At 70.6% G+C, this 57367-nt stretch carries 50 protein-coding genes, 1 tRNA gene and 4 pseudogenes; 23 read left to right on the plus strand and 32 right to left on the minus strand.

Going from position 1 to position 57367, the window contains the following annotated elements:
- Positions 1 to 960 precede the first annotated feature (960 nt).
- From LCH29_RS28640 to LCH29_RS28695, 12 genes and pseudogenes are all read right to left on the minus strand, one after another.
- Positions 961 to 1293 (minus strand): annotated as a pseudogene (locus tag LCH29_RS28640) (alpha/beta hydrolase); the annotation flags it as partial.
- Between the two features lie 3 nt (positions 1294 to 1296).
- Positions 1297 to 2541: a kynureninase gene (gene kynU / locus LCH29_RS28645; protein ID WP_446464586.1), complete on the minus strand. Its 1245-nt coding sequence runs from the start codon at positions 2539 to 2541 to the stop codon at positions 1297 to 1299.
- Positions 2534 to 3409 carry a tryptophan 2,3-dioxygenase family protein gene (locus LCH29_RS28650; protein ID WP_009716249.1) on the minus strand — a complete coding sequence of 292 codons (876 nt, stop codon included), beginning with the start codon at positions 3407 to 3409 and terminating at the stop codon, positions 2534 to 2536. The genes kynU and LCH29_RS28650 overlap by 8 nt, the downstream gene beginning before the upstream one ends.
- 209 nt (positions 3410 to 3618) lie before the next feature.
- Positions 3619 to 4032 (minus strand): DUF3151 domain-containing protein, encoded by a 414-nt coding sequence (locus LCH29_RS28655; protein WP_063735524.1) that lies wholly within the window; start codon positions 4030 to 4032, stop codon positions 3619 to 3621.
- Between the two features lie 79 nt (positions 4033 to 4111).
- On the minus strand, positions 4112 to 5749 hold the full coding sequence (locus LCH29_RS28660) for an MFS transporter (RefSeq protein WP_446464587.1): 1638 nt from the start codon (positions 5747 to 5749) through the stop codon (positions 4112 to 4114).
- Positions 5750 to 5987: 238 nt separating this feature from the next.
- The gene (gene fbaA, locus LCH29_RS28665; RefSeq protein ID WP_398295950.1) at positions 5988 to 7010 is read right to left on the minus strand and encodes a class II fructose-bisphosphate aldolase; all 1023 of its coding nucleotides are present in this window, start codon (positions 7008 to 7010) and stop codon (positions 5988 to 5990) included.
- Between the two features lie 303 nt (positions 7011 to 7313).
- A complete protein-coding gene (gene pyrE / locus LCH29_RS28670) occupies positions 7314 to 7859 on the minus strand; it encodes an orotate phosphoribosyltransferase (protein WP_446464588.1) in 546 nt (181 codons plus the stop codon).
- Positions 7860 to 7906: 47 nt separating this feature from the next.
- On the minus strand, positions 7907 to 8719 hold the full coding sequence (locus LCH29_RS28675) for an aldose epimerase family protein (protein WP_446464589.1): 813 nt from the start codon (positions 8717 to 8719) through the stop codon (positions 7907 to 7909).
- A 59-nt stretch (positions 8720 to 8778) separates the two neighbouring features.
- Positions 8779 to 9621, minus strand: a complete 843-nt coding sequence (locus tag LCH29_RS28680) for an SRPBCC domain-containing protein (protein ID WP_446464590.1) — start codon at positions 9619 to 9621, stop codon at positions 8779 to 8781.
- Positions 9622 to 9688: 67 nt separating this feature from the next.
- On the minus strand, positions 9689 to 11281 hold the full coding sequence (locus LCH29_RS28685) for a polyamine aminopropyltransferase (RefSeq protein ID WP_446464591.1): 1593 nt from the start codon (positions 11279 to 11281) through the stop codon (positions 9689 to 9691).
- A gap of 98 nt (positions 11282 to 11379) precedes the next feature.
- Positions 11380 to 11931: a DUF2617 family protein gene (locus LCH29_RS28690; RefSeq protein WP_446464592.1), complete on the minus strand. Its 552-nt coding sequence runs from the start codon at positions 11929 to 11931 to the stop codon at positions 11380 to 11382.
- A 270-nt stretch (positions 11932 to 12201) separates the two neighbouring features.
- Entirely contained in the window at positions 12202 to 12504 is a 303-nt protein-coding gene (locus LCH29_RS28695) for a hypothetical protein (protein ID WP_446464593.1), read from the minus strand.
- A 142-nt stretch (positions 12505 to 12646) separates the two neighbouring features.
- Here LCH29_RS28695 and LCH29_RS28700 point away from each other — a divergent pair, with 142 nt between their 5' ends.
- Positions 12647 to 13816, plus strand: coding sequence for a pyridoxal phosphate-dependent aminotransferase (locus LCH29_RS28700; RefSeq protein WP_446464594.1), 1170 nt, complete (start codon positions 12647 to 12649; stop codon positions 13814 to 13816).
- Between the two features lie 85 nt (positions 13817 to 13901).
- On the opposite strand, the gene LCH29_RS28705 is transcribed toward LCH29_RS28700, so the two are convergent.
- Positions 13902 to 14438: a YbjN domain-containing protein gene (locus LCH29_RS28705; protein ID WP_123101779.1), complete on the minus strand. Its 537-nt coding sequence runs from the start codon at positions 14436 to 14438 to the stop codon at positions 13902 to 13904.
- 102 nt (positions 14439 to 14540) lie between these two features.
- Positions 14541 to 17135: an ATP-dependent chaperone ClpB gene (clpB, locus tag LCH29_RS28710; RefSeq protein WP_446464595.1), complete on the minus strand. Its 2595-nt coding sequence runs from the start codon at positions 17133 to 17135 to the stop codon at positions 14541 to 14543.
- 123 nt (positions 17136 to 17258) lie between these two features.
- On the opposite strand from clpB, the gene LCH29_RS28715 reads away from it, so the two are divergent.
- Positions 17259 to 17669 carry a pyridoxamine 5'-phosphate oxidase family protein gene (locus LCH29_RS28715; protein ID WP_446464596.1) on the plus strand — a complete coding sequence of 137 codons (411 nt, stop codon included), beginning with the start codon at positions 17259 to 17261 and terminating at the stop codon, positions 17667 to 17669.
- Positions 17670 to 17681: 12 nt separating this feature from the next.
- Here the strand turns inward: LCH29_RS28715 and proP are convergent, their stop codons facing one another.
- Both proP and LCH29_RS28725 read right to left on the minus strand, forming a co-directional pair.
- Positions 17682 to 19199, minus strand: coding sequence for a glycine betaine/L-proline transporter ProP (gene proP / locus LCH29_RS28720; RefSeq protein WP_446464633.1), 1518 nt, complete (start codon positions 19197 to 19199; stop codon positions 17682 to 17684).
- Positions 19200 to 19361: 162 nt separating this feature from the next.
- The gene (locus LCH29_RS28725; RefSeq protein WP_446464597.1) at positions 19362 to 19733 is read right to left on the minus strand and encodes a cupin domain-containing protein; all 372 of its coding nucleotides are present in this window, start codon (positions 19731 to 19733) and stop codon (positions 19362 to 19364) included.
- 148 nt (positions 19734 to 19881) lie between these two features.
- Here LCH29_RS28725 and LCH29_RS28730 point away from each other — a divergent pair, with 148 nt between their 5' ends.
- Genes LCH29_RS28730 through LCH29_RS28740 form a run of 3 tightly spaced genes read left to right on the plus strand, consistent with a single transcriptional unit; the run spans position 19882 to position 26500 of the window.
- Positions 19882 to 23487 carry a DEAD/DEAH box helicase family protein gene (locus LCH29_RS28730; protein ID WP_446464598.1) on the plus strand — a complete coding sequence of 1202 codons (3606 nt, stop codon included), beginning with the start codon at positions 19882 to 19884 and terminating at the stop codon, positions 23485 to 23487.
- The gene (locus LCH29_RS28735) at positions 23484 to 24932 is read left to right on the plus strand and encodes a restriction endonuclease subunit S (protein WP_446464599.1); all 1449 of its coding nucleotides are present in this window, start codon (positions 23484 to 23486) and stop codon (positions 24930 to 24932) included. The genes LCH29_RS28730 and LCH29_RS28735 overlap by 4 nt, the downstream gene beginning before the upstream one ends.
- The gene (locus LCH29_RS28740; protein WP_446464600.1) at positions 24929 to 26500 is read left to right on the plus strand and encodes an HsdM family class I SAM-dependent methyltransferase; all 1572 of its coding nucleotides are present in this window, start codon (positions 24929 to 24931) and stop codon (positions 26498 to 26500) included. Before LCH29_RS28735 ends, LCH29_RS28740 begins: the two co-directional genes overlap by 4 nt.
- Before the next feature lie 12 nt (positions 26501 to 26512).
- On the opposite strand, the gene LCH29_RS28745 is transcribed toward LCH29_RS28740, so the two are convergent.
- The 3 genes from LCH29_RS28745 to LCH29_RS28755 all read right to left on the minus strand — a co-directional run bounded on the left by LCH29_RS28745 (position 26513) and on the right by LCH29_RS28755 (position 28705).
- On the minus strand, positions 26513 to 27475 hold the full coding sequence (locus LCH29_RS28745) for a hypothetical protein (RefSeq protein WP_446464601.1): 963 nt from the start codon (positions 27473 to 27475) through the stop codon (positions 26513 to 26515).
- Between the two features lie 111 nt (positions 27476 to 27586).
- Entirely contained in the window at positions 27587 to 27784 is a 198-nt protein-coding gene (locus LCH29_RS28750) for a DUF397 domain-containing protein (protein ID WP_446464602.1), read from the minus strand.
- Positions 27785 to 27796: 12 nt separating this feature from the next.
- A complete protein-coding gene (locus LCH29_RS28755) occupies positions 27797 to 28705 on the minus strand; it encodes a helix-turn-helix domain-containing protein (protein ID WP_446464603.1) in 909 nt (302 codons plus the stop codon).
- Between the two features lie 177 nt (positions 28706 to 28882).
- On the opposite strand from LCH29_RS28755, the gene LCH29_RS28760 reads away from it, so the two are divergent.
- Complete coding sequence (locus LCH29_RS28760) at positions 28883 to 29317, plus strand: ATP-binding protein (RefSeq protein ID WP_446464604.1); 435 nt, start codon at positions 28883 to 28885, stop codon at positions 29315 to 29317.
- A gap of 9 nt (positions 29318 to 29326) precedes the next feature.
- Here LCH29_RS28760 and LCH29_RS28765 read toward each other — a convergent pair whose 3' ends face one another.
- The 6 genes from LCH29_RS28765 to dnaK form a co-directional block, all read right to left on the minus strand.
- Positions 29327 to 29599, minus strand: a complete 273-nt coding sequence (locus LCH29_RS28765; protein WP_446464605.1) for a hypothetical protein — start codon at positions 29597 to 29599, stop codon at positions 29327 to 29329.
- 74 nt (positions 29600 to 29673) lie between these two features.
- Positions 29674 to 30315 (minus strand): Uma2 family endonuclease, encoded by a 642-nt coding sequence (locus tag LCH29_RS28770; protein ID WP_446464606.1) that lies wholly within the window; start codon positions 30313 to 30315, stop codon positions 29674 to 29676.
- 216 nt (positions 30316 to 30531) lie between these two features.
- Positions 30532 to 31017: a heat shock protein transcriptional repressor HspR gene (locus tag LCH29_RS28775; RefSeq protein WP_446464607.1), complete on the minus strand. Its 486-nt coding sequence runs from the start codon at positions 31015 to 31017 to the stop codon at positions 30532 to 30534.
- A 4-nt stretch (positions 31018 to 31021) separates the two neighbouring features.
- Positions 31022 to 32200, minus strand: a complete 1179-nt coding sequence (gene dnaJ, locus LCH29_RS28780) for a molecular chaperone DnaJ (RefSeq protein WP_446464608.1) — start codon at positions 32198 to 32200, stop codon at positions 31022 to 31024.
- A gap of 54 nt (positions 32201 to 32254) precedes the next feature.
- A complete protein-coding gene (gene grpE, locus LCH29_RS28785; RefSeq protein WP_063735538.1) occupies positions 32255 to 32914 on the minus strand; it encodes a nucleotide exchange factor GrpE in 660 nt (219 codons plus the stop codon).
- On the minus strand, positions 32911 to 34782 hold the full coding sequence (dnaK, locus tag LCH29_RS28790) for a molecular chaperone DnaK (protein WP_446464609.1): 1872 nt from the start codon (positions 34780 to 34782) through the stop codon (positions 32911 to 32913). Before dnaK ends, grpE begins: the two co-directional genes overlap by 4 nt.
- 273 nt (positions 34783 to 35055) lie before the next feature.
- Between dnaK and LCH29_RS28795 the strand changes: the two genes are divergently transcribed.
- Complete coding sequence (locus tag LCH29_RS28795) at positions 35056 to 37332, plus strand: heterodisulfide reductase-related iron-sulfur binding cluster (RefSeq protein WP_446464610.1); 2277 nt, start codon at positions 35056 to 35058, stop codon at positions 37330 to 37332.
- Between the two features lie 67 nt (positions 37333 to 37399).
- On the opposite strand, the pseudogene LCH29_RS28800 reads toward LCH29_RS28795, so the two are convergent.
- Positions 37400 to 40050 (minus strand): annotated as a pseudogene (locus tag LCH29_RS28800) (SpoIIE family protein phosphatase).
- 737 nt (positions 40051 to 40787) lie between these two features.
- Here LCH29_RS28800 and LCH29_RS28805 point away from each other — a divergent pair.
- Both LCH29_RS28805 and LCH29_RS28810 read left to right on the plus strand, forming a co-directional pair.
- On the plus strand, positions 40788 to 42302 hold the full coding sequence (locus LCH29_RS28805; protein ID WP_446464611.1) for an FG-GAP and VCBS repeat-containing protein: 1515 nt from the start codon (positions 40788 to 40790) through the stop codon (positions 42300 to 42302).
- Positions 42303 to 42429: 127 nt separating this feature from the next.
- Positions 42430 to 43404, plus strand: a complete 975-nt coding sequence (locus tag LCH29_RS28810) for a Yip1 family protein (protein WP_446464612.1) — start codon at positions 42430 to 42432, stop codon at positions 43402 to 43404.
- Positions 43405 to 43448: 44 nt separating this feature from the next.
- Here the strand turns inward: LCH29_RS28810 and LCH29_RS28815 are convergent, their stop codons facing one another.
- Entirely contained in the window at positions 43449 to 43946 is a 498-nt protein-coding gene (locus tag LCH29_RS28815; protein ID WP_446464613.1) for a phosphoribosyltransferase, read from the minus strand.
- A 6-nt stretch (positions 43947 to 43952) separates the two neighbouring features.
- Positions 43953 to 44528, minus strand: coding sequence for a dCTP deaminase (gene dcd, locus LCH29_RS28820; RefSeq protein ID WP_009716281.1), 576 nt, complete (start codon positions 44526 to 44528; stop codon positions 43953 to 43955).
- A 577-nt stretch (positions 44529 to 45105) separates the two neighbouring features.
- On the opposite strand from dcd, the gene LCH29_RS28825 reads away from it, so the two are divergent.
- The 10 genes and pseudogenes from LCH29_RS28825 to LCH29_RS28870 form a co-directional block, all read left to right on the plus strand.
- Positions 45106 to 45179, plus strand: a tRNA-Gly gene (locus LCH29_RS28825).
- A gap of 175 nt (positions 45180 to 45354) precedes the next feature.
- A complete protein-coding gene (locus LCH29_RS28830; protein WP_446464614.1) occupies positions 45355 to 45681 on the plus strand; it encodes a hypothetical protein in 327 nt (108 codons plus the stop codon).
- Complete coding sequence (locus LCH29_RS28835) at positions 45681 to 46322, plus strand: nucleotidyl transferase AbiEii/AbiGii toxin family protein (protein ID WP_446464615.1); 642 nt, start codon at positions 45681 to 45683, stop codon at positions 46320 to 46322. The genes LCH29_RS28830 and LCH29_RS28835 overlap by 1 nt, the downstream gene beginning before the upstream one ends.
- A gap of 267 nt (positions 46323 to 46589) precedes the next feature.
- Positions 46590 to 46787, plus strand: coding sequence for a hypothetical protein (locus LCH29_RS28840; RefSeq protein ID WP_446464616.1), 198 nt, complete (start codon positions 46590 to 46592; stop codon positions 46785 to 46787).
- Between the two features lie 1253 nt (positions 46788 to 48040).
- The gene (locus LCH29_RS28845; RefSeq protein WP_446464617.1) at positions 48041 to 48280 is read left to right on the plus strand and encodes a ribbon-helix-helix protein, CopG family; all 240 of its coding nucleotides are present in this window, start codon (positions 48041 to 48043) and stop codon (positions 48278 to 48280) included.
- On the plus strand, positions 48277 to 48711 hold the full coding sequence (locus tag LCH29_RS28850) for a PIN domain-containing protein (protein WP_446464618.1): 435 nt from the start codon (positions 48277 to 48279) through the stop codon (positions 48709 to 48711). Before LCH29_RS28845 ends, LCH29_RS28850 begins: the two co-directional genes overlap by 4 nt.
- Before the next feature lie 60 nt (positions 48712 to 48771).
- Entirely contained in the window at positions 48772 to 49572 is an 801-nt protein-coding gene (locus LCH29_RS28855) for an MFS transporter (RefSeq protein WP_446464619.1), read from the plus strand.
- A gap of 66 nt (positions 49573 to 49638) precedes the next feature.
- The gene (locus LCH29_RS28860) at positions 49639 to 50154 is read left to right on the plus strand and encodes a MarR family winged helix-turn-helix transcriptional regulator (protein WP_446464620.1); all 516 of its coding nucleotides are present in this window, start codon (positions 49639 to 49641) and stop codon (positions 50152 to 50154) included.
- Complete coding sequence (locus LCH29_RS28865) at positions 50151 to 51389, plus strand: multidrug effflux MFS transporter (RefSeq protein ID WP_446464621.1); 1239 nt, start codon at positions 50151 to 50153, stop codon at positions 51387 to 51389. The genes LCH29_RS28860 and LCH29_RS28865 overlap by 4 nt, the downstream gene beginning before the upstream one ends.
- Before the next feature lie 73 nt (positions 51390 to 51462).
- A pseudogene (locus tag LCH29_RS28870) lies at positions 51463 to 51722 on the plus strand (arsenic resistance protein); the annotation flags it as partial.
- A gap of 242 nt (positions 51723 to 51964) precedes the next feature.
- On the opposite strand, the gene LCH29_RS28875 reads toward LCH29_RS28870, so the two are convergent.
- Positions 51965 to 52531: a rhodanese-like domain-containing protein gene (locus tag LCH29_RS28875; protein ID WP_446464622.1), complete on the minus strand. Its 567-nt coding sequence runs from the start codon at positions 52529 to 52531 to the stop codon at positions 51965 to 51967.
- Positions 52532 to 52606: 75 nt separating this feature from the next.
- Here LCH29_RS28875 and LCH29_RS28880 point away from each other — a divergent pair, with 75 nt between their 5' ends.
- Positions 52607 to 52885 (plus strand): metal-sensitive transcriptional regulator, encoded by a 279-nt coding sequence (locus LCH29_RS28880; protein ID WP_446464623.1) that lies wholly within the window; start codon positions 52607 to 52609, stop codon positions 52883 to 52885.
- 40 nt (positions 52886 to 52925) lie between these two features.
- On the opposite strand, the gene LCH29_RS28885 is transcribed toward LCH29_RS28880, so the two are convergent.
- Genes LCH29_RS28885 through LCH29_RS28895 form a run of 3 tightly spaced genes read right to left on the minus strand, consistent with a single transcriptional unit; the run spans position 52926 to position 55385 of the window.
- Positions 52926 to 53639, minus strand: coding sequence for a sulfite exporter TauE/SafE family protein (locus LCH29_RS28885; RefSeq protein WP_446464624.1), 714 nt, complete (start codon positions 53637 to 53639; stop codon positions 52926 to 52928).
- A complete protein-coding gene (locus LCH29_RS28890) occupies positions 53636 to 53983 on the minus strand; it encodes a rhodanese-like domain-containing protein (protein WP_446464625.1) in 348 nt (115 codons plus the stop codon). The genes LCH29_RS28885 and LCH29_RS28890 overlap by 4 nt, the downstream gene beginning before the upstream one ends.
- Positions 53984 to 54020: 37 nt before the next feature.
- Positions 54021 to 55385, minus strand: coding sequence for an MBL fold metallo-hydrolase (locus LCH29_RS28895; protein ID WP_446464626.1), 1365 nt, complete (start codon positions 55383 to 55385; stop codon positions 54021 to 54023).
- A gap of 384 nt (positions 55386 to 55769) precedes the next feature.
- Here LCH29_RS28895 and LCH29_RS28900 point away from each other — a divergent pair, with 384 nt between their 5' ends.
- The 3 genes and pseudogenes from LCH29_RS28900 (at position 55770) to LCH29_RS28910 (ending at position 57294) form a co-directional block, all read left to right on the plus strand.
- Entirely contained in the window at positions 55770 to 56054 is a 285-nt protein-coding gene (locus LCH29_RS28900; RefSeq protein WP_446464627.1) for a DUF1540 domain-containing protein, read from the plus strand.
- 247 nt (positions 56055 to 56301) lie between these two features.
- Positions 56302 to 56715, plus strand: a pseudogene (locus LCH29_RS28905) (SAM-dependent methyltransferase); the annotation flags it as partial.
- Between the two features lie 87 nt (positions 56716 to 56802).
- Positions 56803 to 57294, plus strand: a complete 492-nt coding sequence (locus LCH29_RS28910) for a MarR family winged helix-turn-helix transcriptional regulator (protein WP_446464628.1) — start codon at positions 56803 to 56805, stop codon at positions 57292 to 57294.
- Positions 57295 to 57367: the final 73 nt, after the last annotated feature.

The raw sequence follows: 57367 nt of genomic DNA on the forward strand, positions 1-57367 counted from the left end.
GATCAGCGGAAAGTGCCCGACGGCGGCGATGCGCACCACCCTCGGCGGCTCCCCGGCGACCGCCCCGGCCGCGGCGAAGGAATCCGCGACCTGCGGCGGAACGTCGACGTCCGTGCCGCCCTGCACGAGGACCGTGGGCACGCCGGTGGGCAGCAGCGCGGCGGGGTCGGCGAGCGGCAGCCGCGCCGCGAGCCGGTCACCGAGCAGTTGGTCGACGGCGTCCGAGCACACCCGCAGCGCGCGGGCGGCGGTGAGATCCGCGATCGGCGCGAGCGCGACCACGCCGCGGAGCGGGGGCGGCGCGGGCAGATGCCACCGGGCCTGCGGCGGCAGCCGGTGCCGGGCCGCCGCCCACAGCGCGGCGTGCCCGCCCGCCGAGTGCCCGGCGAGCACGACGCGCTCGGCGTCCACCCCGCCGAGCCCCAACTCCCCCACCAGCCGCGGCACCCGGTCCACGACGGCGGCGATGTCGTCGAAGGTCTCCGGCCACCGGCCCGCCAGGTGCTGCGCCCCTGGCGGGTGTTCACGGTGCGGCTCACCGTCCGGCGTGGCGCGATCCGGCCCGGCATGGCCACCGGGCGCGGCCTCCCGGTCGTGGGCGCGGGCAGCGCCGCTGCCGCCTGCGCCGGTCTGCCCCTGCGCGGAACGCGGGCCCTCGGCGCCGCCGCGCCCGGCGGCCACCGCCCCCGCGCCGTCCCGCCCACAGCCCGCGCCGGGCAGGCGTTGGCCAATGCCCTCGGCGTCATGCGGCCCGAGCGGCACCGCCCCGGCATCGCCGCCACCGGAAGCCACCGATCCGCCGTCGCCGCCCGCCGCGGGGCCGCCGCGGGCCGCGCCCTGCGGGCCCTGGCCGGGGTCTTCGGCGTAGGGCCCGACGGGCGCCGCCCCGGCGTCGCGGCCGCCGGGAGCCGCCGGTCCGCCGTCGCCGCCCGCCGCGGGGCCGCCGTCCGTGCCCTGCGGGGCCTGGCCTGGGTCTTCGGCGTCGTGCGGCCCGCGGGGCGCGGCCCCGCCGTCGCCGCCCGCAGCCGCGCCGCGGCGGTACTCCGGCAGGGCCACCGCCAGGCCGCGTTCCGCCAGGTAGGCGGCGAAGGGCGAGAGGTGGTGGCGGTCGTAGGGGGCGCGCCAGGCGCCGCCGTGGAAGAGGATCACCAGCGGGGCGGGGGCCGCCGGGGCGTGGGGGAGGTGGAAGTCCACCACCTGGTCCGGGTGTTCGCCGTACGCGGCCGTCGCGTCCGGCGCCACCGGGGCGTGGCCGAACAGGGACGCCTCCTCGGCGGCCGCGTCGCGTGGCATCGGTCAGCCCACCTCGTCCAGCACGTCGGCCAGCACCCGCGCCGCCCGCTCCACCTCGGCGAAGCCGGTGTACAGCGGGGTGAAGCCGAAGCGCAGCACGTCGGGGCGGCGGAAGTCGCCGACGACGCCGCGGCGGACCAGTTCGGCCATCGCCGGGCCCGCGTCCGCGCAGCGCAGCGCGACCTGGCTGCCGCGTTCCGCGTGGGCGGCCGGGGTGACGGACCGGACGCGCCCGGCCGGTACGTACCGTTCGACGCACCGCAGGAAGAAGTCCGTCAGGGCCAGGCTCTTCGCCCGTACGGCCTCTACGGGGACGTCGTCCCACACCTCCAGCGCGGCTTCGAGCGCCAGCATGGAGAGGATGTCGGGGGTGCCGACGCGGCCGCGTACCGCGCCGTCGGCGGGGGTGTACGCGGCGTCCATGCCGAAGGGGTCGGCGTGGGAGTTCCAGCCGGGCAGCGGGGAGTCGAAGCGCGGCTGGTGCTCCCGCGCCACGTACAGGTAGGCGGGCGCGCCGGGCCCGCCGTTGAGGTACTTGTACGTACAGCCGACGGCGAGGTCGACCCCGTGCGCGTCGAGCCCCACCGGGAGCGCGCCCGCGCTGTGGCACAGGTCCCATACGGCGAGGGCCCCGGCCGCGTGCACGGCGGCCGTCGTACCGGGCAGGTCGTGGAGGCGGCCGGTCCGGTAGTCGACGTGGTTGACGAGCGCGACGGCGGTGCGCGGCCCGACCGCGGTCGGCACGTCGCGCGCCGCCACGGCCCGCACGGTGCAGCCGGTCATGCGGGCGGCGGACTCGGCGATGTAGCCGTCGGTGGGGAAGGTGGCCTCGTCCACCACGATCTGGTCGCGGTGGGCGCCGCGCTCCTGGGCGATGCGTACCGCGGCGACGACCGCCTTGAAGACGTTCACGCTGGTCGAGTCGCCGACCACCACCTGTCCCGGGGCGGCGCCGACGATCCGCCCCACGCGGTCGCCGATGCGCTCGGGGGCGGTCCACCAGCCGCTCTCCTCCCAGGAGCGGATGCGCAGCTGTCCCCATTCGCGGGCCACGACGTCGGCCAGCCGGGCGGGGACGGCGCGGGGCAGCGCGCCGAGGGAGTTGCCGTCGAGGTAGACGGTGTCGGCGCCCGTCTCGTCGTCGAGGGCGAAGGCGTCGCGCTTGGCGCGGAGTTCATCGGCCGCGTCGAGCGCGGCGGCCTCGTCGGTCAGGTCCGAGGCGTCCGTGGGGATCGTCGCGTCAGACATGGCTACGGGCCGTCCACAGCTCGGGGAAGACGTTCTTCGTGGCGCGCTTCTCCAGCCAGGCGACCCCGGCGGAGCCGCCCGTTCCGGTCTTGGCGCCCATCGCCCGCCGGGTGGCCACCAGATGGTCGTTGCGCCAGCGCCACACCAGCTCGGCGACCTCGGTCAGCGCCTCGCCGAGCCGGATCAGCTCGCCCTCGCGCGGGCCGGAGTAGATCTCCTGCCACACCCGCTCCACCGCGGGGTCCGGTTCGTACCGGCGGGCCGGGTCGCGGTCCAGCACGGCGGCGGGTACGGCGTGGCCGCGGCGGGCCAGGAAGCGCAGCACCTCGTCGTAGAGGCTGGGTTCGGTCAGCGCCTTCTCCAGCTCCGCGTACTCGCGCGGCGCGCCCCGGTGCGGGACCAGCATGGACGCCGACTTCTCGCCGAGCAGGAACTCCAGCCGCCGGTACATCGCGGACTGGAAGCCGGAGCCGTCGCCGAGCGCGGAGCGGTACGCGTTGAACTGGCCGGGCGTGAGGTGCGCGAGCGGCTTCCAGGACGCGTTCAGCGACTCCAGTTCGTACGTGGAGCGCCGCAGCGCCTCCAGCGCGGTGGGCACGTCGTCCTCGCGCAGCGCCTGCGCGGCGGTGTGCCACTCGTGGACGATGACGGTGAACCACAGCTCCATGACCTGGGTGGTCACCAGGAAGACCATCTCGCCGGGGTCGTCGGAGAGCGGGTGCTGGAGGTGGGTGAGGACGGACGCCCGGACGTAGTCCTCGTACGGGGTCGTGCCCTGGAAGTCCAGGTGGGGCGCTTCCGGTTCGCCGTCGGACGGGACGGCTTCCTCGGGCGCGGGGGCGGTTTTCGGGGCAGGCTGCTGCGACATCGCATCTCCTGAATACGCGCTACCGGGTAGCGGTCCGCCCCATCCCTTCGGTCTCGGAGCCCCGGTCCCCTCAGGGGCCACATCCGTGGTCCCTGCCCGCATCATGCGTGCCGGGCGCGCCGCTCGCAAGTGCGTGTGGCACGTATCCGACGGCGCGAAAAGGGCCTGCCGGTGCGAATCGCCCCGGCAGGCCCACGCCTCGCGACAGGTCAGGAGAGCGTGTCCGCCGCGGTCGGGGAGCTGTCGCGCAGGAACGTCGAGCAGCGCTCGTACTCCTCCTGCTCACCGATGGACTGCGCGGCGCGGGCGAGCGCGTGCAGGGCGCGCAGGAAGCCGCGGTTGGGCTCGTGCTCGAAGGGCACGGGACCGTGGCCCTTCCAGCCGCTGCGGCGCAGGGCGTCCAGCCCGCGGTGGTAGCCGGTGCGGGCGTACGCGTACGACTCGACCACCCGGCCGTTCTCGAACGCCTCGTCGGCGAGCTGGGCCCAGGCGAGCGAGGAGGCCGGGTACTTCGCGGCGACCTCGGAGGGAGCCGCGCCGGACGCGAGCAGTTCCCGGGGCTCGGGGTCGTCGGGCAGATGGGTCGGGGGCGGTCCCCCGAGCAGGTTCTCGTGAATGGCCATGGGTTCCAGTCTGCCGGACCACCCGCCCCGCCCGCCGCCCCACACCCGGTCCCGGCCGCCCCCGCTGGGCCGTGGCAGGTCAGGCGGGTGGACCGCCGGGGTGGCCGGGACCGGCGCGGCGGCGGGGCCGCTCGCCCGGGTCCAGGGGCGGGGCGCCCACCCCGCAGTGGTACGCGCACTCGGGACGGCAGGGGCGCTCCTCCGCCGCCCGCGCCCCCTCCTCCTTGGGTGCCCCGGGCTCCGCGCCCCCGGCCCGCTCCAGCGCGTCCGCCCGTACCGACCGCCAGGCGATGAACGCGCCCACCACCAGCACCACCGCGCAGATCGGCATCGCCCGCCGGAAGGACTCCGAGAACCGGTCCGCCGACCGGTACGCCTCCGGGCCCATGCCCGCCAGCAGCGGCAGCGCCGCCACCGCGACCAGGCCCGCCGCCCGCGCCGCCGCGTTGTTGATGCCGCTGGCCAGGCCCGCGCGTCCGACGTCCACCGACGCCAGGACGGTCGCGGTGAGCGGGGCGACGAGCACGACCATGCCCAGTCCCATCACCACCAGTGCGGGCAGCACGTCCCGCCAGTAGACGGCCCCCACCCCGGCCCGGGTCATCAGCAGCATCCCGGCCGCGCACAGCAGCGGGCCGACGGTCAGCGGGATCCGCGGGCCGATGCGCTTCCCCAGCTCACCGGAGCGGGCCGACAGCAGCAGCATCAGCAGGGTCGTCGGCAGCAGCGCGGTCCCCGCTACCAGCGCGGAGTAGCCGACGACCACCTGGAGGTTCAGCACGACCAGGAAGAAGAACCCGCCGAAGGCCGCGTACACGCACAGCGTCACCGCGTTCACGGCGGTGAACTGGCGCGACGAGAACAGGGAGAGCGGCAGCATCGGCTCGGGGCGGACCCGCTCCGCGTACACGAAGGCCACCCCCGCCAGCAGCCCGGCCACGGCGGGCAGCACCACGGAGAGCGACGCGCCCCGCTGCGGCGCGGCGATCAGCGCGTACGTCACCAGGCCCAGCGCGAGCGCGCCGAGCACCGCGCCCAGGACGTCGAACCGGCCGTGCGCCCGCGGATCCCGGGACTCCGGTACGTGCCGCAGCGCGACGGGGACGCACACCGCCGCCAGCGGCACATTGAGGAAGAACACCCAGCGCCAGCCCGGACCGTCCACCAGCCAGCCCCCGAGGAACGGCCCGATCGCCGCCCCCACCCCGCCGAACCCGGACCACAGCCCGACCGCCCGGGCCCGGTCGTCGGGGTGGATGACCGACTGGATCAGCGCCAGCGAGCCGGGGGTGAGCAGCGCCCCGCCGATGCCCTGGAGCGCGCGGGCGCCGATGAGCACCCCGGCGTTCGGCGCCATCCCGCACAGCAGGGACGCGAGCGCGAACCACACGACGCCGACGATGAACACCCGCCGCCGCCCGAAGCGGTCACCGAGCGCCCCGCCGAGGAGGATGAGCCCGGCGAGGGTGAGCATGTACGCGTTGACGGTCCACTGGAGGACGGCGAGATCGGCGCCGAGGTCGAGGCCGATGCGGGGCAGGGCCACGTTGACGACGGTGCTGTCGAGGAGCGCCATCGCGGAGCCCAGCACGGTGGTGAGCACGACCCACCGCCCGGAGGCACTGGAGAGCCGCACCGCGGTGGGGGCCGGGGCGCCCGGCGGCCCGGCCGCGCGCCTCCACGCCCGCCCGGGCCGCCGGGGCGAGGCATCGCTCATACCTGGATCATCCCCGCAGCCGCCGGAAGCGGCCAGCCCGCGGACGCGAGGCGTTCGGCGGGCGGCCCACGGGACCCGCCCGCGGCGTGACCCGGCCGGTGCCCCTGCGGCGAGGCAGCGGGCGACGGCCCCGGACAGCCCGCGGGCCCGGGTCCGCCGTGAGGGCGGGCCCGGGCCCGTGGACGGGCGCCGCGCGGCGGGTGCGGGGCCGGGCCCCGCACCCGGCGCGCCGGGCGGATTACTTCAGCTTGGTGCCGGTGGAGCGCAGGTTCGCGCAGGCCTGGGTGACGCGCTCGGCCATGCTCTTCTCGGCGACCTTGCCCCAGCTGCGCGGGTCGTAGGTCTTCTTGTTGCCGACCTCGCCGTCGACCTTCAGCACGCCGTCGTAGTTGCGGAACATGTGGTCCGCGATCGGCCGGGTGAAGGCGTACTGGGTGTCGGTGTCGAGGTTCATCTTCACCACGCCGTTCTCCAGCGCGGTCAGGATCTCCTGCTCGGTGGAGCCGGAGCCGCCGTGGAAGACGAAGTCGAACGGGTCGGTCTTGCCGGACTTCGCGGCGATGCCGTCCTGGAGCTGGCGCAGCAGCTCCGGGCGCAGCACGACGTTGCCCGGCTTGTAGACGCCGTGGACGTTACCGAAGGAGGCGGCCAGCAGGTAGCGGCCCTTCTCGCCCAGGCCCAGTGCCTCGGCCGTGCGCTCGACGTCGGCGACGGTGGTGTACAGCTCGTCGTTGATCTCGTGCGAGACGCCGTCCTCCTCGCCGCCGGTCGGGGTGATCTCGACCTCAAGGATGATCTTGGCCTTGACCGCCTCGGCCAGCAGCTCCTGCGCGATGCGCAGGTTGTCGTCCAGCGTCTCGGCGGAGCCGTCCCACATGTGGGACTGGAACAGCGGGTTCTGGCCGCTCGCGACGCGCTCCTGGGAGACCGCGAGCAGCGGACGCACATAGCCGTCCAGCTTGTCCTTCGGGCAGTGGTCGGTGTGCAGCGCGATGTTGACCGGGTACTTCTTGGCGACGACGTGCGCGAACTCGGCGAGCGCGACCGCGCCGGACACCATGTCCTTGTCGTACTGGCCACCCAGGAACTCGGCACCACCGGTGGAGATCTGGACGATGCCGTCGCTTTCCGCCTCGGCGAAGCCCCGCAGCGCAGCGTGCAGCGTCTGCGTCGAGGTCACGTTGATCGCCGGGTAGGCGAACTTGCCTGCCTTCGCCCGGTCGAGCATCTCGTTGTAGATCTCAGGGGATGCGATGGGCATCTGTCCGCTCCTTGTGATGTGCGGGTGAGGTTCTTGGCCCTGACCTAGGGGGAGTCCTGCGGCGACGTCATCGTCGTGGCCATCTTCCCAGACTCCGCCGATTGCTCCACACGGCGCACGCGGGGACCACACGGACGGGGGTGGGTGGTTTCACGTGAAACCACCCACGCGATTACCTCAGGTCAGCTCAGCTGGTCGGCTCGGGTCGGCGGTCGGCGGTCGGCTCGGGTCGGGGGTCGGCTCGGGTCGGCGGTCGGCTCGGCTTCGGCTCGGCTTCGGCGGTCGGCTCGGCTTCGGCTCGGGTCAGCTCAGGCCGAGGTCGGCGAGCGAGTACGCCGGTACGTAACGCAGCCCGGCGTCCGCGATCGCGGGCGCGGCCCCGCGCTCGACGATCGTGGCGACCGCGACGACCTCGGCACCCGCCTCACGCGCCGCCTCGACGGCGGTCAGCGGCGAGCCGCCGGTGGTGGAGGTGTCCTCGACCACCAGCACCCGCCGGCCCGTGATGTCCGGGCCCTCGATCCGGCGCTGGAGACCGTGGGTCTTCTGCGCCTTGCGGACGACGAAGGCGTCGAGCCCGCGGCCCCGCGCGGCGGCCGCGTGCAGCATGGACGTGGCCACCGGGTCGGCGCCCAGGGTCAGGCCGCCCACCGCATCGAAGTCCAGGTCGGCCGTGGCGTCCAGCATGACCTGCCCGACCAGGGGCGCGGCCTCGGCGTCCAGGGTGATCCGGCGCAGGTCGATGTAGTAATCGGCCTCCTTGCCGGAGGAGAGGGTCACCTTGCCGTGGACCACGGCCTTGTCCTTGATCTGCTGTAGCAGGGCGTCACGCGCTTCGCTCATGCGCATGAGCTTAGGCGGTGTCCGTACCCACCCCCACGGGCCCCCAGGGGCGCCTACCTCAGGTCGCGCCAGCTCCACGTCATGGAGATCTCCAGCGGGTCGATGGGCGTGACCAGGCGGGGAAGGGTGTTCAGACCGTTCGGCGGCCCGGACTGCGGCTCGACGCACACCGCCTCCGCCTGCTCGTCGTAGACCACGACCCATTCGCTGCGGCTGGTGACCTTGAGTTCGAGCCGCTCCGGCCAGGTCAGCGTGACGTCCACGCCGTCCGGCATGCCGAAGCAGTCGTCCCACGGGCCGGGGCGCGGCGGGATGCGGTGGCCGGTGGGGAGGTGGTTCTCGCCGCGCTCCTCCTGCCACTCCGCGGCGAAGGACAGCTCGACGTCGGCGCCGCCCTCGCCCAGGTTGCGCAGGAACCACGGGTGCCACCCGGCCTGCGCCGGGAAGGAGTCGCCCTCCGTCTCCACGCTCAGGGTGACGGTCAGCGCGTCCGCGGCCAGCTCGAAGCTCTGGGTGACCCGGCCCTCGTACGGCCAGGGGTCGGCGAGGTCGTAGGTGAAGGCCGCGCTGTCCGGCCCGGTGCGGACCGTGCGCCAGGCGAGGTCCCGGCCGGTGCCGTGGATCGCGTGCGGCGGGGAGTTGACGGGCAGCTGATGGCTCCGGCCGCCGTCGCGGAACCGTCCCAGCTCGACCCGGCCGCACCAGGGCACCATCGGGAAGGACCCGTACCGGGGGCCCTGCCGCAGCAGCTCCGTGCCACCGAGGCGCAGCGAGCCGATGCGGCAGCCGTTGTCGGGCGAAACGGTCAGCTCGGCGTCCCCGGCGGCCAGCCGGACGCCCTTGGTCTCCGTTGTCTCTTCGGTCACGCCCCGACCCTATGCGCAGCCGCTCGGCGACGGCGAGGAATCACCAGCTCACCAGCGGCTCACCGGCGGCGGCGCAGGACGCGCCGTCCGACGACGACGGCCGACGCGATCACCACGGCCGCGGCGGGCGCGGCCCAGCGCAGCGTGGCACCGGTCGAACCGGCCTCGGGCGCCGGTACGGGGGCGTAGCGGCCGCGGGGCGGGGCGTGGTCGACCTCCTCGGTCGAGCGGCCGATCATGGTGCGGCGGGCGTGCGCGGCCTCGGCCGGGGGCTCGTCCTCGTCGAGCCCGCCCAGCTCGGCGAGGGCGCCGACGTCCTCCACCTGGTCGACGTCGTCGAGGTCGCCGATGTCGTCCACGTCGACGTCCTCGGCCTCCTCGGCGGCCTCGGCCCGGGCGGCGTCCTCGGCGCGCAGCGGCAGGTCCGCCTCGGTGAGCGGGTCGTGCTCCGCGGGCGGGCTGATCGGGGCCGCCTCGAGACCGGACGCCAGCGCCGACCCGAAGCGGTCCAGCAGCCGGCGGGCCACCGTCTCGGTCGCGTGCGCGTCGAACTCGGCCAGCCGCCCCTCGCTGCGCACGGTGCCGGAGCAGAGCAGCCCCGTACCGCCGCCCTCCACGGCCCGTGGCGTCAGGGTCAGCGCGAGCTTCACCGAGCCGCCGCCCCGCGCCTCGGTGCCCTCGCCCTCGACCTCCACGCCACCGCCGCGCTCGGTGAGGCGCAGCGAGCCGCGGTAGGTGATGGTGGATCCGCCGATGCGCAGCCGCAGCCGCCCGGCGAGCGGACCCGCGTCCTCATCGGCATCCTGCTGGAGCCCGGGGACGCAACGGGCGATGCGGTCGGGCTCCGAGAGCGCCTGCCGGACGGTGTCGACGGGAAACGGAACGAACACCTCATGCTCCATAGCTCAAGACACTACCCACCGCGCGTTCGCTGAGACCCGTTCCCACGCAACTTTCGCCCCCGAGGTATCAGTCGTAGCGCGGGTGCATCAGGGTCGACGGCGGCAGATGCGGTTCCCGGCTCCGTTCCGCCGCGCGCCGCGCCGCGTCCAGACCGGCCGGGGTGAGCGAACGGGGGCGGGGGCCGTGGGGGGCGAGGCCCAGCCGGACCGGTCCGCGGGCCGCGAGCAGGAACCCCCAGTCGCGCGGTCCGTCCCCCGTCGGCCCGTCGGCCATGGGTCCGCCGGGCGCCGGGGGCACCGTCACCACGTACGGCACCGTGCGCAGCCCCACCGATCGCATCGTCGCGTCCACCGTCCAGTACGCGCGGGGCCGCGGGCCCGCCTCCCCCGCGTGCACGGCGAGCCGGCCGCCGGGGGCCAGCACCCGTTCCGCCAGGCCGTAGAACTCCTGGGAGTACAGCTTGGTGCTCGGGGTGAGACCGGGGTCGGGCAGATCGCACACCACGACGTCGTACGCCGCGCTGCGCCGCAGCCAGTCGAAGGCGTCCGCGGTGACCACCCGCACCCGTGGATCGCGGTAGGCGCCCGCGTTGAGGGCGGAGAGCGCGGGGTCGCGGCGGGCGAGCCGCACCACCCCGGGGTCGCGCTCGACGACGGTCACCGACCGGACCCCGCCGTACCGCAGCACCTCGCGGGCCGCTAGCCCGTCGCCGCCGCCCAGCACCAGGACCCGGCGGTGCGGTCCGGCCGCCATCGCGGGGTGGATCAGCGCCTCGTGGTAGCGCAGCTCGTCGTGCCCGCTGACCTGGAGCCGCCCGTCGAGGAACAGCGACAGCGGGCGCCCGCGGGTCCGGCCGCCGGTGAGCACCACCTCCTGGACGCCGGTGCGCACCGCGACGCGCACCTCCGGCCCGTACACGGCCTGCCGGGCGGCCCGTTCGAAGGAGGGGGTGAGGACGGCGCCCGCGGCCAGCAGGGCGAGCACCAGGGCGTTGGTGACGATCAGCGCCCACCGGGACCGTGCGCTCAGATCGCGGCGGAACAGCCACAGCACGAGCGCCCCGCCCGCCACCGCGTTGACCGCGCCGGTCACCAGGGCGCCGGTCAGCTGGCCGAACGCGGGCAGCAGCAGGAACGGGAAGGCGAGCCCGCCGACCAGCGCGCCCACGTAGTCGGCGGCGAACAGATCGGCGACCGCGCCGCCCGGGTCCTGCCGCCGCACCCGCTGGATGAGCGTCATCAGCAGCGGCACCTCGGCGCCGATGAGCACGCCGATCGCGATCGAGAAGCCGACCAGCGCGGGGCGCGACTGCCCGCACCACGCGAAGGACGCGTACAGGGCCATCGCCGAGCAGCCGCCGAGGAGCGCGAGCACCGCCTCGACGGCGCCGAAGCCGACCGCGGCGCGGCAGCGCAGCCGCTTCGCGAGCAGGGAGCCGACGCCCATGGCGAAGACCATCACCGACAGGACGACGGACGCCTGGGTGACCGAGTCGCCCACCAAGTAGGAGGCGAGGGCGACGAGTTCGAGTTCGTAGACCAGTCCGCAGGCGGCGCAGACGAAGACGGTGACGAGGATGAGGAAGCGGCCGAACCCGGCCCGTACGGGCAGCCGCACCGGATTCTCGGGCTCCGGCGCGGGCTTCGGGGATTCGGTCACGAACGGAACGCTACGTTACAAATCACCCATGTCTGGTCACCCACAAGGGTGCACTGACGGCCGCTCATCCGTACACCGCATCATCCGCAGACCAGATTTCAGCGGGAGGACACCGGATCGGCGGGAGGGCGGAGCGACATCGGTATGGACGCCACCCCCAGACAGGTACGGGTCGTCACCAACCGGCCCTCCTGCGGATAGGCGTGCCAGGTGCGCCACCCCACCGTGCCCTCGTTCCACTGCGCGAGCAGCGCGGTGAACGCGTGCGGGCTGCCGGGGAACGTCCCGGCCAGGCCGTGCGGATGATCGGCGACCAGGGCGAGTAACTCCTGGGCCCGCCCGGCGAACGATCCTTTCGACAACTCCTCGACGCGCGCCGCGAATTCGTACTCACGGCCGTCGACGAGGGTGGAAACCCCCAGCGGAAGCGGGGTGCGACTGCCGGACATACAGGCCACGGTCTCCGAACAGCGCCCGTCCTCCGCTTCGAGGAGGACCTGGTGCGAGGCGCCAAGAAGCCTCAACTGCACTGCGAAACCGTGAAGTCGGAGGTCGAGCACGGCCAGGGCCGGAAGCGGTTCCCGCCCCAGGGCCCAGGCCAGGTCGTCGGCGCGGGTGTCGGTGTAGGCAGTCTTGAGGGTCGTGAGCATGGGTCGGCTCCGCAAGCACGCAGGGGAAAGGTGGGCCGGCTCGCCCCGCGGTGGTCCAGGGGTATGCGGATACGCCGGCTCGTGCCCACGTGGGGTCCGTAGGGCGGTGGTATACGGAATCATGAAATGGTCGACGCCACATCGTTTTTACCCACCTTCGCCGGGTTTCCACCCCCTAGGGCGGTCCCCAGTTCAAGTGTTCAACACACGTGCGCCCGGCGCACGTTGGCGCGCCGGGCGCATGGTCGGCCGGTTCCCCCGGTGGGCGGCTCAGGCGCCTCCCCCGCAGCCACCGCCGCCGCCACCGCCACCGCCACCGCAGCCCCCTCCGCCGCCGCAGCCGCTGCTGCCACCGCAGCTGCTGCCGCCGTGGTGGCCCCCGCCACCGCCGCAGCCGCCGCCGCTCGAACCGCCACTGCCGAGCCACCAGCCACCGCCGACCGCTCCGCCGGACGACCCGGCCCCGTACGCCCCCCGGCGACCCCCGTACCGCTTCCTGGCCTTACCGGCGCTCAGTGCCGCGACCGCCGCGACCGCGAAGACCACGACGACGAACACGATGACAAAACCCATGGGTCCTCACTCCTTCCCATCCCCCGTAGCGAGCCCCCCGTAGCGAGGTACCGCTCTGTCGTGTCTGTCCGGCTCCTGCCCGGCTTGCACCCCCTCAAAAGCGGAGTTGAGGAAGTCCAGAGGTTCGACGGAGGATGGGCCCATGGGACGACCGCTGCTCAACCGCCGGCTGGCCGCATTCGGCACGACGATCTTCGCCGAGATGTCGGCCCTCGCCGTGCGCACCGGTGCCATCAACCTGGGCCAGGGCTTTCCCGACACCGACGGCCCCGAAGAGGTGCGCGAGGCCGCGGTGCGCGCCCTGCGCGACGGCCGCGGCAACCAGTACCCGCCCGGACCCGGCATCCCCGAGCTGCGCACGGCCGTCGCCGAGCACCAGGGGCGCTTCTACGGCCTGACCTACGACCCCGACACCGAGGTGCTGGTCACCGCGGGCGCCACCGAGGCCATCGCCGCCTCACTGCTGGCCCTGCTGGAGCCGGGCGACGAGGTGATCGCCCTGGAGCCGTACTACGACTCGTACGCGGCGTGCATCGCGATGGCGGACGGCACCCGCGTCCCGGTCACCCTCCGCCCCCACGAGGGCGCCTTCCGCCTCGACCTGGACGAGCTGCGCGCCGCGGTCACCGACCGCACCCGCCTCATCCTGCTCAACACCCCGCACAACCCCACCGGCACCGTCCTCACCCACGACGAGCTGGCCGCCGTCGCCGCCCTCGCCGTCGAGCGCGATCTGCTGGTGATCACGGACGAGGTCTACGAACACCTCGTCTTCGGCGACGCCCACACCCCGCTCGCGGGCTTCCCCGGCATGCGCGAGCGCACCGTCACCATCAGCAGCGCGGGCAAGACGTTTTCGTACACCGGCTGGAAGGTCGGGTGGATCACCGCCACCCCGGAGCTGATCACCGCCGTCCGCTCCGCCAAGCAGTACCTCACCTACGTCTCCGCGGGCCCGTTCCAGTACGCGGTCGCCGAGGCCCTCCGCCTGCCGGGCGCCTACTTCGACACCCTCCGCGAGGATCTGCGCACCAAGCGCGACCTGCTGGCCGACGGCCTCACCAACGCGGGCTTCACGGTCTTCCGCCCCTCGGGCACGTACTTCATCACCACCGACATCCGCCCCCTCGGCGAGAGCGACGGCTTCGCCTTCTGCCGCTCCCTGCCCGAGCGCTGCGGCGTGGTGGCCGTCCCGAACGCCGTCTTCTACGACCACCAGGCCCAGGGCGCGCCCTTCGTGCGCTTCGCCTTCTGCAAGCGCGAGGACGTCCTGAAGGACGCGGCGGCCCGGTTGAAGAGCCTGGCGCCCTGACGAACCGGGAGATGGCAAGAGCCCGGCCGCGCGCCGTCGCCCTCGGGGGCGGCGCGTCGACCGGGCTCGTGATCTGTGCTTGTGCTCAGGCCTCGTCGTCGCCCGGCTTCTCGTCGTCGCCGGACTCGATGTCGGTCTCCAGGCCGAGCTGTTCGACCAGCCAGCGGTCGAACTCGATCGAAGCCCGTACCCAGCTGACCGTGCTGGATACGAAGTGCTCCAGGCTGACGCCGGTGCCGATCAGCATCTGCGCTTCACCGATCAACCGGACCGTGCCGTCGTCGTTGGTGTGGCTGTAGACCTTGGGCCACAGGGTGCGGCGGTTCCAGTCGTCGATCACCTCGAGCAGCTGCGGCTTCACTTCGATGCCATGCGGCCGGTCGTAGAACGTCCGGACGGAGAAGACCTGCTGCTCCTCCTCACCACGGAACATGAAGTAGGTGCGGAACTGCTCCCACGGCGCCGCGAGGTCCCCCTCCTCGTCGACGACGTACTTCAGCTCCATCTGCTCCAGCAGCTGCTTGACCAGGTCCTGGTCGGGCAGCACGGGGCCGCTCGGACCCGCCGGTTCGGGCTCGGGCTGGCCCCCGAAATTCGGAATCGAGGACGGGTCGATGCTCACCGTGGATTTCCCTTCGTATGGATACCGCCATCCTCCCTCACATCGGCCCCCGCCGTGCAACCCCGGCCCGGCCTTTGCGCGATCAAGACGGAGCCGGGCGGCTCAGCGCGCCGGGCCCACCAGAAGGCCGCCCCCGGCCCGGTCGACCCGGACCGTGTCGCCGTCCCGCACCTCGCCGGAGAGGATCTCCCGGGCCAGCCGGTCGCCGATCGCGGTCTGCACCAGGCGGCGCAGCGGGCGCGCCCCGTACGCCGGGTCGTTTCCCTCCTCGGCGAGCCAGGCCAGCGCCTCCGGGGTGACCTCCAGGGTCAGCCGCCGCTCGGCGAGGCGCCGGGCGAGCGCGGCGATCTGGAGCTCGGCGATGCGGGCCAGCTCGTCCTGGCTGAGCGCGGAGAAGACCACCAGGTCGTCCAGCCGGTTCAGGAACTCCGGCTTGAAGGAGCTTCGCACCGTCTCCAGCACGCTCTGCTTCTTCTCCTCCTCGCCGAGCAGCGGGTCCATCAGGTACTGGCTGCCGAGGTTGGAGGTGAGGACCAGGATGGTGTTGCGGAAGTCCACCGTCCGGCCCTGGCCGTCGGTGAGCCGTCCGTCGTCCAGCACCTGGAGCAGGATGTCGAAGACCTCGGGGTGGGCCTTCTCCACCTCGTCCAGCAGCACCACGCTGTACGGGCGGCGGCGCACCGCCTCGGTGAGCTGGCCGCCCTCCTCGTAGCCGACGTAGCCGGGCGGGGCGCCGACCAGCCGGGCGACGCTGTGCTTCTCGCCGTACTCGCTCATGTCGATGCGGACCATGGCCCGCTCGTCGTCGAAGAGGAAGTCGGCGAGCGCCTTGGCCAGCTCGGTCTTGCCGACGCCGGTGGGGCCGAGGAAGAGGAACGAGCCGGTCGGCCGGTCCGGGTCGGCGATCCCGGCCCGGGTCCTGCGCACGGCGTCGGAGACGGCCCGGACGGCCTCGGTCTGGCCGATCAGCCGCTTGCCCAGCTCGTCCTCCATGCGCAGCAGCTTCTGGGTCTCGCCCTCCAGCAGTCGTCCGGCCGGGATGCCGGTCCAGGAGGCGACCACATCGGCCACGTCGTCCGGGCCGACCTCCTCCTTGACCATGGTGCCGCGGTCCTCCCGCTGCACCTCCTCCTCGGCCTCCGAGGCCTCGGCCAGCTCCCGCTCCAGGGCCGGGATCTCCCCGTACAGCAGCTTGGAGGCGGTACCGAAGTCGCCGTCGCGCTGGGCGCGCTCGGCCTGGCCGCGCAGCTCGTCCAGCTTCTCCTTCAGCTCACCGACCCGGTTGAGGCCCTGCTTCTCCTTCTCCCAGCGGGCCGTCAGGCCGCGCAGCTCCTCCTCCTTGTCGGCGAGGTCGCGGCGCAGCTTCTCCAGCCGCAGCTTGCTGGCCTCGTCGGTCTCCTTGGCGAGCGCCATCTCCTCCATCTTCATCCGGTCGACGGAGCGCTGGAGCTCGTCGATCTCCACGGGTGAGGAGTCGATCTCCATGCGGAGCCGGGAGGCGGCCTCGTCCACCAGGTCGATGGCCTTGTCGGGCAGGAAGCGGGAGGTGATGTACCGGTCGGAGAGGGTCGCGGCGGCCACCAGCGCGCCGTCCGCGATCTGCACCTTGTGGTGCGCCTCGTACCGGCCCTTGAGCCCGCGCAGGATGGCGACCGTGTCCTCGACGGTCGGCTCGGCGACCAGCACCTGCTGGAAGCGGCGCTCCAGCGCGGCGTCCTTCTCGATCCGCTCGCGGTACTCGTCCAGCGTGGTGGCGCCGACCATGCGCAGCTCGCCGCGGGCCAGCATCGGCTTGAGCATGTTGCCCGCGTCCATGGACGAGTCGCCGCCGGCGCCCGCGCCGACCACGGTGTGCAGCTCGTCGATGAAGGTGATGATCTGGCCGTCGCTGGACTTGATCTCGGCGAGGACGGTCTTCAGCCGCTCCTCGAACTCGCCCCGGTACTTCGCGCCCGCGACCATCGCGCCGAGGTCGAGCGCGACCAGCCGCTTGTCGCGCAGGCTCTCCGGCACATCGCCCTTGACGATGCGCTGGGCGAGCCCCTCCACCACGGCGGTCTTGCCGACGCCCGGGTCGCCGATCAGCACCGGGTTGTTCTTCGTACGCCGCGAGAGCACCTGCACCACGCGCCGGATCTCCTGGTCCCGGCCGATGACCGGGTCGAGCTTGCCCTCGCGCGCGGCGGCGGTGAAGTCCGTGCCGAACTTCTCCAGCGCCTTGTACGTGCCCTCCGGATCGGGAGTCGTCACCCGCTGTCCACCCCTGGCCTTCTCGAACGCGGCGAGCAGCGCCTTGGCGCTCGCCCCCTGCTGGTCGAGCAGCTCCCCGGCCTGACCGCCCTTGGCGGCGATGCCGATCAGAAGGTGCTCGGTGGAGATGTAATCGTCGCCGAGGTCCTTGGCGCGCTGCGCGGCGTCCACCAGGACGGCCTGAAGATCGCGGTTGGCCTGCGGCGGGGCCACGGTGGAGCCCTGCACGCTGGGCAGGGCGGCGAGCAGCCGCTCGGCCCCGTTCCGTACGAGGGCCGCGTCGGTGTCGACGGCGACCAGCAGATCCATGACGTTCTCGTTGTCCTGCCCCTGGAGCAGGGCGAGCAGCAGATGGGCCGGGGTCAGATCGGCGTGCCCGGCGGACACCGCCCGGTCGTTGGCTGCGCTCAGCGCCGCCCGGCTCTTGTTGGTCAGCTCGGCGTCCACGTCCTGTGCTCCTCCTCATCGCGCGGCGGCGGCCCACAATCCTGCCCTGCACAACATGCGTAAAGTTGAGTCTATTCCACTCAACTGTGTCTCCGCCAGCGTTCTGGCCATAGGTTCCCGTACATGGCCCTCGATCCTCGCAACCCGGACCCCGCGTACCTCGCCTTCTGGCGCGAACGCCACGTGTGCACCCTCACCACCCTCCGTCCCGACGGCACCCCGCACGTCGTCCCGGTCGGCGTCACCTACGACCCCGACGCCGGGCTCGCCCGCGTCATCGCGAGCGGCCACAGCCGCAAGGTCGCCCACGTCCGGGCGGCGAGCCGGTCGGCGGAGGGCGCGCGGGTCGCCGTCTGCCAGATGGCGGGCAAGCGGTGGGCCACGCTGGAGGGGACCGCGCGGGTGCGCACCGAACCCGAGCTGATCGCCGACGCCGAACGCCGCTACGCCGAACGCTACGAGCACGAGCCCCGCCCCAACCCGCACCGCGTGCTGATCGAGATCATGATCACCCGTGCGATGGGCCGCGGCTGAGGAGCGCGAGGCTCACTGCTGGTGGTGTCCCCAGGGATGACGCACCCTGATCCAGATGTCGCGCGCCCTGCGCCCGGCCTCGGTGCGGCTCTCCGCCACCGCGGTACGGGCCTCCTCCTCGGTCTCCACCATCGGGCCCGAGCCGCGCAGCGGCTTCCCGGCCGTCTCGTACAGGAACAGGGCCGAGATCAGGCCCACCACACCGGCCGCCATCAGGTAGTACGCGGGCACCAGCGGATCGCCCGTCGACTCCACCAGCGACGACGCGATCAGCGGCGTCGTCCCGCCGAACAGCGACACGGAGAGGTTGAACGAGATCGACAGCGCGCCGTAGCGCAGCCGGGTCGGGAACAGCGCCGGAAGCGTCGCGGCGCTCGTGCCCGCGAACGTGACCAGCAGCAGCCCCAGCACCAGACAGCCGATCGCGGGCAGCAGGATGTCGCCCATCTGGATCAGCAGGAACGCCGGGATCGCCAGCACGATCATGGCCCCGCTCCCGGCCATGAACATCGGCCGCCGCCCCCAGCGGTCGGAGGACCGCCCGACCACGGTGATCGTCAGCGCCACGACCACCATGGTGGCGAGCACCAGCAGCTGGGCGGTGGTGGCGTCCTCGCCGAGCGTGGAGGTCATGTACGTCGGCAGATAGGACGTCACCATGTAGTTGGTGACGTTGTACAGCAGGACCAGGCCCATGCAGATCAGCACGGCCTGCCAGTGCCGGGTGAAGATCTCCTTCAGCCGCCCCTTGCCGGACTGCCGCGCCTCCTCCACCGGCGCGGTGTCGCCGTGGGCCGCCGCGGCCTTCGCCGCCTCCGCCGCCCGTTCGGCCTCCTGCTGGAACGCCGGGCTCTCCTCCAGCCGCAGCCGCATGTACAGGCCGATCATCCCGAGCGGCCCGGCGACCAGGAACGGAATCCGCCAGCCCCCGTCCACCATGCCGTCGTCCCCGAGCACGGCAGTGAGCACCGTGACCAGCCCGGAACCCAGCGAATAGCCGACGAACGTGCCGAAGTCGAGCCAACTGCCCAGGAAGCCGCGCCGCCGGTCGGGCGCGAACTCCGCGATGTACGTGGTCGCCCCCGCGTACTCACCGCCGGTCGAGAAGCCCTGCACCACCCGGCACGCCAGCAGCAACAGCGGCGCGGCGAAGCCGATCGAGCCGTAGCCCGGCAGCAGCCCCACCGCGAAGGTGCTGACCGCCATCATGATCATGGTGGTGGACAGCACCCGTCGCCGCCCGATGCGGTCCCCCAGCGGCCCGAAGACCAGCCCGCCGAGCGGCCGCACCAGAAAGGCGACCGCGAAGGTGGCGAACGTCGACACCACCTGCGCGGCCGGGGAACTGGACGGAAAGAAGACCTTGCCGAGGGTGACCGCGACGTACGCGTAGACGCCGAAGTCGAACCACTCCATGGTGTTGCCGACCGCGGTCGCCGTCACCGCGCGCCGCAGCCGCGGCCGGTCGACGACGGTGACATCCCCGTAAGCGAGCGACTTCTTGCGGCGGCGGAGCAGCGTCCGCACCATGCGGTCGGTGCGTTCGCTGCCGCCGCCTCTGGCCGGGCGGCCGCCCTTGTGCGGTGGTGTGGAGCCGGTGCTCATCTCATCCCTGACGACGGATCCGGGCTGCTACGCGTAACCGGCACCCACCGGACGAAACCCCGCGGACCGGGCTCGCACCCCGTCGGATCAGGCTTCGCCCCGCTCCGCGCGTGCGTACACCTCGGCCATCTCACCACCGGTGTCGTACACCACCACCTGCTCGTCGCCGACCACCCACGCGTCGTGGCCGGGCGGTATCGCGAACACATCGCCGGGCCCCACCTCGGCCTCGGCGCCGTCGTCCATGCGCAGCCGCATCCGCCCCTTCACCACGACTCCGGTGTGGCGGACCTGGCAGCTCTCGGTCCCGGCCAGCGGCCGGACCGACTCCCGCCAGCGCCATCCGGGCTCGAAGGTACCGACGGCGAAGTCGAGCCCCGTCAGGTGCAGGGTCTCCAGATGACCACCGGGGAAGTCCCGCCGCTCATCCGGCTTGTCCAGCGTCTTGATCTCCATCATGGTGTGTACCTCCTCCCACACCTCCATGGTGCGCCTCGGGCCCGCCAAGAGCCTCGTCGTTCTCGCAAAGCCCTTGTGCGGCACGGCGCCCCAGTGGCATCCTGCAAGGCTTTGCTCACGCACGGATACGGTTCTTGGGGGGAACACCATGCCGACGTCGCCGACCGGCCAGGGCGGAAACCAGCACGACCCGCAGGTCGCTCAGCTGGCAGCCGGATCGTCCAACTTCGGTCATCTGCTGGAACACGAGCCCTTGCTCGTCACCATCGGCTGCTCCGCCGAGTCGTATGTCCACACCGACTCGCACGCCGCCATGTTCAAGGCCCGCCTGTTCGGCGAGGTGATGGCCCGCTATCTGCTGCACCTCCTCGGCCTCCAGGTCAACAGCAACAAGCAGTTCCACCGCATCAAGGCGCTGTCCCAGGCCGGGATCCTGAAAGAGCAGACCTACGACTGGTTCGACTTCCTGCGCGATACGGGGAACAAGGCCGCCCACGGCTACTACGCGAACGTCCGCACCGCGCTCCAGATGGTCGAGACCTGCTTCAAGCTCGGCGACTGGCTGCACCGGGCCCGCAACCAGAACGACACCACCCACCGTGTCTTCCTCGCCCCGGCCACACCCGACGACAGCCCCACCCCGGCCACCCCCGCCGACCTGGAGGAGCTGGAACAGCTCCGCACCGAGCTGGACGACTACCGGGCCAAGCTCGCCGAGGCCCGGATGCGCTTCGACGGCAAGCAGGACCGCTTGGAGCGGGAGAAGGCCGCACGCGAGCAGGCCGAAGCCGAACTGGCCCGTGCCGAAGCGGACCGTGCCGCGCTCAGCGCATTGGTCGAGCAGCTCAGCGCACAGATCGAAGAGTCCGACGCCGACCTGGCCGACGTCTCCATCGCGCCCAAGCCGCTCAAGAACACCTCGGAACGCGACGCGTTCATCTCCCACGCCCAGAAGGCGGCCCTGCCTCCCATGAGCGAGGCGCAGGTACGCGCGGAGCTGGACCGCGTGCTGGAACAGGCGGGCTGGGTGGTCCAGGACGCCAACGCCATGAACCTCTACGAGGAGGGCGTCCCCGGAGTCGCCGGCGTCGCCGTGCGCGAGGTCACCACCGCCGTGGGTCGCGCCGACTACCTGCTCTACGTAAAACAGCAGCTGGTGGGTGTGGTCGAGGCCAAGCGCGAGGGCGCCGACCTGGAAGGCGCCATGCAGCAGGCCGCGCGGTACGCCACCGGGCTCACCCGCAGCCAGCAGCTCAGCGCCTGGCGGGCCAGCCTGCCCTTCCGTTACGTCGCCGACGGCAACACCGTCCGCTTCCACAACGCTCTCGATCCGGTGCCCCGGACCCGGGAGGTCTTCTCTGTCCACCGGCCCGACACCGTCGCCCGCTGGATCGACGAGGCCGAGGCCGACCCGCAGGCGCCCACCCTGCGCGCCCGGATGCGCCGCCTGCCGGAGGTGTTCCTCGACCGGGAGCCGCTGCGCCCGGCTCAGGTGTCGGCGATCGAGGGGCTGGAACGCTCCCTGGCGAAGGACGATCCGCGGGCCCTCATCCAGATGGCCACGGGCGCGGGCAAGACGTTCACGGTGGTGAGCGAAAGCTACCGGCTGCTCAAGCACGCCGATGCCAAGCGGATCCTGTTCTTGGTCGACCGCAACAACCTGGGCAGCCAGGCCGCCACGGAGTTCGAGAACTTCGACACCCCGGACGACGGCCGGAAGTTCACCGAGCTGTACGTGGTGCAGCGGCTGGCGGGCGACACCGTGCTGGGCTCGGCGGATGTCGTCGTCTCCACGGTGCAGCGCTTGTGGATGGCCCTGACCGGTCGCGAGGTCCCGGACGCGGACGTGGACGACGCCGCCCTCGACCGCTACGACCTGATCGACACCCCGGCCGAGGTCGGCTACAACGCCTCACTGCCGCCCGAGTCCTTCGACCTGATCGTCGTCGACGAATGCCACCGCTCCATCTACGGCAAGTGGCGCGCGGTGCTGGAGTACTTCGACGCCCACCTGGTCGGCCTCACCGCGACCCCCGTCGCCCAGACCTTCGGCTTCTTCTTCCAGAACCTCGTCAGCGAATACCCGTACGAGCAGGCCGTCGCCGACGGCGTCAACGTCGACTTCGACGTCTTCCGCATCCGTACCGAGCTGGGTGAGCAGGGCAGCACCATCCCCGCCGAGACGGTCGTTCCGGTACGGGAGCGGAAGACCCGGCGCGAGCGGTACCAGGAGCTGGAGTCCGACCTGGAGTGGAAGGCGTCCCAGCTCGGACGGCAGATCATCAGCAAGGGGCAGCTGAAGCTGGTGATCGAGACCTTCCGCAACCACCTGTTCACCGACATCTTCCCGCCGATGGGCGACGGCGAGGACCAGCGGGCGCGGACCCATGTGCCCAAGACCCTGATCTTCGCCGTGGACGACAACCATGCCGATGAGATCGTGCAGACGGTCCGCCAGGTCTTCGGCGAGGGCGACGACTTCTGTACGAAGATCACGCACGCGGCGAAGAATCCGGCCCGCCTGATCAAGGCGTTCCGCAACAGCCCCGAGCTGCGCGTCGCCGTGACCGTCGACATGATCGCCACGGGGACGGACATCCCGCCGCTGGAGTGCGTGTTCTTCCTGCGCGACGTGAAGAGCTGGGCGTACTTCGAGCAGATGAAGGGCCGGGGGTCGCGGACCATCGACCCGGCCGAGTTCCAGGCGGTCACGCCGGACGCGGAGGTGAAGGAGCGGTTCGTCATCGTCGACGCGGTGGGCGTGACGGACTCCCCGCGCGTGGACGCCCGCCCCCTGAACCGAGCGTCCGAGAAGCAGATCCCGCTCCAGCGGCTCATGGACAAGACGGCGGGCCTGGCGATGACCGAGGACGAGGTCGCCACGCTGGCGGGCCGCCTTGCCCGGCTGGACCGGCAGATCACGGATGAGGAGCGCGAGGAGATCGAGGAGCTGGCCGGTCAGCCGCTGAGCGAGATCGTGGGCGGCCTGGTCAAGGCGGTCGACCCGGACGAGCAGGAGAAGGCGCAGCAGGAGGGCGGCCGGGAGAAGGTCCGGGAGAACCTGGTGCAGGCGCTCAAGCCGATCGCGTCCAACAAGGAGCTGCGGGAACGGCTGATGTCGATACGCCGCGCCCATGACATCGTCATCGACGAGGTGAGCGTGGACAGCGTGCGGGAAGCGCGCGGCATCACGGCGGACGAGCTGGCGATGAGGCGGGTGACGTCCTGGAAGCAGTACCTGGAGACGCACCGCGACGAGATCGCCGCCTTCAACGTCGCCTTCCGCGAGCGGCGCGAGCCGAGGGAGGTCTACCGCAAGGTCCGCGACTTGGCGCGCAAGATCGAACGTCCCCCGTTCCAGTGGACGCCCACGAAGCTATACGACGCGTACGTGCAGCTCGGGAAGGCGACCGAGCGCCCGAGCGGCAAGGCCGGTGCGGTGGATCTCATCGGCCTGCTGCGGTACGAGCTGGGCCTGGACGAGGAGGTCCGCCCGTACCGGGCGCTGGTGGAGGAGCGGTACGCGGCGTGGCGTGCCCGGCAGGCGCAGGCGGGTGCGGTGTTCGACGAGGAGCAGGAGTGGTGGCTGGACCGGATGGTGGACGTGATAGCGACGGATGCGGCGATCAGCCCGGAACACCTGAAGGACGTACCCTTCAACGAGCATGGTGGGGTTGATGGGTTCTTGAGGGCCTTTGGTGCCGACCGTGGGGCCGAGTTGTTGGATGAGCTGGGACGGGAGCTGGGCGCGTGAGTGGGGTTGGTGGGGAGCTTCCCAAGGGTTGGGTTTGGGTCCGGCTCGATGAAATCGCTGATGTCCAAGGCGGTATCCAGAAGCAGCAGAAGCGGCGACCGATCGCAAACAAGTATCCATTCCTTCGAGTCGCGAATGTGACGAGCGCGGGGCTTGAGCTGAGCGATGTGCACGAGATTGAGCTCTTCGAAGGAGAGATCGAAAGGTTCGCGCTGCGTACGGGCGATCTCCTGGTAGTCGAAGGAAATGGGAGCATTTCGCAACTCGGTCGCGCTGCCCGATGGCGAGGCGAGATCGAAGCCTGCGTGCACCAAAACCACTTGATCCGAGTGCGCCCCACTTCAGCTATCTCGGACCGCTTTCTTGAACTACTTTGGAACTCACCTGTTATCTCTGAGCAGATTCGGCGGGTTGCAGCTTCTACAAGCGGTCTACATACGCTGAGTACCTTCAAGATTAAGCAGGTGAACATTCCGCTACCTCCGCTGAGCGAGCAGCTGCGCATCGTCACTGCGCTCGAACAGCAACTGTCTCGGTTGGATGCCGCCACGCAGAGTGTCGCCAAAGCGGTGCGGTCCGGGTTTGCTCTAATTGACACTGTCAAGAGAAAGACCGTTTCGGGTCTGTCTCTTTCCTCGCCCCGAGCACGCCTTGGTGATGTCCTTCGCGAACCGCTACGCAACGGCCACTCTGCCAGGGCAGCCACCGACGGGACGGTCAGAACGCTGACACTTACGGCCGTTACGCAAGGAAAGTTCGACGAGACTCATACCAAGCTAACCGCACCCGATCCTCACCGCGTTTCCAACCTCTGGCTCGAACCTGGCGACATTTTCATTCAGCGATCGAACACTCCAGACCTGGTCGGCACGTCCGCGCTCTACGATGGCCCCAGCAATTGGGCTATTTACCCGGACTTGCTGATCCGAGTCAGGACTGATGAACGCTTGGACTCCCGGTTCGCTCAACTCGTGCTGTCCGCCCCTCAGACTCGGCAGTATTTTCGCGCGTCCGCTAAAGGCCTGGCCGGTTCGATGCCAAAGATCGACCAGGAAACCATCCTGAACACGCCCCTACCGCTTCCCGATATTGAAACTCAGCGAAGAGTCGTCAAGGACGTGGCCCACACTGTCGAGCAAGTGCAACGCGCCGTCAGCGTCGCCGAGTCCAGCGAGGGCAAGTCCGCCGCCCTCCGCCGCTCCCTCCTCGCCGAGGCCTTCGCCGGGCGCCTGGCCCCCCAGGACCCCGACGACGAGCCCGCCGACGAACTCCTCGCCCGCATCCGCGCGGAGCGCGAGGCCGCCGCACCCAAGAAGCGGCGCACCCGCCGGGCACCGGCGCAGCGTAAGGCCACCCACGACGAGCCTCCACCCGCGCCCGCAGCCACCGCCACCACACCCCTCACCGGCGAACAGCCCACCCTCGACCTGGAGTTCCCCTCGTGACGACGGCCCCGACGACGAACACCACCGGCAACACCACCGAGGCCCGCCGTCTCGTCGACAAGCTCTGGAGCTACTGCCACGTCCTTCGCGACGACGGCGTCTCCACCATCGACTACGTCGAGCAGCTCACCCTGCTCGTCTTCCTCAAGATGGCGCACGAGGCGCAGTCCCGCCCCCCGGTGTTCCGCGAGCAGATCATGCCCGAGGGGCCCGAGTGGGAGGGCCGGGGCTGGCCCGAACTCCTCAAGAAGAGCGGCGCACCCCTCGAAGTCGCCTACACCAACCTCCTCGAAGACCTCGGCAACCAGCGCACCAACACCACCTTCCACCTCATCTTCAACGGTGCCCGCAACCGGGTCCACGACCCCGCCAAGCTCAAGCGCCTGATCAGCGACCTCATCGACAAGGAGAGCTGGTCGGGCCAGAAGACGGACATCAAGGGCGATGCCTACGAAGAACTCCTGGCCCGCGGAGCCGAGGACATCAAGTCCGGCGCCGGTCAGTACTTCACCCCGCGCCCGCTGATCCAGGCCATCATCGACTGCGTCAAGCCAACCCCCGAGGACACGATCACGGACCCGGCCTGCGGAACCGGCGGCTTCCTCCTCGCCGCGGCCGAGCACATCTTCAAGGAGTACGGCTCCGCCCTCACCCCCGAGCAGCGCCAGCACCTCAGCTCGGGCGGCATCTGGGGCAACGAGCTGGTCCGCAACACCGCGCGCCTCGCCGCGATGAACCTCTTCCTCCACGGCATCGGCCACCCCACCGGCAACGCGCTCATCCGCGCCAAGGACGCGCTCGCCAACCCGCCCGACCAGCGCGCCAGCCTCGTCCTCGCCAACCCGCCCTTCGGCAAGAAGTCCTCGATCACCGTCTACGGCGACGACGGCAAGGCGGCCCGCGAGTCCATCGCGTACGAGCGCCGGGACTTCTGGGTCACCACGACCAACAAGCAGCTGAACTTCGTCCAGCACATCGCCTCGCTGCTCGAAATCCACGGCCGCGCCGCCGTCGTCGTCCCGGACAACGTCCTCTTCGAGGGAGGCGCGGGCGAGACCATCCGGCGCCGCCTCCTCAAGGAGTACGACGTCCACACCCTCCTCCGCCTGCCCACCGGCATCTTCTACGCGGGCGGCGTGAAGGCGAACGTCCTGTTCTTCGAGCGCAAGCCCGCCCGCCCCGAGAAGCCCTGGACCGAGAAGCTCTGGGTCTACGACTTCCGTACCGCCCAGCACTTCACCCTCAAGCAGAACCCCCTCACCCGGGCCTCCCTTGAGGACTTCGTCCAGTGCTACCGGCCGGACGACGAGGACCGCAGCGAGCGCGTCGAAACGGAACGCTTCAAGTCCTTCACCTACGAAGAGCTGGCCGCCCGCGACAAGGCGAACCTCGACATCCTCTGGCTCCGGGACCCCAGCCTCGACGACGCCGACTCGCTCCCCGCTCCCGAAGTCCTCGCCGCCGAGATCGTCGAGGACCTCCAGGCCGCGCTCAGCGAGTTCGCCGCCATCGCCGAATCCCTCCAGCAGGCCCGAGGAGGCAACGAGGCGGGCATCGCCGATGAGTGACCTCCGCGCGAGCTACGAAGCAGGCTGAACGCCGGCGAGCTGTGCCAGGGCGCCCCGGATGTCGCGGATCATCGCTCCGGGGCGCCGGTACACATCGCTCGCCGTGAACCGCAGAATCCGGCGCACTTCCCCGCACGACATCAGGTCGTTGAAGCGAGCGGTATCCCGCTGGTGCTGTGCCCTGCTCCCGTGCCACCGGTAGCCCTCGATCTCCACCACCAGCCCCTGCGCCCGGAAGAAGAAGTCCGGATACGCCCGCCGACCCGAGGGGGTCGTGAGCAGCACCTGCGAGGCGGGGTGCAGCCCCGCGTCGTGCATCCGCAGGCGGGCGATCGTCTCCGCCGGTGACCCCGCCCTGGGGTCCGCCAGCGCCAACCACTCCCGTGCGGTGGCCGTACCGCGCAGGGTGGGCCTCCTCTCAAGGGCCTCGGCGACTTCCCCCAGCGTGGTCAGCGGCCCCCTGCGCCGCTTCCCACCCCCGTAACGGCTGGGCCGCCTGCTCACCGCCGACTCCACCGCCACCAACGCGTCGTCCCGCGGCCCGGCCCGTAAGAGGTCTGCCATGGTGCGCGGCACCGTGGTCACCCTCAGTCCGCCCACCGTGTTGGTTTCCTCCGGGCCGAGCCGCATTTTGTGCAGCACCCCACCGTGGACGGTCGCGCTGACCCCGCGTGGGGCGGTGAACTCCACACGCTGTGTACGGGTTTCGATGTCATGCAGCACCGCTGCGGCGGTATGGCTCACCACCAGATGTGGACGCCCCACTTGGTTGGCGTGCAACAGCACCATCCCGTCCAGCGCCCGCCCCGGCTCAAGCCAAGCCCCAGTACGGATGCGCGTCCACCCGTCGCTCACCAGACGCCGGTTCAGCCTCCGCTGCGGCCATCCGCAGGCCATGGCCTGGGTTGTCAGCAGGACCCCGCCGTGGGCCCTGGCCAGCTCGGTCAGCGAGACCGCGTCCCCCGTTTCCGCCATCCCCCCAGAGTGCCGTCGATCCTTCGTCGGCGCTCGGGCCTGTGGATAACGTGGTTGAGGCGGCTCACGGACAGCGGTACGCCGATCCCTCGGCGTACCGCTGTCCGGGAGTCAACTCAACCGGTCGAACTCCCCCGCCTTGGCGGCCCGTATGAAGGCCGCGAGGGAGGGTGGGGTGGTGGCGAGGACGGCTTGTGGGGCGTCGCTCTCGCGCAGATGTATGGCGCTTGGGGTGGCGGCAAGTTCGACGCAGTTGTTGTCCGGCCCTGTCCCCGAGAAGGAAGACTTCCGCCAACCGGTTCGGTCCATTCTCATGACCCCTTACAGCTCTCGTGCGATGCGATGGATGAAGGCTCGCGACTCCTCGGCCCTCATCGCAGACGACTCGACGGTACGCAGAAGGGCCCGGTAGTGCTCCAGTTGCGCCTCGGCGTGAAGGAAGTCGATGCCGTGGAAGTGATCGATCTGCGCCGTGTCCAGCTGAGGCACCGGACCTGCCGCGTACGTCATTGCGTACCCCATACCCGCGAACCCTTCGGCAGAGAAGGGAACCACACATACGGTGACGCCCGGGAGTTCGGAAGTCACCAGAATGTGCTCCAGCTGTTCACGGGCCGCCTTCCGGTCACCGACCCTCATCAGCAGCGCGGCCTCGTGGATGATCGCCGTGAACTCCGGCGGGTCGTCTCGCTCAAGCACATTCCGGCGCCTCAAGCGGAAGTCGATGACCGCCTCAAGGTGATCAGAAGCGTGGTTCGAACGCGCGTAGGTGAACAGAGCCCGCATGTACGACTCCACTTGGAGCAAGCCCGGAATGTGCACCACTTGCAGGCTTCGCATACGCCGGGAGTGCCACTCCATTGCCGCGAGGTCCAGAGACATCGAAGCAAGCGTGCCGCGGTAATCCTCCCACCAGCCACGGACCCGCTCCGTCGCCATTGCGGCCAGCGCATCCACCAACGCGCGGTCCGCACAGCAGTAGTGATCAGCCAGCGTGCGCAGCCGCTCCGCACTGACGCCGATACGGCCGACCTCCATGTGACTCATCTGCATGGGGCTCACGCCGAGGCGCCCAGCAGCCTCCCGCGCGGTCATACCCGCACGCTCCCGCATCTTTCGCAGCTCTGCACCAAGGCGTTCCTGTCGAGCGGTGGGATTACTCCTCGGCGGCATGCATGTACTCCCTGTGACTCGACATCTGCGGCGCCACGATGCCACGACTCGACCCATTCGGGCGAACTTGCCGGACTAGGTTGCACCGTTACTAGGTAGCACCATACGTTACGTAGCGCATCGCTCACCCAGCGAAGCAACCGGCCAGCCGGAAGCGCACCGTCATGCCCGCAAACGCGGCACGGCGGCACTGACACCGGTCGGCCCGTCCCATCGCGCCAGCAGGAGGCCCGTATGCCCCTCGTCACGCCACCCGTCGCCCCGTTCGAGTACTGCCTCCACATCCCGCACGACCCCCGGGCCGTCGGCGTGGCCAGAGCCTCCCTCCGTACCGCGCTCACCGCCCATGAGCTGCCCGAACTGGTCGAGCGCGCCGAGCTGTTGGCGAGCGAGATGCTCACCAACGCCCTCGTGCACGCGGGCGGTGAGGCCGATCTGCGGCTGAAGTGGTCCGCCGAGACGTTGCGGATGACCGTCTGGGACTCCAGCGTGGCCCCACCCGGCCTCCGCCCGCTCACGGCGGGCAGCGAGAGCGGGCGCGGGCTGCACCTGCTGCGGCTGCTCGCCGACCGGTGGAGCCACTACCCGCTGACGGGCGAGCGGTGGGGGCCCGCGTCCAAGGTCGTCTGGTGCGAGATCAGCCGGAAGCCGCCCGCCGCGTGGGCGTAGGTCGTGCGGTCAGGGCGCCGTGAGGGCGACGCGGCGGAGTTCGACGGACTCGACGGTGACGCCGGGGGCCGAGGCGCCGAGCAGCGGGACGGCCGCGCGGGCCCGCTCCCCGTCCGCGAACGTCAGGATCGACATGCCCCGGCCGTCCACGGGCTCCAGCCACTGGCCGGAGACGAAACCCGGTGCGGCGATGAGCTTCGGCAGGATGTCGTTCATGAGCGCGGCGGCCGCCGCGGGGGCCTGGGCCGGGTCGATCGTGAGAGTGACGAGGACTGCGTGCATGGGGGTCTCCTGCGGTGGAATGCTCCTTTCAGCAGGTAGGACAGTCCAGCGGCCCGGAACTCATCGCACCCCGGTCACTCCTGGCGCGGGCCGGTGATCTCCTCCGTGATCGCGAAACCCTTCGCCGGGCCCTCCGGAATCTCCACCACCGTGCCGTACGGGACACGAGTCTCGGCCGCGTACGTCTGCTCGTCCGGAGAGGGCGAGGTCAGCACGGTGACCGTGCCATGCTGATCGTGGTCGTCGATCATGACGTAGACGGGAATTCCGGCCCCGGCGTAGGCGCGGCGCTTGCGCACCCGATCGCGCTGCTGGTTCTCATGCCCGGGAGAGACCACTTCAACGACGAGCTTCACGGCGGATGCGGAGAAGCCGAGGCCGTCCTCGGTGAGGTGCTCTTCGGGTTCCTCCGGCGCGACGAAGATGTCAGGGACCCACACCTTCATTCCGTGGATGACGTTCAGGTCGCGATACGCAGCCCAATCAGAGTCATCCAGGCAGTGCGCCATCGCGCGGTACATGCGGTGAATGATCAAACCATGGCTGGAACGTCCGGTCGGCGACACCTCGATGAACCCCTCGACAATCTCCGCGCGAAAGCCCTCGGGGAGTTCCAGGGACTTCCACGCCTGCCACAGGGCCTCATCGAGCGAGATCGGGGACATGGTCTCGGGCACCTCCGACGTCGTAGGCGCCTCATGGGCGAGTGCGGTCACGGCGCAGCACCTCCTCCTCAAGTGTGGGCCAAGCGTGCCCTTGCGGCACAGGCAACGGCCTCACGCTAGGGAGACGAGTGGCCTGACGGCCCGGGTTCGGGTGGCGTGCCACTCGAACGGATGAGTCCTCGGACGGGAGCATCGAAGACCTCGCCATGCGACAGGCCCGGTGACCGAGGTCGGTCGCCGGGCCTGTCGCTCGCATCAAGGGAGACGCTAGTCCCTGCGCTTGGGCTTGGGACGCCACACGACCAGCGCGCTGCCCTGGTGGACGTCCTGGTAGGGGACCAGGTCACGGCGGTACGAGGCGTGGACCTGGGCCTCGCGCTGCTGCATCGCGGCGGCCGCGCCCTCGACGGCCGACTGGAGCTCGGCGACGCGCGACTGGAGCGCGGCGACCTGGTTCTCCAGCTCGATGATGCGCTTGATCCCGGCGAGGTTGATGCCCTCGTCCTGCGACAGCTGCTGCACCTGGCGCAGCAGCTCGATGTCGCGCGCGGAGTAGCGCCGGCCGCGGCCGGGCGTACGGTCCGGGGAGACCAGGCCGAGACGGTCGTACTGACGCAAGGTCTGCGGATGCAGGCCGGAGAGCTGAGCGGCGACCGAGATGACGTACACCGGCGATTCGTCGGTCAGCTCGTACGGATTGCGGGACCGGCCGGGTCCCCTGCCTCCGAGGCCCCCTCGGCCGTGCGTCTCCATTGGGTCATGCTCCCTTCGCGGCCTGGAACAGCTCCGCCCGCGGGTCCTCGCCCGCGGTCGCCTCCCGGTAGGACTCCAGCGCCTCGCGAGCCCCGTCGCTGAGGTCCTTCGGCACCGTGACCTCGACGGTGACCAGCAGGTCGCCGCGGGTGCCGTCCTTGCGCACCGCGCCCTTGCCGCGGGCGCGCATCGTCCGGCCGTTGGGGGTGCCGGCCGGCAGCTTCAGGGTGACCGGCGGACCGCCCAGCGTCGGGACCTTGATCTCGCCGCCGAGTGCCGCCTCCGGAAGGGTGACGGGGACGGTGACGGTCAGGTTGTCGCCGCGGCGGCCGAAGACCGGATGCGGGTCCACGTGGACGATGACGTAGAGGTCACCGGCCGGACCGCCGGTCTCGCCCGGGGCGCCCTTGCCGCGCAGCCGGATGCGCTGGCCGTCGCTGACGCCCGCGGGGATGCGGACCTGCATGGTGCGGGCGGAACGGGCCCGTCCGCTGCCCTTGCAGGTCTCGCACGGGTCCTGTGCGATCAGGCCGCGGCCCCGGCACTCCACGCACGGGTCGGTGAGCGAGAAGCCGCCCCCGCCGCCGCGGCTGACCTGTCCGGTGCCGACGCAGGTCGGGCAGACCCGCGGGGTGCCGTTCTTGTCGCCGGTGCCGGAGCACGTCTTGCACGGGGCCTGGCTGGACATCCGCAGCGGAACGGTGGCCCCTTCGACGGCCTCGGTGAAGCTGAGCGTCACCTCGGACTCGATGTCCTGGCCGCGCCGCGGCTGGGTCCGGGTGGGCCCGCCGCGGTTGAAGAGACCGCCGAACACGTCGCCGAGCCCGCCGCCGAAGCCGCCCGCGCCACCGGGGCCGCCCTGGGCGCCGCCGAAGAGGTCACCCAGGTCGAAGTTGAAGCTCCCGGTGGAGCCCGCCCCGCCCGGCCCGGGGCGGAAGCCCCCGTTGCCGAACAGGGAGCGGGCCTCGTCGTACTCCTTGCGCCGCTTGGGGTCGCCGAGGATGTCGTTCGCCTCGGAGATCTCCTTGAAGCGCTCCTCGGCCTTGGTGTCGCCCTTGTTGGCGTCCGGGTGGTACTCGCGGGCGAGCTTCCGGTACGCCTTCTTGATCTCTGCCTCGGTCGCGTCCTTGGGGACGCCGAGAACCTTGTAGTAGTCCTTCTCGACGAAGTCCTTGGTGCTCATCCCCGACGTCCCTCCTCTCCTGATATTCCTGCTGTTCCCGCCGTCACCGTCGCGTCAGCCCTCTTCCGGGCCACCGCTCTCCTCGTCCGGTGCCGTGCCGTCGCCTTCGCCCGGGCCCTTGGGCGAGGCACCCGGCTGGGGCTCGGCGACCGCGACCCGCGCCGGGCGGATCGTTCGTTCGCCGATTCGATACCCCGGCTGGAGAATCTGCACGCACGTCGTCTCGGTGACGTCCGGCGCGTACGAGTGCATGAGCGCCTCGTGCACCAGCGGGTCGAAGGGCTCGCCCTCCTTGCCGAACTGCTGGAGGCCCAGCTTCGCCGCCACCGTCTCCAGCGATTCGGCGACGGACTTGAAGCCGCCGACGAGCTCGCCGTGCTCACGCGCCCGGCCGATGTCGTCGAGCACGGGCAGCAGCTCGGACAGGAGGTTCGCGACCGCGACCTCCTTGACCTGCACCCGGTCCCGCTCGACCCGGCGTCGGTAGTTCTGGTACTCGGCCTGAAGTCGCTGGAGGTCGGCCGTCCGCTCGTTGAGAGCGGTCCGCACCTGGTCCAGCTGCGCCTGAATGGCTACCTGCTCGAGGTCCCCGGCCGGGGCGCCCGGGCCCGCCTTGTCGGCGGACCCGGCGCCCTTCGCCGCGTCGTCGGGGGTCTGCGCGGCTTCGGAGGGGACGTCGGGCTGCTCCTCGAAGCCCGGGGTCTCCTCCGTCACGCGGCACCACCCTGGCCCTTGTCGGCCTTCTCGTCGTCGACGATCTCGGCGTCCACCACGTCGTCGTCGGCCTTGGCCTGGGCGCCCTCGGCACCGTCCGCACCGGCGGCACCGGCCTCGCCCGCGCCCTCGGCGCCGGTGTTGGCGTACATGGCCTGGCCGAGCTTCTGGCTCACCGCGGCGACCTTCTCGGTCGCGGTGCGGATCTCGGCGGTGTCCTCGCCCTTGAGCTTCTCCTTGAGGTCGGTGACCGCTTCCTCGACCTCGGTCTTGACCTCGCCCGGGACCTTGTCCTCGTTGTCCTTGAGGAACTTCTCGGTCTGGTAGACGAGCTGCTCGGCCTGGTTGCGGGTCTCGGCGGCCTCGCGGCGCTTGTGGTCCTCCTCCGCGTACTGCTCGGCCTCGCGCATCATGCGGTCGATGTCGTCCTTCGGCAGCGCGGAGCCGCCGGTGACGGTCATCTTCTGCTCCTTGCCGGTGCCGAGGTCCTTCGCCGCGACGTGCATGATGCCGTTCGCGTCGATGTCGAAGGTGACCTCGATCTGCGGCACCCCGCGCGGGGCCGGCGGCAGGCCGGTCAGCTCGAACATCCCGAGCTTCTTGTTGTACGCGGCGATCTCGCGCTCGCCCTGGTAGACCTGGATCTGCACGGACGGCTGGTTGTCCTCGGCCGTCGTGAAGATCTCCGAGCGCTTGGTCGGAATGGTCGTGTTGCGCTCGATCAGCTTGGTCATGATGCCGCCCTTGGTCTCGATACCGAGGGACAGCGGGGTGACGTCCAGCAGCAGGACGTCCTTGACCTCACCCTTGAGGACACCGGCCTGGAGGGACGCGCCGATGGCGACGACCTCGTCCGGGTTGACGCCCTTGTTGGCGTCCTTGCCGCCGGTCAGCTCCTTGACGAGCTCGGCGACGGCGGGCATCCGGGTCGAGCCGCCGACCAGGACCACGTGGTCGATCTCGGACAGCGAGATGCCCGCGTCCTTGATGACGTTGTGGAACGGGGTCTTGCAGCGCTCCAGCAGGTCCGAGGTCAGCTGCTGGAACTGCGAGCGGCTGAGCTTCTCGTCCAGGTGCAGCGGGCCCTCGGCGGAGGCCGTGATGTAGGGCAGGTTGATGGTGGTCTCGGTCGAGCTGGACAGCTCGATCTTCGCCTTCTCAGCGGCCTCGCGGAGGCGCTGGAGAGCCATCTTGTCCTTGGACAGGTCCACGCCGTTGGCGTTGTTGAACTGCTTCACCAGGTAGTCGACGACGCGCTGGTCCCAGTCGTCACCACCGAGGTGGTTGTCACCGTTGGTGGCCTTGACCTCCACCACGCCGTCGCCGATCTCCAGCAGCGAGACGTCGAAGGTGCCGCCACCGAGGTCGAAGACCAGGATGGTCTGGTCGTCCTTCTCCAGCCCGTAGGCGAGCGCGGCGGCAGTAGGCTCGTTGACGATACGCAGGACGTTGAGGCCCGCGATCTCACCGGCTTCCTTGGTCGCCTGGCGCTCGGCGTCATTGAAGTACGCCGGGACGGTGATGACCGCGTCCGCCACCTTCTCGCCCAGGTACGCCTCGGCATCCCGCTTCAGCTTCTGCAGGATGAAGGCGCTCATCTGCTGCGGGTTGAAGTCCTTGCCGTCGAGGTTCACCTTCCAGTCGGTGCCCATGTGGCGCTTGACCGACCGGATGGTCCTGTCGACGTTGGTCACCGCCTGGCGCTTGGCCACCTCGCCGACCAGTACCTCGCCGTTCTTCGCGAAGGCGACGACGGAAGGCGTGGTCCTGGCGCCCTCGGCGTTGGTGATGACGGTGGGCTCACCGCCTTCGAGAACACTGACGACGGAGTTCGTCGTACCCAGGTCGATGCCGACCGCACGTGCCATTTCGGGATCCTCCAGCTACAGCATTGAGTGGAACAGGCTCAAGCGTGCATGATCCGCTTTCCGCTGTCAACAGACGTGAGTCGTCACGGCTCAACTTTTATATGAGTCTTATGATCAAGAGAGCATTGCAGGAGGTCAGCGGGCGAGGGCCGGGGAGCGACGCATATCACCGGCCGGTCGACTACATGGGTGTGCGCCCGGACGGGTAATCTCGGTCAAGACAAATTAAGTTACTGCTTAGTAATTCCGCTCTCGCAGGTTCGAGGAGCCCTTATGCAACTCGCCGCGATCATCGTGTCGCTGGTCCTCATCGCGGTCGGCGTCGCCCTGTTCGGCCGTGCCATCCTGCAGATCTACCGCTTCGTGCGACTCGGCCAGCCCGTCCCCGCGGGCACCCGTACGGATGACCCAGCAGGGCGCACGGTCACGGTGGTCAAGGAGTTCCTCGGCCACACCCGGATGAACCGCTGGGGCATCGTCGGAGTGGCGCACTGGTTCGTGGCCGTGGGCTTCTTCTCCCTGCTGCTGACGATCGTCAACGCCATCGGCCAGCTCTTCCAGGCCGACTGGCTGCTGCCGGTGATCGGCGACTGGCTGCCGTGGGAGATCTTCACCGAGGCCCTGGGCCTGCTGACGACGCTCGGCATCCTCACCCTGATCGTCATCCGGCAGCTGAACCGGCCCGACGGGGCGGGCCGCAAGTCCCGCTTCGCGGGGTCCAACATCGGCCAGGCGTACTTCGTCGAGGCCGTCATCCTCATCGTCGGCATGTCGATCATGACGCTGCGAGCCCTGGAGGGCGTCCAGCACGGCGTCGACCACTACGAGATCGGTTTCTTCGCCTCGTACCCGCTGATCGCCGCCCTCAAGGGGCTGAGCCTCGGCACCATCCAGAACCTCACCTACCTCGTCGCCATGATCAAGATCGCGACGTCCTTCATCTGGATGATCGTGGTCTCCCTCAAGACCGACATGGGCGTGGCCTGGCACCGCTTCCTGGCCTTCCCGAACATCTGGTTCAAGCGCGAGGCCTCCGGAGACGTGGCGCTCGGCGAGCTCCTGCCGATGACCTCCGAGGGCAAGCCGATCGACTTCGAGGACCCGGACGAGGACGCCCAGTTCGGCGTCTCGCAGATCGAGCACTTCTCCTGGAAGGGCATCCTCGACTTCTCCACCTGCACCGAATGCGGCCGCTGCCAGTCGCAGTGCCCCGCCTGGAACACCGGCAAGCCGCTCTCCCCGAAGCTGCTGATCATGTCGCTGCGCGACCACGCGCACGCCAAGGCCCCGTACCTGCTCGCGGGCGGCGGCAAGGACGCCGAGGGCGAGGAGAAGGCCACCGAGGCGCAGCTCAAGGACGTGCCCGCGAGCGCGCTCGCGGAGGCCGAACGGCCCCTGATCGGCACCCTGGAGGAGAACGGGGTCATCGACCCCGACGTCCTGTGGTCCTGCACCACCTGCGGCGCCTGCGTCGAGCAGTGCCCGGTCGACATCGAGCACATCGACCACATCGTCGACATGCGCCGCTACCAGGTCATGATCGAGTCGTCCTTCCCCAGCGAGGCCGGGACGATGCTCAAGAACCTGGAGAAGAAGGGCAACCCCTGGGGGCTGGCGAAGAAGCAGCGTCTGGCGTGGACAAAGGAGCTTGCAGCGGACGCAGGGTTCGAGGTCCCGGTCGTCGGCAAGGATGTCGAGGACCTGACCGAGGTCGACTACCTGTACTGGGTCGGCTGCGCCGGTGCCCTGGAGGACCGGGCGAAGAAGACCACCAAGGCCTTCGCGGAGCTGCTGCACATCGCGGGCGTCAAGTTCGCGATCATGGGCGGCGACGAGGCGTGCACCGGTGACTCGGCCCGCCGCCTGGGCAACGAGTTCCTGTTCCAGCAGCTCGGTCAGCAGAACGTCGAGATGCTCAACATGGCCTTCGGCGAAGACGCTGACGAGGGCGTGGTGGTCGAGAAGGCGAAGAAGAAGATCGTCGCGACCTGCCCCCACTGCTTCAACACCATCGCGAACGAATACCCCCAGCTGGGCGGCCACTTCGAGGTCATCCACCACACCCAGCTGCTCCAGCACCTCATCGACGAGGGCAAGCTGATCCCCGTCACCCCGGTCGAGGGTCTGATCACCTATCACGACCCCTGCTACCTGGGCCGCCACAACAAGGTCTACACCCCGCCGCGCGAGATCATCGCCAAGGTGCCGGGCCTGCGGAACGAGGAGATGCACCGCCACAAGGAGCGCGGCTTCTGCTGCGGCGCGGGCGGCGCCCGCATGTGGATGGAGGAGCGGATCGGCAAGCGCATCAACAACGAGCGCGTCGACGAGGCCCTGTCGCTCAACCCCGACATCGTCTCCACCGCCTGCCCGTTCTGCCTGGTCATGCTGACCGACTCGGTCAACGGCAAGAAGAACGATGGCAAGGTCAGCGAAGCACTCCAGGTCGTGGACGTGGCCCAGTTGCTGCTCGACTCGGTGAAGACCCCCGCCGAGCCGGAGGGCGACGGCGAGGCGGTCGAGGACCCGGAGCCCGCGCCGGTGAAGTGACCCGCTGAGCTACGGAACGAGGCCCGCCCGCGCACCGCGCAGGCGGGCCTCACCTCGTCCTACGGCCCTACCGGCGCTTGCCGTTCTTGGGCAGCGGCAGCGTCTGCTCCGTCCAGATGACCTTGCCCTCCGCCGTGTACCGGGTGCCCCACCGGTCGGCGAACTGCGAGACCAGGAACAGCCCGCGGCCGCCCTCGTCCGTCGTCGCCGCGTACCGCAGATGCGGTGACGTGCTGCTGGTGTCGGACACCTCGCAGATCAGGCTGCGGTCGCACAGCAGCCGCACCCGGATCGGTCCGGTGGCGTAGCGGATCGCGTTGGTGATCAGCTCGCTGAGGATCAGCTCGGTCGTGAACGCCACGTCCCCCAGCTCCCACTCCGCGAGCTTGCCCGCCACCGCCGCCCGCATCTCGGAGACCTGGGCCGGTTCGGACGGCACCTCCCAGTCGGCGATCCGCCCCGGCTCCAGCACCCTCGTACGGGCGACGATCAGCGCGACGTCATCGCTGGGGCGCTCGGGCAGCAGCGCGTCCAGCACCGCCGTACAGGTCTCCTCCGGGGTGCGCCCGGGGTGGGCCAGGGCGTCGCCCAGCATCTCCAGACCCGTCTCGATGTCCCGGTCGCGCTTCTCGATCAGCCCGTCCGTGTACAGCACCAGATGGCTGCCCTCGGGCAGCTCCAGCTCGGACGTCTCGAACGGCAGCCCGCCCAGGCCCAGCGGCGGGCCCACGGGCAGGTCCTTCAGGAGCTCCACCGTGCCGTCCGGGCTCACCACCGCGGGCGGCGGGTGCCCGGCCCGGGCCATGGTGCAGCGCCGCGTCACCGGGTCGTAGATCGCGTACAGACAGGTGGCCCCGATGATCACCTCACCGCCGCCGTCGCCGTCCGCCAGGGCGCTGTGGCCCTCGTCCTGGTCGATGCGGGCGATCAGATCGTCCAGATGGGACAGGATCTCGTCGGGCGGCAGGTCGAGGGTGGAGAAGTTGTGCACCGCGGTCCGCAGCCGCCCCATGGTCGCCGCCGCGTGCAGTCCGTGGCCGGGATGACGTCGAACCAGTCGCCGCCGACGCCCGATTCGGCGGGCAGATAGCGGTACGCCACGTCCAGCGCGTTCTGCTCGGGCAGCACCCGCGGCAGCAGGCTGCGCTGGAGCGTCACCGCCATGGTGTGCTCGCGGGTGTACCGCCGGGCGTTGTCGATGCTGACGGCGGCCCGGGTGACCAGCTCCTCGGCGAGCGAGACGTCGTCCTCCTCGAACGGCTCGGGCTTCTCGGCGCGCATGAAACTGGCCACGCCCAGCACCACGCCCCGGGCCCGCAGCGGGACCGTGATCATCGAGTGGATGCCACAGTCGACGATCTTCTGGGCCTGGTCGGGATCCTGCTCCTGCCAGCCCCCGTGGTCGCTCAGCACCGGGACGACCGTGACGATGCCGGTGCGGAACCCGCGGGCCTGCGGCGCGTTCGGAGTGAAGCGGATCAGCTTGCCGAGCGGGTAGAGCGGCACGTCGTCGCGGATGCCGCTGAGCGCCGTACGCCGCAGGGGCGTGGGGCGGCCGTCCGCGCTCCCCCCGCCGCCCGTCGTACCGGCGGCGCCCTCCTGCGGCTCCTCGCCGCGCAGGACCGAGTCCGCGAGGTCGACGGAGACGTAGTCGGCGAAGCGGGCCACCGCGTACTCCGCGAGCTCCTGCGCGGTGCGCACCACGTCCAGTGTGGTGCCGATGGACACGCCCGCGTCGTACAGCAGCTTCAGGCGGTTGCGCGCCAGGTCGACCTTGCCGGTCAGCGCGCGCAGCTCGGTGGTGTCGCGCAGGGTCGCGACGCTGCCGGGCGGGCCGCCGTTGCGGTCGGTGGGGCGGTGGCTGACCGACAGCAGCCGCTCCCCGGCCGTGTGCACCTCGTCGGTGGCCGGGCGCCCGGAGACCAGCAGCTCGGCCGTGTGCGGGTCGAAGCCCAGCTCGGCGACGAGACGGCCCTCCGCGTCCGGGGGCAGGGCGAAGAGGCGGCGCGCCTCGTCGTTGGCCAGCACCAGGCGGCCGTCGCCGCTGACGATCAGCACGCCCTCGCGCACGGCGTGCAGCACCGCGTCGTGGTGCTCGTACATGCGCGTCATCTCGGCCGGGTCCAGGCCGTGGGTCTGGCGCCGCAGCCGCCCGGTGACCAGCGCCGTGCCCACCGTGGCCAGCGCGAGCGCGGCCGCGGCGGCGACGAACAACAGCGGCAGCTGGTGGTTGGCCGCGCCGCTCACCTTCTTGATCGTGATCCCGGCCGAGACCAGGCCCACGACCTTCCCGCGCTGGTCGAGGACGGGGACGACGGAGCGCACGGACAGGCCGAGCGTGCCGGTGAAGGTCTCGGTGACCGTCCGGCCCTTCACGGCGGCGTCGATGCTGCCCATGAAGTGCTTCCCGATCCGGTTCGCATTGGGGTGGGTGTAGCGGATCCCGTGCGGCGACATGGCCACGACGAAGTCGACGCCCGAGCCCTTGCGGGCCCGTTCGGCGAGCGGTTGGAGCGCTGCGGTCGGATCGGCGCCGCGCATCGCGGCGGCCATGCCCGGGGCGTTCGCGAAGCTCTCGGCGACGGCCATCGAGCGGTTGCGGGCCTCGCGCTCGCTGTCGTACCGGGACTGGAGGACGAGCGCCGCCACGGCGGCGACGACGAGCAGCAGCACGACGCCCACTTGGAGGACGAAGACCTGGCCCGCGACCGTACGCACACCGCGCGGCGGGCGGCGGCGCGGCCGACCGCCCCGGCGGCCCCGGCGGGGGCCGTGCTCCTCGTACCGCTCGTGCGGGTGGTGCGCCCTCTGCGCCTGATCCGTCCGGTGCTCCCCGGTCTCGTGCACCGTGGAGTCGTGCCCGTTCCGCTCGCGGGCATTCCGCTGATGGCGGGGGCCCTGATGGCCGCGCTGATTCCGCCAGTCGGTCATGGTCCGGGCCAAGGGGACCCGTGATCGACCGAAAAGTCCGGCCATGTCGTTATTTCTAGCACTCTCGCGCTGTGGCGGGCGAGCGGCATTCGCCGCTGCCGGCCGGCCACTCCCGTCCGACATCGCGCCTACACCCCGCTCGCACCCTCCATGGGTCTCGGTGCCTCACCCGTCACTGATGCATCGTGCGATACGCACATGGCAGCCCCCGCTCGCCCGCTTCGAACATGAACCGATCCTGGCCGTGAAGTATCCCTTCTCACAACAAGGTTGTGGATTCCCGTGGATCCACACAGGATCATGCCCCACCCATGGGTAGGTAAATGTCCCGGACAGCCCTTGTGCTCCAAAGGTCATCTTTACAGTCAAGCGGACTGATCACTCCCGGAACCTCCGGAACCCACCGGCCCCCGGATCGCCGGGACCCGTGCCGGGGCCGCGCCGTGGGGGTTGCCGCGACGCCGTGCGGGGTGCCGCGACCGTACGGGTTGCCGCGGCCGTGCCGCATGGGTTAGGGGTGACCGATGACGCCCGCGCCTCCCTCCACCCCCACACGACCCCTCGGCCGCGCCGCCCTCACGACCTTCGGGGTCTGGGCCGGGGTGCTCGCGCTGCTCACCGGATGCGGCGCGGATGGCTCCGGCGACGGGCCACGGGACGAGCGCGGGTCCCGCGCGTCGGCCTCCGGCGGGGCCGTGCCCGGCGGAGGCGCCGCCCGAGGGGCCGGGTCCGGCGCGACCGCCCCCGTCCCGCGCGGCAAGGGCAGCAAGCTGCCCGACGACATCAACGGGGACCGCTACCCGGACCTCCAGCTTCCGGTCCCGCCCCGCAAGCGGGGCCTGCCCAGCCGGATCGCGTTCGTCCACGGCTCGCACGACGGCCTCCACCCCGGCACCCGCACCGTCCTCCGGCGGGCCGACCTGGGCCTGCCCGCCGACGACGTCGCCGTCGCGGGCGCGACCGAGGTGACCACCGCCGACCTCGACGGCGACGGCTACGCCGACGTGACCACCACCGGCGGCGAGCGGCTGAGCGCCGCCGAGGCCAAGCGCACCCGCGCCACGGTGCGGACCGCCCCGTACATCGCCTGGGGCAGCGCGGGCGGCCCGCCGCACGCCCGCTCAGCCGCCCGCGTCCAGCTCACCGGCCCCACCGATTCCGTCGACCCCCAGCGCCCCACCGTCGGCGACTTCAACGGCGACGGCCACCACGACCTGGCGCTGGTCCGCGCGAACCGCCGCTCGTTCCTCGTCCTCTACGGGCCGTTCAGCCGCGCGGGCAAGCCCGCCAGGACCGTGCCGTACCGCAGCCCGTTCCGCGGCGGGCACGCCGAGATCGGCGACCTCGTCGCCGACCGGATCCGCGGCGACCGCCCCACCGACCTGGTCGTGCACGGCCTCAGCGCCGCCGCCCAGTCCGGCTCCGCCCTCCTGACCGCGGGCCCGCGGGGGCTGCGCCACACCGGGCGCGCACTGCGCGAGGGCGACTCGATCGCGTTCGGCGACTTCAACGGGGACGCCCGCCGGGATGTCGCCGTCGGCGCCAGCGGCACCCGCGCCGACGAGGGCGGCGACGCGACGGAGAAGCCGGACATCGGCCGCACGGTGAGCGTCTACTACGGCACCGCCACGGGCCGCTACGTCCGCTCCTCCCCCTCCCTCCCGGTGCCGGGCATGTCGGGGATGATGATGTCCGCCGACACCGACGGCGACGGCGCCGACGAGCTGGCCGTCCCGCTCGGCTCCGGCGGCGCCCGGCTGCTGGCCCCGCGCCCCGGGCGCCTCGCCACCGCCCGCCACACCCTCGCCCGCACCGTCCCGGCCCGGGTGGACGGCAAGCCCGTACGCGAGGACGAGCGCGCCGCCCGGCTCTACGGCGCGGCGGACTTCGACCACGACGGCAAGGACGAGATCGTGCTCGCCTGGGGCCCGGGCATCGCCTTCTCCCTGTACGGCGAACGGCCCGAGCAATGGTGGATCACGAACGGCACCCGCGACAAGATCACCTTCTCCAGCAGGCCCTTCACGGCGGCCGGTTAGCACCAACTGGAGGTTCGCACGGGGGATAACCCCCCGGGGTCCCCCTAAGGGATGTCACAGCTCGGCAGCAATGCCGGGCCTGTCCCCCCGCTCCGGCACCCCACCCTCCGCGACCGGGTACGTTCGAATGGTGGCTGGATTCAGGATCGGACGCGGACGGGACTCCCACTCCGCGCAACAAGGGCAGCAGCAGCGACCGCAGCAGCCGCCGCACGGGTCGCAGGACCCGTACGGCCGGACGCAGCCGCAGTGGCAGCAGCCCGCTACACAGGGAGAGCCGGAGTACTTCGGCAGTCAGGACCCGTACTACGGCCCCGGCGGCGGCCCTGGCCCGGACCAGGGCTACGGCCAGGGCGGTCAGGGCGGCGCGTACAGACCAGGACCCGGCAGGCCGGGCGGCCCCGGCGGCCCTGGGGCGTACGCCGACAACAACGCCGGGCACACGCAGGCGTTCAGCGTGGGCGAGGCGCCCGACGCGTACGACCCGTACGGCCAGGGCCCCGGTTCGTACGACGACGGCAGCACCTACCGCGCCGGCTCCTCCACCGCCCCGCCCGCCGGTCCCCGGCTGCACTGGAAGCAGCTGCTGAGCGGCATCGTGCTGCGCCCGGCGGCCACCTTCTGGCAGATGCGCGACTACACGGTGTGGGTCCCGGCCCTCATCGTGACCTTCGTCTACGGCCTGCTGGCGGTCTTCGGCTTCGACGACGCCCGTAAGGACGTCCTGAACGCCCCGATGGCCAACAGCATCCCGTGGATCCTCAGCGCGGGCGTCGCCTTCGTCATCAGCGCCCTGGTGCTCGGCGCGGTCACCCACACCCTCGCCCGCCAGCTCGGCGGCGACGGCACCTGGGGACCGACGATCGGCCTCTCCATGCTGATCATGTCGATCACCGACGCGCCGCGGCTGCTGTTCGCGCTCTTCCTGGGCGGCGACAGCCCCCTGGTGCAGGTGCTGGGCTGGGCGACCTGGCTGGCGTCGGGCTTCCTGTTCACCTCCATGGTGAGCAAGTCGCACGACCTGCCGTGGCAGAAGGCGCTGGGGGCGTCGGCGATCCAGCTGATCGCGCTGCTGTCGCTGCTGAAGCTGGGAACCCTGTAAGCAAGGGGCCCGCTCCGGGCCCCTTGCCTCTTGCCCCCTTACGCTTACGCGTCGAGCACCTGCCCGTCACGCCGCACGACGGGCGGCTCGACACTCCAGGGGAAGTTGATCCACCGCTCGGTGCGCTTCCACACGTACTCGCACTTCACGAGCGACTGCGACTTCTCGTAGATCACGGCGCTGCGCACCTCGGCGACGGTCCCGAGGCAGAAGTCGCGGACCAGCTTCAGCGTCTTGCCGGTGTCCGCGACATCGTCCGCGATCAGCACCTTCTTGTCGGAGAAGTCGATCGCGTCGGGCGCCGGCGCGAGCATCACCGGCATGTCGAGGGTGGTGCCCACCCCCGTGTAGAACTCCACGTTCACCAGGTGGATGTTCTTGCAGTCCAGCGCGTACGCCAGCCCACCGGCGACGAAGACCCCGCCGCGGGCTATGGACAGCACGATGTCCGGCTCGTACCCGTCGTCCGCGATGGCCTGCGCCAGCTCGCGGACGGCCGTGCCGAAGCGCTCGTACGAAAGGTTCTCGCGCTCCTCAACCACGGCCGGTCACACCTTCGTCCGATGAAAATTCTGGAACGACCGCGAAGGCGTGGGCCCACGCTGCCCCTGGTAGCGGGAGCCGTACTTCACCGAGCCGTACGGATGCTCGGCGGGCGAGGTCAGCCGGAACATGCACAGCTGCCCGATCTTCATCCCCGGCCACAGCTTGATCGGCAGCGTCGCCACGTTCGACAGCTCGAGCGTCACATGGCCCGAGAACCCCGGGTCGATGAACCCGGCCGTCGAGTGCGTCAGCAGCCCCAGTCGACCCAGGCTCGACTTCCCCTCCAGCCGCGAGGCGATGTCCACGGGCAGCGAGACCACCTCGTACGTCGAGGCGAGCACGAACTCCCCGGGATGCAGGATGAACGCCTCATCCCCCTCCGGCTCCACCAGCCGCGTCAGATCCGGCTGCTCCACCGCCGGATCGATATGCGGATAGCGATGGTTCTCGAAGACCCGGAAGAACCGGTCCAACCTGACGTCGATGCTCGACGGCTGCACCATCGCCGGGTCATACGGATCGATCCGCACCCGTCCGGCGTCGATCTCCGTCCGGATGTCCTTGTCTGAGAGAAGCACGGAACGAGGATACGCAAACCACCCCCACCCCATGCCGCGGGCCCGCTCCCACCGCGCGTGACGGCCCCGTCCCATGACGCGGGCCCGGCCCCACCGGGGACCGGGCCCGCGCCCACGATCTTCGTTCGACTACCGCAACTACCCGCTACCCCTGCGGCTCCTACCGCTCCTCGCGCCCCACCGGCACCGCATGCCGGAGCCTGGCGCAACGCGGACACCGCAGCAGCCGCCCGGGCCCGATGCGGTCCACCGTGAGGTGCCGCATCGGGAACGAAGCGGTGCTGAACACATGCCCTTCGGCACAACGGACGACGGTGCGCTCCATTGAGTCCCTTCCCCATAAACGTGGACGACGCGGACGACAAAAGCCACATTAGGGGATCAACCGCACACCGCTCCACGCGGCACTCCGCCCCCCACGGTACGCCCCAACTCCCCCACCCCCACAGCACCTTCCGCCACTTCACCCACCTGACATCACCCCCGAAAAGCACGAAAACCCCACAGCGAATGCGCCGGGGGTCAGCCATGGGGTACAGTGAGCGACGATGCGGCACCGAGAGATCGGGGCCTACTCGCGGGTGTAGTTTAATGGTAGAACATGAGCTTCCCAAGCTCAGAGCGCGAGTTCGATTCTCGTCACCCGCTCCATAGCAAAGGCCCAGGTCACAGACCCGGGCCTTGTTTGTTGTCTAGACCTCTCCGGGGCCGCCGTGCCCGATCCGTGCGGGATTCCGTTCCGCGCCCCGGCGGCAGCGTTCACTCCCTCGGGCACTCATCCGCACTGCCGATGCCCTCGGCAGTCCACATCAGGCATGCTGGACCCATGAGCAGGTATGCAGCGGCGAAGCCGTACGTACTGCCGGAATCGCTCGCCGAGCTGAACGGCCCGACGACCGGCAACGTCACCCTGCCGCGCCATATCGACTGGGGACCGCGCTACGTCTACGACCTGGCCGACGAAGCAGACTTCCGGCTGATGTACGAGCGCGTCATCCGCGAGGCCCAGACGCGCGACGACCTCAAGACCTATCTGCACACCACACCTCTGCGAGAAGTGTGGCGAGACCTGTTCTTGCCCTCCCCGGTCCGGGCGGCCTGGGAAGCTCGCTTCCCCGAACTCCGCGGGTCCAGCACGACGGCTGCCGCCTAGTGGACGAACTGCACCACCAACTGATCCGCATCGGGCTGGACGCGCTTGCCGAGGACTACGGGTACGCCCTCGCGGGCGGATACGCCGTCCAGGCCCACCACATCGTCACCCGTGTCAGTGACGACGTGGACCTCTTCGCGCCGTTCGACAGAGCGAGCCGCGAGATGAGCCAGGCCGCAGAACGGATCACCACCGCCTACGAAGCCGCCGGATACGCCGTCGAGCAAGCCCACTTGACCCCCACCTACACCAGGTTGAACGTCACCGACACCGCCTCGGGCACGCAGAGCAAGGTGGAGCTCGTCGCCGAGTTCTTGCACCACGCACCAGTCGAATCCGAGCTGGGCCCGGTCCTGCACCGCGACGATGTCGCCGCAGGCAAGACCAGCGCACTGTTCACCCGAGCCGAGGTCCGCGACGCCATCGACGTCGCGGGACTGCTGGACGCCGGCTACACCCGCGACCAGCTCATGGCACTCGCCGCACAGAACGACGCCGGATTCGACCGCCGTATGTTCGCCGACTCACTCGGCCGCATCCAGCGGTACAGCGACAAACAGTTCGCCGCCTACGATCTCGACGCCGACCAAGCCGCCGCCATTCGCGCCACCTTCGCCGAGTGGCAGCAACAACTAGTCTGAACTGCGCTCCGCCACCACGATTGCCGAAAACATCCAGGCACCGTGCAAGCGGCCCGGCGGGACGGGCCGTCGCTCCTGTCGCCGCCCTGTTCCAGGCCGACCGCCGAGCCGGGTGCCAGCAGCGAGCCCTTTGGCCTAGGAGAAAGCCGATCGCTCCGGAGGCTCCGCAGCTTTATGCACCTCCCCGTCCGGGTCCCGCGTCGGGCAAGGCCAGTGGCCACTCGCAACTCGGGCAGGCCACGCACCTTCCAGGACTCGCCGACCTTGGTGAAGTACGGGCAGGTCTCCGTCACCGATGGTGACAGCGCAAAGGGATACCGCTCGGCCTCTGCCCACCAGATCATTGATGCGGTCACGATCTTGGCGCCAGAGGAGTACGGCGCCATACACGCCGAGGATCTGGTGAAGTTCTGCAGGGAGTACTACAACAGGCTCGATGGAGGTCTGGCTGACACCGCTGGCTGACACCAGGAGGATGTGCCCGCCGGGCTCGTGCCCGATGCGTGCCCGATCGGGCAGTGAATGACGGTCAATCGGGGGCTCTGACGAGCCCCGCCAGGTCGCTGCCAGCCGCTCGTTCCCACAGGTCAGAGTCGGTTGCCTCATGATAAGCCCGGTGATTCCCAAGCTCAGAGCGCGAGTTCGATTCTCGTCACCCGCTCCAGACAGAAGCCCCAGGCCAGCGGCCCGGGGCTTCTTTGCTGCCCGGACGGCACGCAGCATCGTGCGCCAGGTCCTGTGCCACCCGAGGAACCTCCCAGGAGCTCTGCGACCGAGCGCTATCGTGGCACCAGAGTCGGACGACAGGGAGAGTCGCGATGACTACCGCCCACGACTACAGCGATCTGTACGACATCATCGAGCGCCTTGCGCCTGAGCAGGTCGAGTAGCTGCGTCGGCACGCCCTGCGCCTGGTGAAGACACCACCACCGAGCCGTTTCCGCGTCCTCAGGAGTTTCGAGGGCCCGTCGGACGACCTCGGAGCCCGCTCCAAGGACATCGCCCGTGAGGAGCTCGGCGAAGCCGATGCTGATCGTTGATACCGGACCCATCGTCGCCCTGCTCAACCGGAACGACCCGTCGCCACCAGCTCGACGGAGCCGAGACCATCATCAGCATCGCCGAGCACGAACGCGCCAAGCGCAAGGTGTCGGGTCTCGGGTGATGGTTGACGGTTCGGCGTCGGGTGATGCTTGGCCTCTGTCCTAGACGCGGTGGGCCCACTTTCTCTGCTCGGACCGGATCGCGACCAATTCCCGCCCCCTCTTGATGGGAGACTTCTGAATTTTCAGCTCGGAACCGTCGAGTACGAGATCTGGCTGCGGCGCAGACGGTGGAGAAGAGACGACATCGAGCACTGTGGCAATACAAGCGCCGAAATTGAAGATGAGCGATTCGTTATCGAGAGCGAAGTCGTCCAGTGCTACATCTCGGCGACCTGCATTGCGAATCTTCAACTCGACAAGGCGTGCTTGAACCAGCGGCACCGGAGAAGCGCTGGTGAAACGAAGACAGGGCAAGGAGCACCGCTAGCAGTGGTCGGCACTAGGCTCTGGTTTCTGCACTCTTCCCAGGTGATGCACTTTTGGGGATTGTCGGGCCTGATCGTGACCCAGACACCCAGCGCCCCGATAGCGAGTCCGACCACAGCGCCGATGAGAGCGGTCCACATGTCATTTGACCCAGACAGAAGCATATGGCGCTGGTACCATAACCACATGGCACTGAAGAAGACGACTGTCATGGTCGACGAAGAGGATCTCGCACTGATCAAGGCAGCCGCCGTACGAGAGGGCCGATCCGAGTCGGAGTATTTCCGGGAGGCGTTCCACCTCGCGGCCCTGCGTACCCAGCGCTGGGACGAGGACTGGGACATTCCCCGCCTTGATTTCGGCGGTCCGGTCACCGCCGAAGAGATCGACCGGGCGGTCTCGGACGGCGTGGCGGACGGCGAGTGATCGTCGTCGGCGATACTTCCGGTCTGGTCGCTGCCCTCAACACCTCGGACCCCGAGCACATGGCTGCGCGCACCGCTATGCGTCAGGCCGCACTCACCGTGGTCTCACCCCTCGTGATCCTTGAGATCGAACACATCACCACCCGCAATGTCGATCGCCGCGCAGCCCACGCGGTGAACGACTGGCTCCTGACACAGGAACACACCGGACGCGTGGCCGTTCCCAAGGTGTCTGCCGGTACCCTGCGCAAGGCTCGCAAGGTCCAGGACCGCTACGCAGCCCTGCGGCTCGATCTGACCGATGCCGTGAACGTCGTCCTGACTGAGGCGTACGACACCGAGATCATCCTGACCCTTGACCGCCGGGACTTCAGAGCCATCACCCCGCTCACCGGCACCCACGCCTTCCGGCTGCTGCCAGACGACCTCTAGCCGCCTGCGCCTTCGTGCCAGATGCGTGCCAGAACCGCTACGGGCAACAGGAACTCAGCGGTGTTGTGGCTGGCGTGTGCGGCCCAGTTCATGGTGGTGCTGGACGTGTCGGTGGTGAACGTCGCGCTGCCCGCGATCCAGGACGCCCTGGGGTTCGACGGGGTGGGGTTGCAGTGGGTCGTCGGCGGCTACGCTCTGGTCTTCGCCGGGTTCCTGCTGCCCGGCGGGCGCCTGGCGGACCTGTACGGGCGCCGCCGGGTCTTCCTGTGGGGGCTGGCGCTGCTCGCGGCCTCCAGTCTGGCGGGCGGAGTGGCCACCACGCCGGGGCTGTTGATCGCGATGCGGGCCGTGCAAGGGCTGGGGGCCGCAGTGCTGGCTCCGGCCACGCTGACGATCCTGACCACCACCTTCGCCGAAGGGCCGTACCGCACCCGGGCCCTGGCCACCTGGACCGCGGTCAGCTCCGCCGGAGGGGCCGCGGGCAACCTGATCGGCGGCGTTCTCACCGACACCCTCACCTGGCGGTCGATCCTGCTGATCAACGTCCCCATCGGCGCGGCAGTCCTGCTCGCCGCGGCACGGCTGCTGCCCGCCGACCGCGCCCGCGGCGAGGCCGGGAAGCTCGACCTGCCGGGGGCGGTGCTGGCGACGCTCGGCGTGGGCGCGCTCGTCCACGGCGTCACCCAGGCCGGCACACACGGCTGGCACGCACCGACAACCGTGATCGGCCTCGCCGTGGGCGCTGCCGCACTGGCCGCGTTCGCGGCGGTCGAAGTCCGGTACGCGACAGCTCCGTTGCTGCCGCGTTGGCGCTGCCCGCCCCGCACAGCCCGGACGAGCGGTACCCCGAGAGCAAGTTAAAGCTTCGTAAATAAGCACGCTTCCTGGGGTTGAGGTTCTTGAATACCAAGACTTAGCTTTCTACTTGTGGATAGTGACGCGGACAGTCAAGCGAACGCGGATCTCCTGCTGGCCGAGTCGTTGCGGTGGGGGGTGTCCCGACTGGCGTCCCGGCTCCGCGCCGAGCAGCCGGGAAGCGGCCGGACGCTGACGCGACTGGCGGCTTCGGTGCTGGCCAACCTCCGGCACGGCGGCGCGTTGACGCCCTCCGAACTGGCCGCCATCGAAGGCATGCAGGTGCAGTCCCTGACCCGGGTGCTCAACGAGCTGGAGGAGCAGGGTCGTATCCGCCGCTCGCGCAGCGAGGTGGACGCGCGCCGCCAGAACATCGCGATCACGGACGCGGGACGGGATGCGTTGCAGGAGCACGTCCGAGACGGCAACAGGTGGCTGGCGGAGGCACTGGGGCAGACGCTGTCGCCTGCCGAGCGCGGTGTGTTGCAGATCGCCGCCGGACTGCTGGAGCAGGTGGCCGCGGCCGAGGTCACCACGGAGGCGCGACGAAGGCCAACGGACGCGGAGGGGGCGGCTGCCCCGCTATGACCGCTCACCACACCGAGAACGCGCCCCGGCATCGTCACGCCCCTCGCGTCGCGGCCCGGCAACGGGTGCGGCTGCTCATGGTATTGGCCGGGCTGAGCGCGGCCAGTCCGCTGGCGACCGACATGTACGTTCCCGGGCTTCCGGACCTGGCACGTTCACTGGGGGCCGACGCCTCGGGCGCGCAGATGTCCCTGACCGGCTTCCTGGCGGGCATCATCGCCGGACAGCTCGTCCTGGGACCGCTCAGTGACGCGGTCGGGCGGCGCCCGGTCCTCCTCTCGGGGACCGCGCTGTTCACCCTCTTCTCCGTCGTGTGTGCACTGGCCCCGACCTTGGCCGTACTGAACGCGGCGCGGGTCGGGCAGGGCTTTTCGGGAGCGGCCGGGATCGTCATCGCCCGAGCGGTGGTCGCCGATCTTTTCGACGACGGTGAACTCGCCACGGTCTTCTCCCGGTTAGGAGCGATCAGCGCCACGGCCCCGGTCCTGGCCCCGCTGGCCGGGGGAGCCCTTCTGCTGGCGGTGTCCTGGCGTTACGTCTTCGCAGCCCTCGCCCTCATCGGCCTGCTCCTCGTCCTGGGCGTACTGCGCTGGGTCCCGGAATCCCATCCGCCACCCGCGCGCCTGACCGGAGGACTGGTCGCCAGCCTTCGCACCATCGGACAGGTCGCCGCCCAGCGCGCCGTCATCGCCCCGGTACTGACCCTGGCCTTCGGCGGGGCAGCCGTCTTCGCCTACATCGCCGGGACCACCTTCCTCTTCCAGGACATCTACCACCTCGCCCCGGCCCTTGGCAGCCTCGTCTACGGCGTCAACGCCATCGGCAACATGGCGGGCAGCCTGGCCTGCGGACGGTTGGCCAAACGCTGGTCCGCCGAAACCCTCCTCATCGCCAGCGCCGTGCTGGCGATGGCAGGCCCAGCGGCCCTGCTGCTCGTCCAGGTGACCGTCGGCAGCACCATGTCCATGACCTGGCTGTGTCTCCTGCTCTCCCTCACCGCGTTCGGGGTCTTCTTCCCCACCGTGGTCACCATCGCCCAACGCCGCGGACGCACAGCACCCGGAGCCACCTCCGCCCTCCTGGGCGGCGGCCAGTTCCTCCTCGGCGCGGCCGTCTCCCCACTGGTCGGACTGTTCGGCACCCACAGCCCCGCACCGATGGCAGCCATCATGACCATCTGCCTCGCCCTGGCCGCCCTCGCGGCCACCGCCACCCGGCTGACACACCAGCCCTGAGCGAAGCACAGGCGGGCTGGGACGCATCGAGTGCCCCAGCCCCGTACTCAGTCGTCAGACTTCCCGCACCCGGCACCTGGACATCTCCACCCGGAAGATCGTCCTCAACGTCGTCATCTTCCTCGGCATCCCGCTCCTCGCCGGGTTCCTCACCCGCCGCATCGGCGAGACCAGGCTCGGCCGCGAGCGGTACGAGAACGGCTTCCTGCCGAAGATCGGACCGTGGGCGCCGTACGGGCTGCTCTTCACGATCGTCATCCTCGTCGCCCTCCAGGGAAAACGATCACTTCCCAGCCCGGCGACGTCGCCCGGATCGCACTGCCGCTGCTGGTGATGCTGCCTTTGGTGTGCTGCGCCGACTCGCTTCTCCACTGTGACGGAGTCCACCCAACGGTACGTGGGTCAGCCCGAACGCCCAGCCGCCGACGAGAACGCCCGCGACGAGAAGGAGCCGCGAGGTGGGGAGAACCGGGCGAGCCGCCGGCCCCGAAGGCGAATCCGGGCCGCGCCGCCCGGCGAAGTCCAGCGCCTCTATGACCAGCCGCTCGCACCGGAGGGACGGCCGCCGGTAAGCGCTACCGGCTGAGGGCGTCGAGGGTGGCGTCGAGGTCGGTGGTGCGGGACTGGTTGTGGGGGAGTTTGGCGAGCAGGGCAGCCATGCCGCAGGTGTCGGTGACGGCGGAGAAGACGAGACCGCTGCCGATGGCGGCGGACAGCCAGCGGGCGGAGCGGTAGCGGGCGCCCAGGGCGAGACCGGCGATGACCAGGGATCCGGCAGCGAAGCGCACCTGGCGTTCCATGGGCCAGGTGGCCTTGGCCGCGTCGTCGCGGTGCACGGGGTGGCCGTGCTGCATCCAGGCGGTGGTGCCGCCGGTGAGATTGGTGGCGGGGATGTCGGCGGCGGTGAGCTGTTCGCAGGCGGTGGCGGAGCGGTTGCCGGAGGCGCAGACCATCAGCAGCCGGCCTCGGGCGGCTGCCGACTCGAGGGTGGGGAGTGCGATGGGAAGGTGGTCGAGGGGGATGTTGTGGGCGCCGGGGAGGTGGCCGGAGGCGTATTCGCCGGGGGTGCGTACGTCGATGACGGTGTAGTGGTGCAGCTCGTCGGCGGCCTGTGCGGGGTGGAGGACGGTGGGAGTGTTCACGTGCCGGGATTCCTTTCCTCGGAGGGGTGTCAAACGGTCTAGGATACCCTAGGGGGTATCCATGGAGGAGGAAGTGTGGAGCTGGAGATGGCGGCCGATGAGCTGAAGGGCGTACTCAACCGGCTGCGGCGAGCGCAGGGGCAGATCGCGGGGATCATCAAGATGATCGAGGACGGCCGGGACTGCGAGGATGTGATCACGCAGCTCGCAGCGGTCTCCAGGGCGCTGGACCGGGCCGGGTTCGCGATCATCGCCACCGGTCTGCAGCACTGCGTGGCCGAGGGCGGGCAAGCGGTCGGGGACCGGAAGCAGATGCGGGCGAGGCTGGAGAAGCTGTTCCTCTCCCTTGCCTGAGGCGTCCCTTGCCTGAGGCGTCCCCTGCCTGAGGTGCGGGTCATGTCAGCACATCGACGAGCATGAAGGCGGCCACGGCCAGCAGCGCGATCGCGAACGTCTGCTGAAGGCGGGATCCGGAGACTTTGCCGGCAAGGCGCTTGCCGTCCCAGGCGCCCAGGATCGCGGCCCCGGTGAACGGGCCGACGACCGCCCAGTCGAGTGTGGCGGCGGCATCGGAGCGGGTGACCAGGGAGGCCAGGGAGTTCACCGTGATGACCAGCAGGCTGGTGCCGACGGCGGCCCGCATCTCGAAGGCCAGCACGGTGACCAGGGCGGGAACCGCGAGGAAGCCTCCGCCCACTCCCAGCAAACCGGTCAGGACGCCCAGCCCGGCGCCGGTTCCCGTCCCGGGGGCGGCGGGCCGGAGCATGCGGACCGCTGTCAGAGCGGCGACGACGGCGAAGGCGGTGGTGAGGGCCGCTTGGGGCAGGCGGGCGGCGGCGGCTCCGGCCAGCGCGGCGGGCAGGATTCCGGCAGCGGCGAACGCCGCTCCGGCCCACCAGCGCACGTGGCCGGCGCGGGCGTGGGCGTACAAGGCCGTCAGCGAGGTGGCGGTGACGATGAGCAGGCTTGCGGTGGTGGCCGCCGCAGGGGTGAAACCGAGCAGGTAGATCAGGGCCGGGACGGCCAGGACACTGCCGCCCCCGCCGAGGGCGCCGAGGGCCAGGCCGACGACGGCCCCCGCACTCAGGGCCAGGATCAGGGCGCTCACGCTGTCCGGCCGTCCTGTTCACCCTCGCCGACCACCGGCAGTCCGGCCCCGGTCCGGGCGGTCATGCCGCCGGTGACGTCAACGGCGTCGACACCGTGGAAGGCCAGCAGCTTGGCGGCCTGCTGCGAGCGGTGCCCGGAGCAGCAAATCGCGGTCACGGGCCGACCCCGCACAGTATCCGGCAGGGCAGCTCCGGTCAGCACGCGGGTCAGCGGCAGGTGGATGGCGCCGGGCGCGTGCCCGGCCCGCCACTCGGCAGCTTCGCGCACGTCCAGCAGCACGGCATCGCAGGCGTGGGCCTGTTCGAGGGCAAGGCGGCCGAAGCCGCGGCGGAAGAGGAACATGACGTGCCTTCGCTGAGCGGTTGGGAAAAGAGCGGAGTCAGGGACGGGCGACGGTCAGGCCCGCGTCATGGGCGGCCTCGAAGCCGTCGTCGATGGCAACGACCTGGCGTCCGATCGCGTCCAGGAGAGAGGCGGCGATCGCCGCGCGCATCCCGCCGGCGCAGTGCACCCACACCGTCCCCGCCGGCACCTCGGCGAGGCGAGTGTGCAGCTCGTGGATCGGGATGTGCACCGAGCCCTCGACGTGCCCCTTGGCGCGCTCGGAATCGCGCCGCACATCGAGCACGACCACCTGCTCCTCCCGCTCGCAGGCGGTGGCCAGGTCGGCGAAGGCGGCACGGGGGAACGAGGCGAGGGCCTCGCCTGCGGGCACCCAGCCGGCCGGGTCGCCGGTGGCGGCCGCGGCCGGGCGGTCGATGCCGACCCTGACCAGCTCCCGCTGGGCGGCGGCAATCTGTGCGGAGGTCTCGGCGAGCAGGGTGACGGGCTTGCCCCACGGGATCAGCCAGGCCAGATACGTGGCGAGCTTGCCCTCGCCCTCGAAGTTGAAGGAGCCGGCCACATGGCCGTCAGCGAAGGCGACCCGGCTGCGCAGGTCCACCACCCACTCGCCCGCCGCCAGCCGCTTCGCGATCTGCGCGGCATCGGCGGGCTCGGGAGGGGTGAGGTCGACGGGCGCGGGACCGACGGCGTTGGCCGGCCCCATGTGCGCGTAGTAGGCGGGCACGTCCTCCAGACCGGCCAGCGTCCGCTCGACAAAGGTGTCCACGTCCAGGCTGAACGCGTCATTGCTCGCGCGTTCCTTGCCGATCGTGGTCGTGTCCCCCTCGGCCTGGGAAGAGGAGCAGAAGCTGCCGAAACCATGCGTGGGCAGCACCGGCACCCCGTCCTCCAGCTCGTCGGCGAGCCGGTGGGCGGAGGCGTGCTGGGCGCGGGCCAGCTGCTCGGTCAGCCTCGGCTCCACCAGGTCGGGACGGCCCACCGAGCCGATCAGCAGCGAGCCGCCGGTGAAGACCGCCACCGCGCGCCCGCCCTCCTCAAGCGCGTAGGAGGTGTGGTGCGGGGTGTGGCCCGGGGTCGCGATCGCGCGCAGCACCAGGTTCTCATCCACCTCGACCGTGTCGCCGTCCGCGACGGGAGCACGAGCGCAGGAGACGTCCGCGGCAGCCGGGACCAGGTAGCGGGCGCCGGCGAGCCGGGCCAGCTCCAGGCCACCGCTCACGTAGTCGTTGTGCACATGCGTCTCCGCCACGTACGCGATCCGCACCCCGCGCCGGGCAGCGGCGGCGATCACCTGATCGACGTCGCGCGGCGGATCGACCACCACCGCGGCCCGCGGACCACCGGCCAGGTAACTGCGGTTGCCCAGGCCCTCGATCTCCAGGGTGTCGATGAAGAACACGGGTATGACTCCTTCCCGGAACGGTGTACCCCCGGGGGTATTCCTCTCTCACCCTAACAGCAATACCTGGGGGGGTATTTTTCGAGGTGCAACGCACCCGTATCCGGCATTGCCTCCAAGACCCGGGTACCCGCCGGGGTACCGAGAAACCGGGGTCCTGCCACCTCGCCGTAGGGCAGCACCGAGCCGTGCGACCGCCGTGCGGGAGGTGTGCCGCCTGGTCCGCAGGACGCCCCAGGGGCATTGCCCCGTTCGGCGGGAGTCCGCTGGCCGTCGGCGGTGTCGACGCTCACGCTCGACTTGGTGGGCCCACGCTCACGTCAGCCGCCTGCCGCTTGCGGTCGGCGAGCCGGAGGAACACACCGACACGAGGAGACCGTCGTCATGGAAATGCCCGTCGTGACCGAGTGCACGGTCGAGGACTGCGCCTACAACCGCGACCGCGCCTGCCACGCCCTGGCCATCACCGTGGGCGATGTCCGGCACGCACACTGCGACACCTTCTTCCACGCCCCGGCCAAGGGCGGCGCCCCGTCCGCCACCGGCCGGGTCGGCGCGTGCAAGATGTCCGACTGCCGGCACAACGTCGACTTCGAATGCCACGCCCCCGGCATCGCCGTGGGCCACCAGCAGACCGAGGCCGACTGCCTGACCTACGCACCCGCCTGAGCCCCACGAGCGGCATCGTCGAGCAGGACCGCTGGTGAGCCTCCCGACCGGAGAACGCGATGGCCCGGGGCACGGACGGCCACGGCGTCGCCGCCGAAACGGTCGGCATCCGGCTCCTCCGGGTGCGCGCCCGGGTCATGTTTTCGTGGCCACGACGCGGCGAGCCCCATCAAGGTCCATGTGACGCGCAACCGTGACGCGATCGCCGACTACCTGGAGACGGTACGCGGCATGGGGCCGCCGTCGGCGGTGGACATCACCGTCGTCTTTGCCTCGCCCATCAGCACCTGACGCCGCGTCGCACGTCGAGGAGTTCGCGGTGGCCTTCGACGTCCCGTGGATCCGTGAGCAGCACGAGCGCATCGCTCACCACTGCGGAGTGAAGCCGAGATCCGCGGTGCGCCCGAGCGACAGCGACGCCATCCGGCTGGCGGGCCTGACGGGGCTGCGGGTCGCGCGCCGCCAGGTGCGCTGGAGCCGCACGGTCTCCGTGGACGTGCATCTCGCCAATATCGGCAGCCGTTCGGCGTTCCTCGTCCTTGATCGGGCTGACCGTCATGCCTTTTTCGCCGATGAGCGTGAGCTGCTGAGCCGGGCTTTCCCCGACGAGGCGGTGGAAGAGACCTACGTGGTCGATCTCCTGGTGGCGACCCGCCCCTGACGTTGCGCGGCGGGGACGGGACGGCATGAATGGCGCCCGATGAGCGGTGGGAACGCGGCGTCGGGAACGGGACGATAGAAAGGGCGTATGTCCCACCCTTCTCCAGCCTCCGAGTCCGATGCCGAGGCGATGGTCACCGCCCTGCTGACCGCGTCCCGGTTGCTCGTCGCCGTCTCCGCCCGGTCCCTGGCCGCGGTGGAGGAAACCCTGACGCTGCCTCAGTTCCGGATGCTGGTCGTTCTCGACGGCCGGGGACCGCTGAGCCTCTCCGGGCTGGCCGGGGAGCTGGGAGTGCAGCCGTCGACGGCCATGCGCATGATCGACCGGCTGGTCGCGGCGGGCATGGTCGCGCGGGGCGTCTCCGCCGAAGACCGGCGCACCAGTGTGATTTCCCTCACCAGGGAGGGGCGACGGATCGTGAACGAAGCCACGGGCCGACGGCGGCGGGAGATCGCACGCATCGTCGACGAAATGCCGTCAGGCAAGCGGCGCCATCTCATCGAAGCGCTGCGGGCTTTCACGGAAGCGGGCGGCGAGCCCTCGGTGGAGGGCGGCTCGCAGGCGCACGCGAGCTGGTGACCCCGGGGGTGGCTCCAGCGCGCGCACGACACGCTTCGGAGCCGCCCTTCACCTCCGACCCGGCCGGTGCCGT

It is taken from the genome of Streptomyces sp. BRA346, from assembly GCF_052851135.1.

Coding starts and splice junctions, on each gene's coding strand:
- kynU (WP_446464586.1), bottom strand. CDS start 2,541: ATGTCTGACGCGACGATCCCCACGGACGCCTCGGACCTGACCGACGAG.
- LCH29_RS28650 (WP_009716249.1), bottom strand. CDS start 3,409: ATGTCGCAGCAGCCTGCCCCGAAAACCGCCCCCGCGCCCGAGGAAGCC.
- LCH29_RS28655 (WP_063735524.1), bottom strand. CDS start 4,032: ATGGCCATTCACGAGAACCTGCTCGGGGGACCGCCCCCGACCCATCTG.
- LCH29_RS28660 (WP_446464587.1), bottom strand. CDS start 5,749: ATGAGCGATGCCTCGCCCCGGCGGCCCGGGCGGGCGTGGAGGCGCGCG.
- fbaA (WP_398295950.1), bottom strand. CDS start 7,010: ATGCCCATCGCATCCCCTGAGATCTACAACGAGATGCTCGACCGGGCG.
- pyrE (WP_446464588.1), bottom strand. CDS start 7,859: ATGCGCATGAGCGAAGCGCGTGACGCCCTGCTACAGCAGATCAAGGAC.
- LCH29_RS28680 (WP_446464590.1), bottom strand. CDS start 9,621: ATGGAGCATGAGGTGTTCGTTCCGTTTCCCGTCGACACCGTCCGGCAG.
- LCH29_RS28690 (WP_446464592.1), bottom strand. CDS start 11,931: ATGCTCACGACCCTCAAGACTGCCTACACCGACACCCGCGCCGACGAC.
- LCH29_RS28695 (WP_446464593.1), bottom strand. CDS start 12,504: ATGGGTTTTGTCATCGTGTTCGTCGTCGTGGTCTTCGCGGTCGCGGCG.
- LCH29_RS28700 (WP_446464594.1), top strand. CDS start 12,647: ATGGGACGACCGCTGCTCAACCGCCGGCTGGCCGCATTCGGCACGACG.
- LCH29_RS28715 (WP_446464596.1), top strand. CDS start 17,259: ATGGCCCTCGATCCTCGCAACCCGGACCCCGCGTACCTCGCCTTCTGG.
- proP (WP_446464633.1), bottom strand. CDS start 19,199: ATGGTGCGGACGCTGCTCCGCCGCCGCAAGAAGTCGCTCGCTTACGGG.
- LCH29_RS28725 (WP_446464597.1), bottom strand. CDS start 19,733: ATGATGGAGATCAAGACGCTGGACAAGCCGGATGAGCGGCGGGACTTC.
- LCH29_RS28730 (WP_446464598.1), top strand. CDS start 19,882: ATGCCGACGTCGCCGACCGGCCAGGGCGGAAACCAGCACGACCCGCAG.
- LCH29_RS28745 (WP_446464601.1), bottom strand. CDS start 27,475: ATGGCGGAAACGGGGGACGCGGTCTCGCTGACCGAGCTGGCCAGGGCC.
- LCH29_RS28750 (WP_446464602.1), bottom strand. CDS start 27,784: ATGGACCGAACCGGTTGGCGGAAGTCTTCCTTCTCGGGGACAGGGCCG.
- LCH29_RS28755 (WP_446464603.1), bottom strand. CDS start 28,705: ATGGGTCGAGTCGTGGCATCGTGGCGCCGCAGATGTCGAGTCACAGGG.
- LCH29_RS28760 (WP_446464604.1), top strand. CDS start 28,883: ATGCCCCTCGTCACGCCACCCGTCGCCCCGTTCGAGTACTGCCTCCAC.
- LCH29_RS28765 (WP_446464605.1), bottom strand. CDS start 29,599: ATGCACGCAGTCCTCGTCACTCTCACGATCGACCCGGCCCAGGCCCCC.
- LCH29_RS28775 (WP_446464607.1), bottom strand. CDS start 31,017: ATGGAGACGCACGGCCGAGGGGGCCTCGGAGGCAGGGGACCCGGCCGG.
- dnaJ (WP_446464608.1), bottom strand. CDS start 32,200: ATGAGCACCAAGGACTTCGTCGAGAAGGACTACTACAAGGTTCTCGGC.
- dnaK (WP_446464609.1), bottom strand. CDS start 34,782: ATGGCACGTGCGGTCGGCATCGACCTGGGTACGACGAACTCCGTCGTC.
- LCH29_RS28795 (WP_446464610.1), top strand. CDS start 35,056: ATGCAACTCGCCGCGATCATCGTGTCGCTGGTCCTCATCGCGGTCGGC.
- LCH29_RS28805 (WP_446464611.1), top strand. CDS start 40,788: ATGACGCCCGCGCCTCCCTCCACCCCCACACGACCCCTCGGCCGCGCC.
- LCH29_RS28810 (WP_446464612.1), top strand. CDS start 42,430: ATGGTGGCTGGATTCAGGATCGGACGCGGACGGGACTCCCACTCCGCG.
- LCH29_RS28830 (WP_446464614.1), top strand. CDS start 45,355: ATGAGCAGGTATGCAGCGGCGAAGCCGTACGTACTGCCGGAATCGCTC.
- LCH29_RS28845 (WP_446464617.1), top strand. CDS start 48,041: ATGGCACTGAAGAAGACGACTGTCATGGTCGACGAAGAGGATCTCGCA.
- LCH29_RS28865 (WP_446464621.1), top strand. CDS start 50,151: ATGACCGCTCACCACACCGAGAACGCGCCCCGGCATCGTCACGCCCCT.
- LCH29_RS28890 (WP_446464625.1), bottom strand. CDS start 53,983: ATGTTCCTCTTCCGCCGCGGCTTCGGCCGCCTTGCCCTCGAACAGGCC.
- LCH29_RS28900 (WP_446464627.1), top strand. CDS start 55,770: ATGGAAATGCCCGTCGTGACCGAGTGCACGGTCGAGGACTGCGCCTAC.
- LCH29_RS28910 (WP_446464628.1), top strand. CDS start 56,803: ATGTCCCACCCTTCTCCAGCCTCCGAGTCCGATGCCGAGGCGATGGTC.